Annotated in this window: 53 protein-coding genes, 1 tRNA gene, 1 rRNA gene and 1 riboswitch (1 of these 56 running past the window's edge); of the genes, 16 read left to right on the top strand and 39 right to left on the bottom strand. The window is 69.8% G+C overall.

Annotated elements, in window-relative coordinates; translation table 11 throughout:
• Positions 1-1,852: the 5' portion of a bifunctional lysylphosphatidylglycerol flippase/synthetase MprF gene (locus tag FK531_RS14120; protein WP_142100803.1), read on the bottom strand. Its footprint begins 698 nt before the window's first position; only the first 1,852 of its 2,550 coding nucleotides appear in the window; it begins with the start codon at positions 1,850-1,852; its stop codon lies off the left edge, out of view.
• Positions 1,853-1,860: 8 nt separating this feature from the next.
• Complete coding sequence (locus tag FK531_RS14115) at positions 1,861-3,168, bottom strand: alpha/beta hydrolase (RefSeq protein WP_142100375.1); 1,308 nt, start codon at positions 3,166-3,168, stop codon at positions 1,861-1,863.
• Positions 3,169-3,301: 133 nt separating this feature from the next.
• Between FK531_RS14115 and FK531_RS14110 the strand changes: the two genes are divergently transcribed.
• The 4 genes from FK531_RS14110 (at position 3,302) to gnd (ending at position 8,581) form a co-directional block, all read left to right on the top strand.
• The gene (locus FK531_RS14110) at positions 3,302-3,724 is read left to right on the top strand and encodes a BlaI/MecI/CopY family transcriptional regulator (RefSeq protein ID WP_142100373.1); all 423 of its coding nucleotides are present in this window, start codon (positions 3,302-3,304) and stop codon (positions 3,722-3,724) included.
• Between the two features lie 26 nt (positions 3,725-3,750).
• Complete coding sequence (locus tag FK531_RS14105; RefSeq protein WP_142100371.1) at positions 3,751-4,695, top strand: M56 family metallopeptidase; 945 nt, start codon at positions 3,751-3,753, stop codon at positions 4,693-4,695.
• Positions 4,696-4,955: 260 nt separating this feature from the next.
• A complete protein-coding gene (locus tag FK531_RS14100) occupies positions 4,956-6,971 on the top strand; it encodes a DEAD/DEAH box helicase (RefSeq protein WP_435531053.1) in 2,016 nt (671 codons plus the stop codon).
• 158 nt (positions 6,972-7,129) lie between these two features.
• Entirely contained in the window at positions 7,130-8,581 is a 1,452-nt protein-coding gene (gene gnd / locus FK531_RS14095) for an NADP-dependent phosphogluconate dehydrogenase (protein ID WP_142100368.1), read from the top strand.
• A gap of 214 nt (positions 8,582-8,795) precedes the next feature.
• On the opposite strand, the gene FK531_RS14090 is transcribed toward gnd, so the two are convergent.
• The gene (locus FK531_RS14090) at positions 8,796-9,281 is read right to left on the bottom strand and encodes a DUF4262 domain-containing protein (protein ID WP_142100366.1); all 486 of its coding nucleotides are present in this window, start codon (positions 9,279-9,281) and stop codon (positions 8,796-8,798) included.
• A gap of 220 nt (positions 9,282-9,501) precedes the next feature.
• On the opposite strand from FK531_RS14090, the gene FK531_RS14085 reads away from it, so the two are divergent.
• The 8 genes from FK531_RS14085 to FK531_RS14050 all read left to right on the top strand — a co-directional run bounded on the left by FK531_RS14085 (position 9,502) and on the right by FK531_RS14050 (position 18,392).
• The gene (locus FK531_RS14085) at positions 9,502-10,860 is read left to right on the top strand and encodes a DEAD/DEAH box helicase (protein ID WP_142100364.1); all 1,359 of its coding nucleotides are present in this window, start codon (positions 9,502-9,504) and stop codon (positions 10,858-10,860) included.
• A 5-nt stretch (positions 10,861-10,865) separates the two neighbouring features.
• Positions 10,866-11,744 (top strand): DMT family transporter, encoded by an 879-nt coding sequence (locus tag FK531_RS14080; protein ID WP_142100362.1) that lies wholly within the window; start codon positions 10,866-10,868, stop codon positions 11,742-11,744.
• Between the two features lie 3 nt (positions 11,745-11,747).
• Positions 11,748-13,184, top strand: coding sequence for a GMP reductase (gene guaB1 / locus FK531_RS14075; RefSeq protein WP_142100360.1), 1,437 nt, complete (start codon positions 11,748-11,750; stop codon positions 13,182-13,184).
• A gap of 381 nt (positions 13,185-13,565) precedes the next feature.
• Positions 13,566-14,963 carry a hemolysin family protein gene (locus FK531_RS14070; protein WP_142100358.1) on the top strand — a complete coding sequence of 466 codons (1,398 nt, stop codon included), beginning with the start codon at positions 13,566-13,568 and terminating at the stop codon, positions 14,961-14,963.
• A complete protein-coding gene (locus FK531_RS14065; RefSeq protein ID WP_142100356.1) occupies positions 14,956-16,044 on the top strand; it encodes a hemolysin family protein in 1,089 nt (362 codons plus the stop codon). The genes FK531_RS14070 and FK531_RS14065 overlap by 8 nt, the downstream gene beginning before the upstream one ends.
• Positions 16,045-16,046: 2 nt before the next feature.
• Complete coding sequence (locus FK531_RS14060) at positions 16,047-16,955, top strand: 3-methyladenine DNA glycosylase (RefSeq protein WP_142100354.1); 909 nt, start codon at positions 16,047-16,049, stop codon at positions 16,953-16,955.
• A gap of 90 nt (positions 16,956-17,045) precedes the next feature.
• Positions 17,046-17,675: a PaaI family thioesterase gene (locus FK531_RS14055; protein WP_142100352.1), complete on the top strand. Its 630-nt coding sequence runs from the start codon at positions 17,046-17,048 to the stop codon at positions 17,673-17,675.
• Between the two features lie 96 nt (positions 17,676-17,771).
• Positions 17,772-18,392, top strand: a complete 621-nt coding sequence (locus FK531_RS14050; RefSeq protein ID WP_142100350.1) for a PaaI family thioesterase — start codon at positions 17,772-17,774, stop codon at positions 18,390-18,392.
• Positions 18,393-18,610: 218 nt separating this feature from the next.
• On the opposite strand, the gene FK531_RS14040 is transcribed toward FK531_RS14050, so the two are convergent.
• Entirely contained in the window at positions 18,611-19,384 is a 774-nt protein-coding gene (locus tag FK531_RS14040; RefSeq protein WP_142100348.1) for a class I SAM-dependent methyltransferase, read from the bottom strand.
• Between the two features lie 116 nt (positions 19,385-19,500).
• Here FK531_RS14040 and FK531_RS14035 point away from each other — a divergent pair, with 116 nt between their 5' ends.
• From FK531_RS14035 to FK531_RS14025, 3 genes are all read left to right on the top strand, one after another.
• Positions 19,501-21,030, top strand: coding sequence for an HNH endonuclease signature motif containing protein (locus FK531_RS14035; protein ID WP_246098155.1), 1,530 nt, complete (start codon positions 19,501-19,503; stop codon positions 21,028-21,030).
• Positions 21,031-21,576: 546 nt separating this feature from the next.
• Positions 21,577-23,760, top strand: coding sequence for a malate synthase G (locus FK531_RS14030; RefSeq protein ID WP_142100346.1), 2,184 nt, complete (start codon positions 21,577-21,579; stop codon positions 23,758-23,760).
• 228 nt (positions 23,761-23,988) lie between these two features.
• On the top strand, positions 23,989-25,731 hold the full coding sequence (locus FK531_RS14025; RefSeq protein ID WP_246098154.1) for a substrate-binding domain-containing protein: 1,743 nt from the start codon (positions 23,989-23,991) through the stop codon (positions 25,729-25,731).
• Positions 25,732-25,753: 22 nt separating this feature from the next.
• Here FK531_RS14025 and FK531_RS22400 read toward each other — a convergent pair whose 3' ends face one another.
• The 21 genes from FK531_RS22400 to scpB form a co-directional block, all read right to left on the bottom strand.
• Positions 25,754-25,924 (bottom strand): hypothetical protein, encoded by a 171-nt coding sequence (locus tag FK531_RS22400; protein WP_181762957.1) that lies wholly within the window; start codon positions 25,922-25,924, stop codon positions 25,754-25,756.
• A gap of 190 nt (positions 25,925-26,114) precedes the next feature.
• Entirely contained in the window at positions 26,115-28,970 is a 2,856-nt protein-coding gene (gcvP, locus tag FK531_RS14020; protein WP_142100342.1) for an aminomethyl-transferring glycine dehydrogenase, read from the bottom strand.
• 169 nt (positions 28,971-29,139) lie between these two features.
• A riboswitch (glycine riboswitch) is annotated at positions 29,140-29,236 on the bottom strand.
• A 102-nt stretch (positions 29,237-29,338) separates the two neighbouring features.
• Positions 29,339-29,947, bottom strand: a complete 609-nt coding sequence (locus FK531_RS14015) for a MerR family transcriptional regulator (protein ID WP_142100340.1) — start codon at positions 29,945-29,947, stop codon at positions 29,339-29,341.
• 192 nt (positions 29,948-30,139) lie between these two features.
• Entirely contained in the window at positions 30,140-30,613 is a 474-nt protein-coding gene (locus tag FK531_RS14010) for a bifunctional nuclease family protein (RefSeq protein WP_142100338.1), read from the bottom strand.
• Positions 30,614-30,747: 134 nt separating this feature from the next.
• Entirely contained in the window at positions 30,748-31,485 is a 738-nt protein-coding gene (ftsR, locus tag FK531_RS14005; protein ID WP_142100336.1) for a transcriptional regulator FtsR, read from the bottom strand.
• Positions 31,485-31,970: a glycogen accumulation regulator GarA gene (gene garA / locus FK531_RS14000; RefSeq protein WP_142100334.1), complete on the bottom strand. Its 486-nt coding sequence runs from the start codon at positions 31,968-31,970 to the stop codon at positions 31,485-31,487. The genes ftsR and garA overlap by 1 nt, the downstream gene beginning before the upstream one ends.
• 168 nt (positions 31,971-32,138) lie before the next feature.
• Positions 32,139-32,543 carry a glycine cleavage system protein GcvH gene (gene gcvH, locus FK531_RS13995; protein ID WP_142100332.1) on the bottom strand — a complete coding sequence of 135 codons (405 nt, stop codon included), beginning with the start codon at positions 32,541-32,543 and terminating at the stop codon, positions 32,139-32,141.
• Positions 32,544-32,603: 60 nt separating this feature from the next.
• Positions 32,604-33,353, bottom strand: coding sequence for a DUF881 domain-containing protein (locus FK531_RS13990; protein WP_142100330.1), 750 nt, complete (start codon positions 33,351-33,353; stop codon positions 32,604-32,606).
• Positions 33,354-33,359: 6 nt separating this feature from the next.
• Entirely contained in the window at positions 33,360-33,710 is a 351-nt protein-coding gene (locus FK531_RS13985; protein WP_142100796.1) for a small basic family protein, read from the bottom strand.
• 14 nt (positions 33,711-33,724) lie between these two features.
• Positions 33,725-34,528, bottom strand: a complete 804-nt coding sequence (locus FK531_RS13980) for a DUF881 domain-containing protein (RefSeq protein ID WP_142100799.1) — start codon at positions 34,526-34,528, stop codon at positions 33,725-33,727.
• 65 nt (positions 34,529-34,593) lie between these two features.
• A complete protein-coding gene (locus tag FK531_RS13975) occupies positions 34,594-35,268 on the bottom strand; it encodes a CDP-alcohol phosphatidyltransferase family protein (protein WP_142100328.1) in 675 nt (224 codons plus the stop codon).
• 46 nt (positions 35,269-35,314) lie between these two features.
• Entirely contained in the window at positions 35,315-36,352 is a 1,038-nt protein-coding gene (locus FK531_RS13970) for an SMP-30/gluconolactonase/LRE family protein (RefSeq protein WP_142100326.1), read from the bottom strand.
• 20 nt (positions 36,353-36,372) lie between these two features.
• Complete coding sequence (locus FK531_RS13965; RefSeq protein WP_142100324.1) at positions 36,373-37,050, bottom strand: NUDIX hydrolase; 678 nt, start codon at positions 37,048-37,050, stop codon at positions 36,373-36,375.
• A 67-nt stretch (positions 37,051-37,117) separates the two neighbouring features.
• The gene (locus FK531_RS22395) at positions 37,118-37,288 is read right to left on the bottom strand and encodes a hypothetical protein (protein ID WP_181762956.1); all 171 of its coding nucleotides are present in this window, start codon (positions 37,286-37,288) and stop codon (positions 37,118-37,120) included.
• Complete coding sequence (locus FK531_RS22390) at positions 37,285-37,431, bottom strand: hypothetical protein (protein WP_181762955.1); 147 nt, start codon at positions 37,429-37,431, stop codon at positions 37,285-37,287. Before FK531_RS22390 ends, FK531_RS22395 begins: the two co-directional genes overlap by 4 nt.
• A 25-nt stretch (positions 37,432-37,456) precedes the next feature.
• The gene (gene thiD / locus FK531_RS13960) at positions 37,457-38,266 is read right to left on the bottom strand and encodes a bifunctional hydroxymethylpyrimidine kinase/phosphomethylpyrimidine kinase (protein ID WP_142100322.1); all 810 of its coding nucleotides are present in this window, start codon (positions 38,264-38,266) and stop codon (positions 37,457-37,459) included.
• A 138-nt stretch (positions 38,267-38,404) separates the two neighbouring features.
• Positions 38,405-38,478, bottom strand: a tRNA-Pro gene (locus FK531_RS13955).
• Between the two features lie 125 nt (positions 38,479-38,603).
• A complete protein-coding gene (der, locus tag FK531_RS13950) occupies positions 38,604-40,040 on the bottom strand; it encodes a ribosome biogenesis GTPase Der (RefSeq protein WP_142100320.1) in 1,437 nt (478 codons plus the stop codon).
• Positions 40,037-40,699 (bottom strand): (d)CMP kinase, encoded by a 663-nt coding sequence (gene cmk / locus FK531_RS13945; RefSeq protein WP_142100794.1) that lies wholly within the window; start codon positions 40,697-40,699, stop codon positions 40,037-40,039. The genes der and cmk overlap by 4 nt, the downstream gene beginning before the upstream one ends.
• A 32-nt stretch (positions 40,700-40,731) precedes the next feature.
• A complete protein-coding gene (locus tag FK531_RS13940; RefSeq protein WP_142100318.1) occupies positions 40,732-41,904 on the bottom strand; it encodes a pseudouridine synthase in 1,173 nt (390 codons plus the stop codon).
• An 11-nt stretch (positions 41,905-41,915) separates the two neighbouring features.
• Positions 41,916-42,662, bottom strand: a complete 747-nt coding sequence (scpB, locus tag FK531_RS13935) for an SMC-Scp complex subunit ScpB (protein ID WP_142100316.1) — start codon at positions 42,660-42,662, stop codon at positions 41,916-41,918.
• 89 nt (positions 42,663-42,751) lie between these two features.
• Between scpB and FK531_RS13930 the strand changes: the two genes are divergently transcribed.
• Positions 42,752-43,891 (top strand): RNA-guided endonuclease InsQ/TnpB family protein, encoded by a 1,140-nt coding sequence (locus FK531_RS13930; RefSeq protein WP_246098153.1) that lies wholly within the window; start codon positions 42,752-42,754, stop codon positions 43,889-43,891.
• A 50-nt stretch (positions 43,892-43,941) separates the two neighbouring features.
• On the opposite strand, the gene FK531_RS13925 is transcribed toward FK531_RS13930, so the two are convergent.
• The 14 genes from FK531_RS13925 to rrf form a co-directional block, all read right to left on the bottom strand.
• On the bottom strand, positions 43,942-44,823 hold the full coding sequence (locus FK531_RS13925) for a segregation and condensation protein A (RefSeq protein ID WP_142100312.1): 882 nt from the start codon (positions 44,821-44,823) through the stop codon (positions 43,942-43,944).
• A complete protein-coding gene (locus tag FK531_RS13920; protein WP_435531054.1) occupies positions 44,824-45,816 on the bottom strand; it encodes a ParA family protein in 993 nt (330 codons plus the stop codon). It lies immediately after the preceding gene.
• Between the two features lie 128 nt (positions 45,817-45,944).
• Positions 45,945-46,868 (bottom strand): site-specific tyrosine recombinase XerD, encoded by a 924-nt coding sequence (locus FK531_RS13915; protein ID WP_142100308.1) that lies wholly within the window; start codon positions 46,866-46,868, stop codon positions 45,945-45,947.
• Between the two features lies 1 nt (position 46,869).
• On the bottom strand, positions 46,870-47,511 hold the full coding sequence (locus tag FK531_RS13910) for an NUDIX domain-containing protein (RefSeq protein ID WP_142100306.1): 642 nt from the start codon (positions 47,509-47,511) through the stop codon (positions 46,870-46,872).
• A gap of 22 nt (positions 47,512-47,533) precedes the next feature.
• A complete protein-coding gene (gene pyrG, locus FK531_RS13905) occupies positions 47,534-49,273 on the bottom strand; it encodes a CTP synthase (RefSeq protein ID WP_142100304.1) in 1,740 nt (579 codons plus the stop codon).
• A 163-nt stretch (positions 49,274-49,436) separates the two neighbouring features.
• On the bottom strand, positions 49,437-50,390 hold the full coding sequence (locus FK531_RS13900; protein ID WP_142100302.1) for a copper transporter: 954 nt from the start codon (positions 50,388-50,390) through the stop codon (positions 49,437-49,439).
• On the bottom strand, positions 50,387-51,571 hold the full coding sequence (steA, locus tag FK531_RS13895; RefSeq protein ID WP_142100300.1) for a putative cytokinetic ring protein SteA: 1,185 nt from the start codon (positions 51,569-51,571) through the stop codon (positions 50,387-50,389). Before steA ends, FK531_RS13900 begins: the two co-directional genes overlap by 4 nt.
• 114 nt (positions 51,572-51,685) lie before the next feature.
• Positions 51,686-53,467 carry a DNA repair protein RecN gene (gene recN, locus FK531_RS13890; protein ID WP_142100298.1) on the bottom strand — a complete coding sequence of 594 codons (1,782 nt, stop codon included), beginning with the start codon at positions 53,465-53,467 and terminating at the stop codon, positions 51,686-51,688.
• On the bottom strand, positions 53,457-54,416 hold the full coding sequence (locus FK531_RS13885) for an NAD kinase (RefSeq protein ID WP_142100297.1): 960 nt from the start codon (positions 54,414-54,416) through the stop codon (positions 53,457-53,459). The genes recN and FK531_RS13885 overlap by 11 nt, the downstream gene beginning before the upstream one ends.
• Positions 54,413-55,228: a TlyA family RNA methyltransferase gene (locus FK531_RS13880; protein ID WP_142100295.1), complete on the bottom strand. Its 816-nt coding sequence runs from the start codon at positions 55,226-55,228 to the stop codon at positions 54,413-54,415. Before FK531_RS13880 ends, FK531_RS13885 begins: the two co-directional genes overlap by 4 nt.
• Position 55,229: 1 nt before the next feature.
• Positions 55,230-55,454, bottom strand: coding sequence for a hypothetical protein (locus tag FK531_RS13875; RefSeq protein ID WP_142100293.1), 225 nt, complete (start codon positions 55,452-55,454; stop codon positions 55,230-55,232).
• 66 nt (positions 55,455-55,520) lie between these two features.
• Positions 55,521-56,531, bottom strand: coding sequence for an HAD-IIA family hydrolase (locus tag FK531_RS13870; RefSeq protein WP_246098152.1), 1,011 nt, complete (start codon positions 56,529-56,531; stop codon positions 55,521-55,523).
• Positions 56,528-57,466 carry a tetratricopeptide repeat protein gene (locus FK531_RS13865; protein ID WP_142100291.1) on the bottom strand — a complete coding sequence of 313 codons (939 nt, stop codon included), beginning with the start codon at positions 57,464-57,466 and terminating at the stop codon, positions 56,528-56,530. The genes FK531_RS13870 and FK531_RS13865 overlap by 4 nt, the downstream gene beginning before the upstream one ends.
• An 84-nt stretch (positions 57,467-57,550) precedes the next feature.
• A 5S ribosomal RNA gene (gene rrf / locus FK531_RS13860) occupies positions 57,551-57,667 on the bottom strand.
• Between the last annotated feature and the right edge of the window lie 4 nt (positions 57,668-57,671).

Genomic DNA, 57,671 nt, shown 5'->3' with positions numbered 1-57,671 from the left:
TCCGGACGTCCTGGAACTTCTTGCCGGTGAACGCGAGTCCGTCCAGCCTCAGCACGGTCTCCTCGGCGACCTGGATGCCCGCCCAACCGATGCCGTCGGTGACCTCGCGCAGTTCCCCGGTGACCGAGTAGAAGCACGGGATCCATCCGTTGCCGGTGGCGAACTCGGCGAACCCGGTGACGTTCTCACGCAGACGGTCCCGCGGCCCGACCGGATCGCCGGTGGTTAGCGCGACACCCGCGATCACCCGGTACGCGACGTAACCGGTGCCGTCCGGGCTGAACCAGTAGCGGTTGCCGCGCCAGGTGGTCATCCAGGACAGCGGGCTGCCACTGCTGGCCCGCAGCAGTCCGCGAGCACGCTCGGTGTCGTCGGTCGCCACGCCGTGCGCCGGCGCGTGGAACGTCATCCATACCGCCACACACACCACGATCCAGAACAGCACCCCGGTCCACTCGAAGAGCAGTGTGGTGGCCGCATTGTCAGGCAGGAACTGCGGGTCGAGCCACTGCAGGTACACCGGCGGGATCAGACGCTGCGGATAGTCGGCGAGCAGCGAGCCGACGCCGGGTTCGCGGTCGAAGCCGGCGCGGGCCAGCCACGCCCCCGTCACGTACACCACCCCGAGACCGGCGACGACCCCCACCACCAGCAGCCACAGTCGCCGGTAGGTGCCGCGGGGCGCGGAGACCGTGAAGAACCCGCGGGTGGCGACCAGCACCACGAGGATCGCGAGCGGGGTCAGGAACGGTGTCATCGTCCGGTACAGGTTCGGCGAGTCGAGGCCGTAGAAGATCGACTCCTTCCCGACGAACCCGATGAAACGCACACCGAAGTTGGCGAGCGAGAGCGCCAGCAGGATCACTTGCGCGACCACCGCCGCGATCCAGGCGAACCGTCGCCCGCGGCGCAGACCGTCGGCGAGGACGAGCAGGAAGACCGACGGCATCAGGCTCAGCAGGGTGGGGCCGACGCCGCCGAGTCGCAGCCCGAGCAGGCCGCGCCGGCACTCCTCGCTACTGCTCGACTGCGCGCAGAACTCGCGCACCTCGTCGGGGGTCCAGCCAGCTCCCCGGAACAGGTCACGTAGTACCGCGAGTGGTCCGACCGCGTTCGGCGACAGTGCGGCGAGGACGGGACCGAGCGCACTGGCGGCGACGACGAGCGCGACGAGCACCCGCCCCTCGCGCTGCGTGCCGGTCAGCCGGGCGCCGCGTGCGGACCGGCCGACGATCCACGGCCCGAGCAGCAGGCCGACCACGGCGGCGCTCAGACGCACCATGTCCAGCAGGTGGCCGCTGAACAGGGCGAGCGTGATGAGCAGCGCGAGCAGACCCACCCGCAGGCGACGACGCCACAGCGTGTTCATGCCCGAACTCGCCACCATCGCGACACCCGCGATCCACGTCGTCGGCGACACCGCGGCGCCGACGTGCAGTCGGAACCCCCAGCCCTCGTCGACGAGTTTGACCGCGTCCGAGACGGCGAGCGCGACGAGGGTGCCGAGCACCTGTGTGCACACCGCCGCGCCGGCGAATCGCGCCGAGCCAATCCGGTGCTCGATCGGCGCGGCCACCACCACGATCAGCACCGTCGCCACCAGGTACCCGACCAGGCTCGGCGCGAACAGCCCGGAGGTCAGCGTCGTCCAGACCCGGCCGTGCTCGAGCGGCATGATGCCCGCGGCGAAATGCCGATAGACGTAGCGGGTCGGACGGCCGAGGCTGGACGTCGCGGCACCGAGCACCCAGATCAGTACCAGTGCACCGATGCTCACCGGGGCACCGGATGCCCCGGACCGGACCAGTTCGGCCATCCGCCGCGACTGCCGACCCGCGGCCGCGACCGCCATCGTCGTCGTCACGAGATCAGCCCCATTCGCTTCGCCAACCATCCGAGTTCCTGCTCGAGGCCCCCGGACCACACCGCGAAGCTGTGGCCGCCGGGCAGTTCGACCAGCCGCACGTCCATGCCCGCGCGCTGAGCCGCCTCGTAGAGCGTGTGCACCCCGGGCTTGAAGTCCTTGTCGTCGCGGCCGACCACGAACGCCCCGGCGGTGTTCGGGAACTGCTGCCGGGCCATCAGGTCCATCGGATTGACGGCCCGGAACTTCTCCTCGTCCCCGCCGAACGCGGCGTCGAGGGTGCGCTGGTGATCACCCAGTGTCGGCTCCTCCTGGCCGGAGAGGTCGAGGAAGGTCGGGTAGCGGTCGGGATGATTGGTGGCCATCTGCAGCGAGCAGGTGCCGCCGTAGGACAGTCCACCGATGGCCCACGCGCGGGGGTCGGGGTCGACCTGGAGGTTGGCCGTGACCCAGGCGGGCACGTCGGTGGCCAGGTAGGTCGCGACGTTGCCGAGTTTCGAGTCGACGCAGAGCGGGTTCGCGAGCTGGGAACCGGTGCCGTCGGCCACCACGACCACCGGCGCGAGGCCGCCGTGCTCGGCCGCGAATGCGTCCATGGTCTGGGCCAGCTTGCCACCGTTGATCCAGTCCTCCGGACCGCCGGGCTGGCCGGCGAGCAGCACCAGCACCGGCAACTGCGGACGCGGGTTCGCGAAGTAGGCGGGCGGCAGGTAGATCTGCGCATCACGGGCGGTGAACCCGGAGACCGTGCCGGGGATCGGCACGGCCGTGACGCGGCCGGTGGCCGGGAGGTCCGGCGGCGGCCGCCACACCGTGTCCACCGGCTTGCCGCTCAGCGGATGGGATTCGGCGGGGGGCACGGCCGCGAAGTCAATCTCGTTGGGGTTCGCGACACCGAGCGCGTCCCGAACAGTGGGATAGGCGTCGAAGACCAGGTTGACCTGTACCGCGGCGGCGGCGACGACCGCGAGCGCGGCGAGCAGCGAGATCACCGTCCGCCAGAACCCTCGGTCGGCGAACACCCGGACCACCAGCAACATCAGGGCAAGCACCCCGAGGCCGATCCAGACGTAGATCTCGGTCTCGACCGGATCCGGGAACGGTCGCCACCACTTCTCCACGACTAGCCAGCCGACGAGAGTGAGCACCAGTGCGGCGGTGCAGCACAGCGGAATCGCCCGGCGGCGGTACCCGCGCGAGCGAGTCGGGGCGAACAGCAGCCACACCCCGCCCAGAGCACCGAGTCCAGTCAGGACCCACGGCAGTGGTCCCGATATCAGGGACAACCGGTACAGCCAATCCACTCTTGAGCCTCTCGGTGTCTGACCTGCACGACATGCCGCTGCACATCGTAGGGCGGCCACACCACGAATACACCCGGAGCAGTACTACGGCGGGTAGTACGCATACTCGTCGGACGATCCGTAGACTGTGGCCATGGCAGGACTAGGCGAGCTCGAGCGAGCAGTAATGGACCATCTGTGGTCCAGTTCCGAACCTCAGACGGTTCGGCAGGTGCACGAGGCGCTCGCCAGCCGACGGGAACTCGCGTACACGACCGTGATGACCGTGCTGCAGCGACTCGCGAAGAAGAATCTCGTGGTCCAGCAACGCGACGACCGTGCGCACCGCTACGTCCCAGTACACGGCCGCGAGGAACTCGTCGCGAGCCTGATGTTCGACGCGCTCGAACAGGCGGACGAGTCCGGTAGCCGGGCCGCGGCGCTCGTGCACTTCGTAGGAAAGGTCGGCGCGGACGAGGCCGCGGCACTGCGGGAGGCCCTGGCCGCGCTGGAGGCAACGGACGCGGGCAAGCGTCACCTCCGCAGCGTCGACCCGGGGACCGACCGCGCCAGCTGACCGTCGATGTGCATGATGGGTACGCCATGAACCCCACCACCGCACTGGCCTTCGCGCTGATGGCTCTGCTCCTCGCAGGGCCGGTGCCCGCGGTCCTCGCCCGCGCCACCTGGCCCTATCGCGCACCCGGCGCAGCGCTGGTGTTGTGGCAGGCGATCGCGATCGCGGCCGTGCTCTCGGCGTTCAGTTCCGGGCTCGCGATCGCCACGGAGCTCCTCGTGCCCGGCACCGACGGACGACCGACGACCGCACCGCTGGCCGAGATCGACGCGCTCGGCCTGCCACTGTGGATCGCATACGTCGTGGTGTTCGCGATCACCATCCTGATCGGCGCGAAACTGATCTACTCGATCGCAGCCGTCGCGGTGCGGACCCGGCGTCGTCGGGCCCGGCACCGCATGCTCGTCGACCTGCTGGACCGCCGCGAGCCGACCCGCAGCCGCAGCTCCAACCTTCGCGTCATCGAGGCCGAGGAGCCGATTGCCTACTGCCTGCCCGGTCTGCGCCAGCGCGTCGTCCTGAGCGAAGGCACCCTGGCCAGCCTCACTCGCTACGAGGTCAAGGCGATCCTGATGCACGAACGCTCACACCTGCGAGCGCGTCACGACCTCGTGCTCGAGGCCTTCACCGCGGTGAACGAGGCCTTCCCCCTGGTGGTGCGTAGCAAGTCGGCACTCGGGTCCGTGCAACTGCTCGTCGAGATGCTCGCCGACGACGCCGCCGTCAAGGTGACCGGGCCCACCCCCCTGGCTCGGGCACTGGTCACCTGTGCCGGCTCGAGCGCACCGATGGGCGCTCTCGCCGCGGGCGGACCCCACACCCTCACCCGGATCCAGCGACTGTCCGCGACCGGCAGTGCGGTCCCGGTCGCGGCGGCGGCCTACCTGACCTCGGTGGCGATTCTCGTGGTCCCGACCGTCGCGGTCGCGGCGCCCTGGCTGGTCGAGCTCAAGCGCCTGTTCCACGGCTGAGCCGAGAGTCGGCGGGGTCACACCCGCCTGAGGTGAGGTTGTCTAACGGCTCGCGTACACTCGACAACGGCCGCATTCGCGGTCCGAATCGATTGTTACTCATTTTCAGGCACATTTCTGCTGCCGTACGGCGCCCCTTCGGCGCCGACGAACAGCCATCACGTGCCCTGGCTCGTCTCTTTGCGTGCTGCACGACAGCTCGCGCTCCGCGACGCGCCCGACGTCCGGAGAGGTAAATCCGCGTGACCAACGCTGTCCACATGTCTTCTGCTGCCCAAGACGAGGCCACACTTCCGTCCCCCGACGAGGCTGCAACCACCGCGCCCGCCGAGGCCGTCGACGAAACCCCCACGATCACCTTCGCCGAGATCGGCCTGCCCGCGCCGGTCGTCGCCGCGCTGGCCAAGAACGGCATCACCGTTCCGTCGCCGATCCAGGCGATGTCCGTGCCCGACGCCATCGCGGGCCGCAACGTGCTCGGTCGCGCACAGACCGGCTCCGGCAAGACTCTCGCGTTCGGGTTGCCGATGCTCGCGCGCCTCGCGCAGCACGAGGACCGACCCGCCCCGAAGCGCCCGCGCGCACTGGTGCTGGTGCCGACCCGTGAGCTGGCGGTCCAGGTCGTCGACTCGCTGTTCCCCTACGCGTCGTCGGTCGGGGTGAACGTGCGCGCCGCCGTCGGCGGAATGCCCTTCACCAAGCAGGTCGAGCAGCTGCGACGCGGCGTCGACATCCTCGTCGCGACCCCGGGCCGGCTCGGCGACCACCTGCGTCAGGGCACCTGTGTGCTCGACGACATCGAGATCACCGCGCTCGACGAGGCCGACCAGATGGCCGACATGGGCTTCCTGCCGGAGGTTCGCTCGATCCTCGGCGCAACCCGGCCCGACGGCCAGCGCCTGCTGTTCTCGGCGACCCTGGACCGCGAGGTGCAGTCGCTGGTGCGTCAGTTCCTGCCCGACCACGTCCAGCACTCCACCGAGGACGGCCGCGCGAGCGTCGACACGATGGAGCACTACGTGCTGCTCGTCGAGCGGGGCCAGAAGGACGTCGTGCTCGCCGAGATCGGCGCACGTGACGGCCGGACCATCATGTTCGCCCGCACCAAGCTCGGATGTGAGGGCATCACCGATCGTCTTCGCGCCGTGGGTATCCCGGCAGAGGCGCTGCACGGCGGCAAGGCACAGAACCAGCGCACCCGGGTGCTCGAGCGGTTCAAGAACGGCCGCACTCCGGTGCTCGTGGCCACCGATGTCGCCGCCCGCGGCATCCACGTCGACGGCATCGACCTGGTCGTGCACGTGGACCCGCCGGCTGACCACAAGGACTACCTCCACCGCGCCGGCCGGACCGCGCGCGCAGGCGAGAAGGGCACGGTCGTCGCGATCGTGCTGCCGAACCAGCGACGTCTGGTGCGCAAGCTGACGGGCATGGCGGGCGTCGACGCCACCGCTGTGAACGTCGCTCCGGGTTCCGAGGAACTGGCGGCCATCACCGGTGCGAAGGCGCCGAGCGGAGAGCCGGTGCGCGAGCAGCACTCCCGCGGTGAGCGCTCCTACGGCGACCGTCCGCGGCGGGACGGCAGCGGCGGCTACGACCGTCCGCGTCGCGACGGCAGCGGCGGCTACGACCGTCCGCGTCGCGACGGCGGTGGCGGGTACCGCGGACAGTCGGGACCGCGCGGGGATCGTCCGCAGCGCAGCGAGGGCGGGTACCGCGGCTCCAACGAGAACCGCTCCTACGGCGACCGCCCCCAGCGCAGCGAAGGCGGGTACCGCGGCTCCAACGAGAACCGCTCCTACGGCGACCGCCCCCAGCGCAGCGAAGGCGGCTACCGCGGCTCCAACGACCGCCCGCAGCGCACCGAGGGCGGGTACCGCGGCTCCAACGACCGCCCCCAGCGCACCGAGGGCGGCTACCGCGGCTCCAACGACCGCCCCCAGCGCACCGAAGGCGGCTACCGCGGCTCCAACGACCGCCCGCAGCGCACCGAGGGCGGGTACCGCGGCTCCAACGAAAGCCGCTCCTACGGCGACCGCCCCCAGCGCAGCGAAGGCGGCTACCGCGGCTCCAACGAGAACCGCTCGTACGGCGACCGCCCCCAGCGCAGCGAAGGCGGCTACCGCGGCTCCAACGACCGCCCGCAGCGCACTGAAGGCGGCTACCGCGGCGATCGGCCGCAGAACTCTGACCGGAGCAGTGGGTCGGGCGGTTTCCGTAGCCGGACCGAGCGACGCTCCTACGACGGGTTCGACGGACCCCAGCGTGGCCGCTGACCTACCGTGATCCGATGCCACCGCCTGCACTGCGCAGGCGGTGGCATCGTCGTTCCGGACCTCTCTGCGTGGTCACCGGGACCGGCAACCACGCCGCCGAGTCCAGCTTGCGAGACCTGAACTTTCGTTCCCCCGGCGGGCAGGGAAAGGTGTAGGTCATGACAGACAACACCTCTGCCCCCGCACGGGCCCAGATCGGAGTCACCGGACTCGCCGTCATGGGCTCGAACATCGCCCGTAACTTCGCTCGTCACGGACACACGGTTGCCCTGCACAACCGCAGCGTCGCCAAGACCGACGCCCTGATCGCCGAGCACGGCAGCGATGGCGACTTCGTCCGCACCGAGTCCGTCGAGGAGTTCGTCGGTGCGCTGCAGAAGCCGCGCCGAGTGCTCATCATGGTCAAGGCCGGCGAGGCGACCGACGCGGTGATCGAGGAGCTCGCCGCAGCGATGGAGCCGGGCGACATCATCATCGACGGCGGAAATGCGTTGTACACGGACACGATTCGGCGCGAGGCCGCCTTGCGTGAGCGCGGACTGCACTTCGTCGGCGCCGGCATCTCGGGCGGCGAGGAGGGCGCGCTCAACGGCCCGTCGATCATGCCGGGTGGACCGAAGGAGTCGTACGCGGCACTCGGCCCACTGCTCGAGTCGGTTGCCGCTGTCGTCGACGGCACACCGTGCTGCACCCACATCGGCCCCGACGGTTCGGGCCACTTCGTGAAGATGGTGCACAACGGCATCGAGTACGCCGACATGCAGCTGATCGGTGAGGCGTACCACCTCTTCCGCGACGCGCTCGGCTTCGACGCGGGGCAGATCGCCGACGTGTTCACCGAGTGGAACGCAGGCACGCTCGAGTCCTACCTGATCGAGATCACCGCCGAGGTGCTGCGGCAGAAGGACGCCAAGACCGGCAACGCCCTCGTGGACGTGATCGTCGACGCCGCCGAGCAGAAGGGGACGGGCCGCTGGACTGTCAAGTCCGCCCTCGACCTCGGCGTTCCTGTGACCGGCATCGCCGAGGCTGTCTTCGCCCGCGCGCTGTCCGGCTCCCGCGAGCAGCGCAAGGCCGCGGTCGGCCTCGCGTCCGGCGCGCTCGGCGACAAGCCCAGTGACGTCGCGCAGTTCACCGAGGACATCCGCGCGGCGCTCTACGCGTCGAAGATCATCGCGTACGCGCAGGGCTTCGACCAGATCAAGGCCGGCAGCGTCGAGTACAGCTGGGACCTGAAGCCCGCCGACCTTGCCACCATCTGGCGCGGCGGCTGCATCATCCGGGCCCAGTTCCTCAATCGCATCAAGGAGGCCTACGACCAGAACCCGGAGCTTCCGAGTCTGGTACTGGCCCCATACTTCCGCGAGGCCATCGAGACCGGCATCGACAGCTGGCGCCGCGTCGTGGCGACCGCCACGACGCTGGGCATCCCGGTTCCGGGGTTCGCCTCCTCCCTCTCGTACTACGACGGCCTGCGCGCCGAGCGACTGCCCGCTGCGCTGACCCAGGGGCAGCGCGACTACTTCGGCGCTCACACCTACGAGCGCATCGACGGTCCCGGCAAGTTCCACACCCTCTGGAGCGGCGACCGTTCCGAGATCGAGGCGTAGCACTCCCGGCAACAACTCAGCGCTCCCAGGCAACTCCGATGGTCTCCCGTCGTGAACGTATCCGTCACGACGGGAAACCATCGGTGCACCGAGGGCCCGCCCCTCCCCTCGTGGCATCCGGTAACCGCAGGTTCCGATCCACACCGCGCCCCTCAACTGCCGATAAGCTGCCTTATGACATTATTCCTGGCGAGGGGCACGGAACTCGATCCGATCAGGCCACGATCCGCCCGCCCGGCGGTGGCCCGAGCAGCGGCTGCACGATCGTCGAACTGATCGCTCCCTCCCACGGCAGCCGCCCCTGACAGTCCGCCCACACCGCCTGCACCGCGCTCACCTGCCCCTGCCCGTACAGTCCGACGGCACTGAGCAGCCACGACTCGCATTCGCGCACCTGAACGAGGAACAGATCGAGGCCGCCCGCGGAGATCCGCTCCCCCGGCTCCAGATGGTCGCCGTGCCACATCCGGTGGCCGAGTTCGTTGAGGACCACCGCCGACTGGTCGGCCACCCGCCCGGTGAGTACCACCTCCGGACAGTCGATCTCGGTCAGTCCGACGGTGTAGCAGAAGGCCGGGTGAACACCCCGGTCGTCGATGGCGGACTCCACGTACTGCAGCGCCCACCCGCACCGGTCGATGGTGTGCAACATCGCTCGCCGGGCCTGCTCCGGCGTCATTCCGTCACAGATCTCACACATGGTGGCCCTCCCAGAAGTCGAATGTATGTTCGACTTCTCATCATGCACCGGACCACCGACAGGAATCGGCCAGGGCGGGGTGACCTGGCACCGACCTGACGTCCTCGCCGTCAGCCAGGATGTGTTGCGGCTGCGAGATCGACACCGAGATCCGGGTAGTCTCGACCTGCGCGGACCCGTTCCTCACGATCCGGCGCCGATCATCGGAGGCAACCCCGTCATGTCCACTCCCGCCTCGACCGGGCCCACCTTCGCGGCCCTCGGGCTGCCACCGCTGCTCGTGCAGTCCCTGAACCGGGAGAAGATCACCGCCCCGTTCCCGATCCAGGCCGCGACCATTCCCGACATCCTCGCCGGCCGTGACGTCCTCGGCCGCGGCCCCACCGGGTCCGGCAAGACGCTGGCCTTCGGGCTGCCGATGTTGGTCCGACTCGCCGGGGCGCCGAGTGCGCCGGGTCGCCCCCGCGGCCTGGTGCTCGCGCCGACGAGAGAGCTTGCGGCGCAGATCGAACGGGCCCTGGACGAGTCGGCGCTGGCGCTCGGCCTTCGCCTCGCCGTCGTCTACGGCGGTGTGCCCACCAAGAAGCAGGCGCAGCGGCTTGCGCGCGGGGTGGATCTGCTCGTCGCGACGCCCGGACGCCTCGCCGACCTGATCGACCAGGGCGCCGTGTCGCTGCAGGACGTGCGCGTGACGACGATCGACGAGGCCGACCACATGGCCGAGATCGGCTTCCTCCCCCAGGTGACCACTCTGCTCGACCGCACTCCTGCAACCGGTCAGCGGCTGCTCTTCTCGGCCACCCTCGACGGCGAGGTGGACACGCTGGTCCGCACGTACCTGCGTGATCCGGTGACGCACGCGACCACTGCGGCGGCCGCGGTGGTCGAGGGCACCGACCACCACATGCTCTTCGTCTCCCGGACCGACAAGCAGGCCGTCGTCGCGGAGATCGCCGCGCGGGCAGGCCGGACAATCCTGTTCGTGCGCACCCAGCACGGCGTGGACCGGGTGGTCGAGCAGTTGCGTTCGGTCGGGGTCGTGGCGGGCGCGCTGCACGGCGGCAAGTCGCAGAACTACCGTACCCATGCCCTCGCGGCGTTCACCTCGGGCGAGACGCCGGTGCTCGTCGCGACCGACGTTGCCGCCCGCGGCATCCACGTCGACGACATCTCCCTCGTCGTGCACGTGGACCCTCCCGCCGAAGCGAAGGACTACCTGCACCGAGCCGGCCGTACGGCGCGGGCCGGCGAGACCGGCACCGTGGTGACACTGGTGACCGAAGACCAGCGCGCGGAGGTCGCCGCGCTGACTCGCAAGGCGGGCATCGACCTGGTCGGCGTCGACGTGCGCCCCGGGCACCCGCGACTGACCGCGCTGACCGGTGCGCGAGCGCCGAGCGGCGTGCCGGTCCCCACCCCGACCGCATCCGTCCCGACGCCGACCGCCGAGAGCAAGCCCTCCCGGCAGGGCGACCGACGCAAGCGACCCGGATCGACGACGGTGCGCGGAGTTCGCGGTGGATCGCGCGGCGGTCGCGGCGCGGGAGCGAGCGGAGGCAGGCGCCGAGGAGGAAGCTGACAGGCATGGACCTGCCGCTGCTCGCCATCGCGCTCGCGCTCGTCGGGGCACTGCTGTTCGCCGTCGGCTCGGTCTTCCAGCAGAACGCGGCCGCCGGTGTCTCCGAGGACGACGCGCTGCTGGGCGAACTGATCCGCAGTCCCCGCTGGTGGGCCGGACTGCTCGGCGACGTCGGCGGGTACGGGTTCCAGGCCGCCGCACTCGGTCTCGGCTCGGTACTGGTCGTGCAGCCACTGATCGTGAGCACCCTGCTGTTCGCGCTGCCCCTGTCCGCCAGGTTCTCCGGGACCCGGATGACCGGGCGCACCTGGGCCACCGCGATCGCCCTCGCCGTCTCACTCGCGGTGTTCCTCGTCGTCGGCGACCCGACCGAGGGTGACGACTCGGCGACGCTGCGGCACTGGGTGATTCCACTGGCTGTCCTCGCCGGACTGTGCGTCGTCGCGGTTGCGGTGAGCGCGGCCCGGATCGGGCCCGGCCCGCGCGCGCTGCTGCTCGGATTCGCCAGCGGCGCGCTGTACGGCGTCGCAGTCGCGATGACCAAGCCGGTGATCACGAACTTCGACCACGGCCTCGGCGCGGTCCTCACCGACTGGGTGACCTGGGGACTGGTCGTCGCGGGAATCGGCGGTTTCTACCTGCAGCAGCTCGCCTTTCACGCCGGATCACTCGCCGCGTCGTTGCCCGCGATCACCATCGGGGAGCCGTTGGTCGCGGCCTTCCTGGGGTTCACGGTCCTCGGTGAACGCCTGCGCGTCGCCGGGCCCGGCATCGCGGTGATCGTCGTGGCGGTGATCGTGATGATCGTGACCACCGTGGAACTCTCGCGCTCGCAGGCCCGCTCGACCCCCGGCGAGCCGGCCGCGGACCCGGTAGCGTCCTGACACGTGCGCTTCCTCGACGATCAGCAGCCGCCCTACGACCTGACCTACGACGACGTGTTCCTGGTTCCGAACCGGACCGAGGTGACCTCTCGGTTCGATGTCGACCTGACCACCGTCGACGGGTCCGGCACCACGATCCCGATCGTGGTCGCGAACATGACCGCGGTCGCCGGCCGGCGGATGGCCGAGACCGTCGCCCGGCGTGGCGGCATCGTGGTGATCCCGCAGGACGTACCGGCCACGGCGGTCTCGGAGACCGTCGGCTGGGTCAAGGCAAGGCACCTGGTCGCCGACACCCCCGTGATCCTCGGCCCCGACGATTCCGTCTCCGACGCGTTGGCGCTGCTGCCCAAGCGGGCGCACGGCGCCGTGGTCGTCGTCGTGGACGGCCGCCCGGTCGGGGTGGTGACCGAGGCGGCCTGCGCGGACGTCGACCGGTTCACCCGTCTGAGCGCGGTGGCGGTGTCCGACTTCGCGACCGCCCCGGTCTCGGCATCCCCGCGCGAGGTGTTCGAACTGCTCGAGTCCCGGCACGATCCACTCGCGGTGATCGTCGAGGACGACGGCACCCTCGCCGGGGTGCTCACCCGGACCGGCGCGATCCGCGCCGGCATCTACGAACCGGCACTCGACACGGCCGGTCGACTGCGGGTCGCAGCCGCCGTCGGCATCAACGGCGACGTCGCCGCCAAGGCGGCCGCCCTGGTCGAGGCGGGCGCGGACGTACTGGTGATGGACACCGCACACGGGCACCAGCAGAAGATGCTCGACGCCCTGTCCGCGGTCGCCGCACTCGACCTCGGCGTCCCGATCGCCGCCGGCAACGTGGTCTCCGGGGCCGGCACCCGCGACCTGATCGCTGCGGGCGCGAGCATCGTCAAGGTCGGCGTCGGACCCGGCGCCATGTGCACGACCCGGATGATGACCGGCGTCGGCCGTCCGCAGTTCTCCGCGGTCGCCGAATGCGCGGCGGCGGCAAGGGAACTCGGTGCACACGTGTGGGCGGACGGCGGCGTGCGTCACCCGCGGGACGTGGCGCTGGCACTGGCCGCGGGCGCCTCCAACGTGATGATCGGGTCCTGGTTCGCCGGCACCCACGAGTCTCCCGGCGACCTGCGCTACGACCAGTCGGGCAACGCCTACAAGGAGAGCTTCGGCATGGCCTCGAAGCGGGCGGTCGCCGCGCGCACCGCCACCGACAGCGCCTTCGACCGGGCCCGCAAGGGACTGTTCGAGGAGGGCATCTCGCACTCGCGGATGCGGTTGGACCCGGTCCGACCGGGCGTCGAGGACCTGATCGACCACATCTGTGCCGGCGTGCGCAGTACCTGCACGTACGCGGGCGCGCGGAACATCGAGGAGCTGCGGGACAAGGCCGTGCTCGGCGTGCAGTCCGCGGCCGGCTTCGCGGAGGGCCGGCCCCTGCCCGCCGGTTGGTGACGACGCCGCAACGTTCCCGGCCCGTCGGCCCAAGAGGACATAACGCCCGCTGCCGGTAGAATGATGGTCTCGACGCAACAGTGCGCCCGGTTTGCCGTACCCATCTACAGCTTCGGACAGTCCGTGTCCCGGACACCCGAGGCCGACGGGACGGCCGGGGTGGGTCAACCCGATCCGCCTCCCCCGGGCACGACAGGAAGGAACAAGGTGCCTGAGGCACCCACACTGGAGCCCGCCGGCTCCGCTCATTCCGGCGACGCCGAATCCGGCGACGGGGCTTCCACTTCGGAGGGCTCCTCTACCGAGCCGGGCGACAAACCCGGCGCTCCACACGATTCCCACCCCATCCCATCTCGAACCCCGAGTCGGGGGCGATAGACGATGCAGATCGCACTCACCGTCGTCAGCCTGATCGGCTTTCTCGCCCTGACCGCGGGCACCGCCCTGTTCGTCGCTGCGGAGTTCTCGCTCACCGCTCTCGAACGCAGCACCGTCGATGCGCACGCGCGCGGCGGCGACCGGCGCTCGCGCCAGGTCCAGCACGCGCACCGCACCCTGTCCTTCCAGCTGTCGGGCGCGCAGCTCGGCATCACCATCACCACACTGATCACCGGTTACATCGCAGAACCGGTGCTGGCGAAGTTCATCACCCCGATCCTGTCCGCGATGAACGTCAGCGAGTCGGTCGCCTCAGGCATCTCGCTCGCGGCCGCGCTGATCATCGCGACATCGCTGTCGATGGTCTTCGGTGAGCTCGTCCCGAAGAACCTGGCCATCGCACATCCGCTGGGCATCGCCCGGTTCACGGCGGGAGCGATGGCCGGATTCTCGAAGGTGTTCAAGTGGGCCATCAACGGTCTCAACGGCACCGCGAACTGGGTGGTGCGCCGGCTCGGCATCGAGCCTGCCGAGGAACTGCGATCCGCGCGTTCCCCGCAGGAGCTCGGGTCCCTGGTCCGGATCAGCGCCCGCCGCGGCGCCCTCGACCCGGCCACCGCGCTGCTGGTGGACCGCTCGTTGCGGTTCGGCGAGCGCAGCGCGGAGGAGCTGATGACGCCCCGCGTCAAGATCGAGACCCTCGAAATCCGTGACACGGTGGCCGATCTCATCGACGCCGCGTCCCGTACCGGCTTTTCCCGGTTCCCCGTCGTCGACGGTGACCTGGACGACACGGTCGGCGTCGTGCACATCAAGCAGGCGTTCGTGGTGCCGACCACCGGCCGCGCGACCACCCCGCTGATCGCGCTCGCGCAGAAGGTGCCGGTCGTCCCGTCCAGCCTGGACGGCGACGCGGTGATGGAGCAGGTGCGCGCCGACGGCATGCAGGTCGCGCTCGTCGTCGACGAGTACGGCGGTACCGCCGGCATGGTGACCATGGAGGACCTGATCGAGGAGATCGTCGGCGACGTCCGGGACGAGCACGACGACCCGGAGATCGAGGTGCAGCGCAGCGGCGACAGCTGGATCTGCTCGGGCCTGCTGCGCATCGACGAGGTCAGCCGCGCCACCGGGTACGCCGCGCCGGAGGGCGAGTACGACACCCTCGGCGGGCTCGTCCTGGCGCACCTGGGCCGGATCCCCGAGGTCGACGACGAGGTCGTGCTGCCGAACCCGGCGGGCGACGGTCGCCCGGACGCGCACGGCGGCTGGATCGCCCGCGTCACCGGTATGGACGGCAGGCGCATCGACCGCGTGTCCCTGACCCCGGTCCCGGCCGAGGAGATCAGCAAGCACGCGGCCACCGCGTCGACCGACACCGAGGAGTCCACGCATGGGTGACCTGTTCGCTGTCCTGCTCGCGGTGCTGTTGCTGGCCGGCAACGCCTTCTTCGTGGCGGCCGAGTTCGCCCTGATCTCCGCCCGCCGCGACCGCCTGGAGGCACTCGAGGCGCAAGGCAAGAAGCGGGCCCGCACCGTCATTCGCGCCGGCGAGCACCTGTCGCTGATGCTCGCGGGCGCGCAGTTGGGCATCACGATCTGTTCGATCCTTCTCGGTCGCGTCGGCGAGCCGGCGATCGCGCACCTGATCGAGAAGCCGCTCGACCTGTTCGGCGTACCCGACACGCTGCTGCACCCGATCGCCTTCACGGTCGCACTGGCGTTGGTCGTGGTGCTGCACATCCTGCTCGGCGAGATGGTTCCGAAGAACATCGCCATCGCCGGTCCGGAGCGCAGCGCGATGCTGCTGGTGCCGATCCATCTCGGCTTCATCAAGATGGCCAAGCCGCTGATCGCGTTCTACAACTGGTGCGCGAACTCCATCCTGCGTCTGATGCGGGTGGAGCCGAAGGACGAACTCGACACCACCGTCTCCGCGCTGGAGCTGGCGGAGATGATCGGCGAGTCGCGTTCTGAGGGCCTGATCGACGAGGAGGAGCACCGCCGACTCACCCAGGCGCTGCACACCACCGACCTCACGGTCGCGGATGTGTCGATCCCCCTGTCCAAGGTGCACACGGTGCCGCTGACCGATGCGGGCACCACGCTCGGCGACGTCGAGCGTGCGGTCGCCGAGACTGGTTACTCACGTTATCCGGCGCTGCTGGCGGACGGCACGATCGCCGGCTACCTGCACCTCAAGGACGTGCTCGACGAGGTGCTCGACGAGTCCGCGGGACCGGACACGATGATCCCGCGCTCGGACGTGCGACCGCTGCCGCAGCTGCGGATGCAGATGCCGCTCGAGGAAGCGCTGTCCACCTTGCGGCGGGCCAGCAGTCACCTCGGTGCCGTGGTCGACGCCGACGGCATCACCACCGGCATCGTCGCGCTCGAGGACCTCGTCGAGGAGTTCGTCGGGACCGTGCGCGACGCCACGCACCGCGTCGACGATGCGGTGCCGGGGCAGCGGACGCCGTGACGGTGACGGACTCGGCAGTCTCGGGCGGTCCACTCGTGCTCTCGCAGGCCGAGTGGACCGCCCGCCGGGACGCACACCGGGAGCGGGTGGACGCGCTGATCGGCCCGCACGTGTCGCGGCAGACCCGTGGCGAGAAGCACCCGGTGATCGACTTCCTGTTCACCTACTACAGCCTGCGCCCGACCCAGCTGCGGCGCTGGCATCCCGGGTTCGGGGTGCGCCTGACCGGTCCGGCGGCGCGTGAGTACTGGGAGTACTCCGGTTACCGCCGGTGCGAGGACGGCGCCGCCGAGCCCGACCCGCGGTTGCTCGGCCAGCGCCGTTCCATGGCTGAGTTCACCGCACGACTGCTCGCCGGCACCGCCGCGCGGCCCGCACAGCTCGGCTGCTTCGGCCTGCACGAGTGGGCGATGGTCTATCGCGGCGGCGAGCAGGCGGTCCGGCATTCCGGCACGCCGCTGCGGCTCGGTCCCGACGGCACGGACGCGGTGGTCGAGTCGATGAACCTGCGCTGCTCGCATTACGACGCGTTCCGGTTCTTCACCGCGGACGCGGTGGGCCGCAACGAGATTCCGCTGCGCCGCGAGGACCAGGCCGCCCGCGAGCAGCCGGGCTGCCTGCACGCCGGCATGGACTTGTACAAGTGGTGCTACAAGTTGGTCCCGCTGATCGACTCGGATCTGCTCCTGCGCTGCTTCGAGCTTGCGATCGACGCCCGCGAACTGGACATGCGGGCGAGCCCCTACGACCTGGCAGAACTGGGCTACTCGCCGGTGCCGATCGAGACGGCGGCCGGTCGGGCCGACTACGTGCGGACGCAGTCGGCGCTGGCCGAGCGGGCGGCACCGTTGCGAGCGGAGTTGCTCGAGCGCTGCCGGGTGCTGCTGGACGCCGCCGCCGACGGCGAATGACGCAGCCGCGCATCCCAGCCGGCGAGAACCGAACCGGATCAGGGTTCCATCGACGGCTACATTCGGGCCGAAACGACGGTTGTCTCTCGAATGAAGGCGGCACAGGTGAAGCTCACTGACGGACCCATCGACCTCGACGAGTTCGCGCGCCTCAAGGCGTTGTACGGCCCGCTCGCCGAATCGGTGCGCGAACTGGTCGACGCCACGATCCGCACCGAGGTCGACGACGAGGTGATCCGCGAAGTGCACGCCGAGATCGAGGCCGCCACAGCGAAATTGCGCGCGCGCCAACTCGACGGCTCCTTCGGGATGCGGACGACCGTCACGGGCGAGACCTTCTCCTGGGGCAACGCCAGTGTGGGACTGCGCAACGCGGTCGCGCCGCCACTGGTCATCGAGTCCGACGGCGCCGGCCGGTACTGGACGCAGGTGACGCTCGGTGCCGCCTACGAGGGCCCGCCCGGTCTGGTGCACGGCGGCGTCTGCGCGCTGGTCCTCGATCATCTGCTCGGCGTCACGGGCAGCGCGGATGCGCGGCGGCTGACGGGCACCCTGACGTTGCGGTACCGGCGGGGCACCCCGCTCGGACCGCTGCATGCCGAGGCCCGCGTGGCGAGCGTCGACGGACGCAAGGCGACGGTGCGCGGCACGCTCTCGGATGCCGAGGGCGTGACGGTGGAAGCGGAGGGGATCTTTGTCGCACCGGCGGCGTCGGTCTAACCGAACACTGGACACCGCAGTCCCCCGCACCTAGATTTCACACGGTGGTCCGGACAGCTGTCCAGGACGCCGACTGTCGGCATACCAGGGGGTTCGATGCGGTTCACGGTCGAGGACATCGACACGAGCGAGGTCGCGCGCCGAAAGGCCCTGTACGGTCCCCTCACCGAGGTGGTCCGGGAACTGATCGACGCGACGATCCGCACGGAGGTCGACGACGACACGATCCGCGAGGTGCACGCGCAGGTTCGGGCCGCGACCGACAGGCTGCGCGCCCGGCAGAGCGACGGACCGTTCGGGGTGCGGTTCACCAACGACGGCGACGGAATGGCCTGGGGCAACGCCGTGATCGGGCTGCGCAACGCGATCGCGCCTCCGCTCACCATCGCACGCGACCCGGACGGCACGCACCGGAGCCAGTTCGTGCTCGGCGCGGCATACGAGGGACCTCCCGGGCTCGTGCACGGCGGGATCTGCGCTCTGGTGCTCGATCAGATTCTCGGCATGACAGCGCTGGCGGGAGACAAGCCGAGTTTCACCGGGACTCTGACGTTGCGGTTCCGTCGCAGCACCCCGCTCGGGCCGTTGCGCGCGCAGGCCCGCGTGGACCGGGTCGAGGGGGTCAAGACCTTCGTCGTCGGGAGCCTGTCCGACGCCGACGGTGTCACCGTCGAGGCCGAGGGCGTGTTCATCCTGCCTGCGTGGGCACGGGAGTGACCGTGCCGCTCCGCCGACGCCGCCATCCGCACCGAGGTCGACGACGCGACCATCCAGCGGGCGCCCGCCGCGGCGCCCCACTCGGACCTCTTCGTGCCGAGGCATGCATCAGTCGGCACCAGGGACGCAAAACCGTTGTCGTCGGCACACTCTCGGATGCCGAGGGCGTCACCGCCGAAGCCGAGGGCGTCTTCATCGGCCCGGCCACCGCGAGCTAGTCACCGCGGTTCCGGAACCGTGGCCCGGGCGTACCAGGCCCGGGCGTCGAGCGAGAACGCCCCGGACGGGAGCGCATCCCGGCACGCGTCGCGCACGCTCGCCTGTTGTCCAGGGGGCAGTGACTGCAGGTACTGGCCGGTGGGCCCGACGCCGAAGGTGAACGGTTCCCAGAAGTCGTCGAAGTCGGTGTAGTCCGCGCGGGCTGTGAGAGCACCACCGACCACGTCGGCCAGTCCGGCTCGGCGGAAGCGTTCCGCGATGTCGCCTTCTGCGGTGCCGGCCATTGCGGACTCCCCCACCACCTCGGGGTCGACCACACGCGCAGCGGTCCAGAACAGTCGCAGCATTGCCATGCCGCCGGTGGCGATGTCCCACATGCAGGCGGCGACGGCGCCACCCGGCCGCGTGACCCGAGCCATCTCGCGCACACCCAGGTCGGGATCACTCATGAACCCGAGCACGAGACAGGACAGTGCGGCGTCGAATTCCCCACTCGCCCAGGGCAACTGTTCGGCGACGCCCTCCTGGATGTCGGCACCGGGATTACGCTCCCGGCAGGCCGCCACGAACTGCGGCGCCGGATCGATCGCGGCGACGTTCGCGGCGCCCACCCGAGCGACGAGTTCCCGGGTCAGGCCACCCGGCCCGCAGCCGACATCACAGACCCGACCGCCGGGTGACACGCCGACGGCGTCGACGAGCTCGACCGCGAGGGTCGGCGTGTAGCGCCCCATGAAGCGGTCGTACTGCTCGGCCGGTGCGGCAAACTGCATGGGTCCAAGTCCACCGGAAGCGGATGCACTCGTCAAGGGCGCGCGACCGGTGCCGGAGCCCCGTGGACTGAACGCGATCCTCGATTCCTGTCGGACCACCTCGCTACAATTCGAACATGCTTTCGACAGCGGGCGCCGGGCAGATGGAGCAACACCTTGCCGCCCTCGACGCCGCTGTCGAGGGCCTACTCACCGACGGGGTGTCGGGCTTGTCGGACGCCGACGTGGTCGAAACACTCCAGCGGATGGAGACCTCGCTTCGGAAGGCCGCGGCCGTCGGCCACCGCCTGATCGCCGAGGCAGTCCAGCGGTCGTTGCCCAGCCGACTCGACTGCAAGTCGATCAACGACCTGCTGATCAAGTCGCTGCGCATTTCCGCGGCCGACGCCACACAGCGGGCCAAGGGCGCCGATTCGGTCGGCATCTGGCGGAACCTGAACGGGGCAACGCTGCCTGAAACACTCCCCGCCACCGCTCAGGCGGTACGCGAGGGCGCGGTGGGGCCGGATCACGTGACCTCGGTCGCGAAGGTCATCCGCAAGGTCCCCGCCACAGTTGCCCGGGACAAGGCCGAGGTGGCCGAGCGGATTCTCGCGGAGTTGGCCCGGTCCTCCACACCCGAGGACGTCAAGAAGGTCGGCGCGAACCTCATCGCCCATCTCGACCCCGACGGCAATGCCCCCGACGAGCGGGAACGCGCACGCCGGCGCGGATTACGCATGGGCAAGCAGGATGAGGACCTCATGACGCCGATCTCCGGCCTGCTCGACCCGGAGACGCGGGCGCTGCTCGAGCCGCTGCTCGCGAAACTCGCACGGCCGGGCATGAACAACCCCGACGATCCCGGATCCCCCGCGGGCGACGTCGACTCCCCGACCCTCGACCGTGACGCTCTCGCCAAGGCCGCCGCCCGGGACACTCGCACGGTCGCACAACGCAACCACGACGCGCTGAGGGTGTCGCTCCGTCACCTGCTCGGATCTGGCGCACTGGGAAGTCACCGTGGCCTGCCGGTGACCGCGATCATCACGATGAGCCTCCAGCAGCTGGAAGAGTCGACTGGGATTGTCACCACCGCCTCGGGCGGCCTCGTGCCGATCAAGGACGCACTACGCATGGCCGAGCAGGCGCACCCCGTGCTCGTGCTGTTCGACCACAATGGCCGACCGCTGCATCTCGGACGCACCAAGCGTCTCGCCTCCGCCGATCAACGGCTCGCACTGTTCGCTGCGTCGCGTGGCTGCACCCGGCCCGGGTGTGACGCTCCGGCGACGATGACGGCCGTACATCACGTCGACGAGTGGAAGAACAACGGTCAGACGAACATCGACACCCTCGACCTCGCCTGCGACTGCTGCCACGCGCTGATCAAGGACGGCCCCGGCGGCTGGAAGACCCGTGTTGCACCGCCGGATTCCGAGAATCCGGGCCGCACCGAGTGGATCGCGCCCGCGCACATCGATCCCGAGCGCAGACCTCGGGTCAATCACCGCCACCACCTCGACGACATGATCGCCGAGGCACTCCGGAACGACCAGGCGCGCAAGGACGCGGAGTGGCGGGATCGGCACCGGAAAGGCGAGCGGCGCGGCGGAGGATCACGCGGAGACGACATGAGCGCGGCAAATGACGACGAGGCCCCGTGACAGCGGCCGAATTCTGTAGCGCGGAGCCTCGATCGGTACGATCGGTCGATATGACTTCGGACCAGTTCGCGGAGTCCGGGCTGAGCGAGTGCGCCCGATCTGAATCGGACTGCATGCCGGGGTTCGGCGCGCTTCTTGGCGGACTTGCACTTGCCGGAATTGGCGTGGTGCTGTGGGTGGCGTTTGCGGCCGCAGCTACGAGCGGGATCATCTCCGCGAAGGCGGGAATTCTCAGCCGAACAGTGTGGATCGTTGCTGTCTGGGCCGTTCCATTCGTCGGGGCTCTAGCATGGATTGCCTACGGGCGGCGTCAACAGTCGTTAGCGGCGTGATGGCCCACCAATGTCCGTAACTGGATGCCGATCACCTAATCGACTAGCGCCGCCGACAGGACCCGGCCGCGCCCACCATCCACGTGCCCCCGGCAATCTTGACCCAACCAGTACGCTTGGACTGTTACCCCACCAGGACAAACAGCTAGCGGATTACCGCCGAGTAACATGTTGTTGGTCTACATGAGGCATCCCCAGAAAAGTGAGGCAATTCATGACTGAGCGCGTTCAGGTCGGTGGTCTTCAGGTCGCCAAGGTTCTCCACGACTTCGTGGGCACCGAGGCTCTTCCCGGCACCGGTGTAGACGCCGACGCTTTCTGGGCCGGCGCCGTCAAGGTCATCGAGGACCTCGCCCCCAAGAACAAGGCGCTGCTCGCCAAGCGCGACGACTTGCAGGCGAAGATCGACGCCTGGCACCGCGACCACCTCGGAACCGAGTTCGACGCCACCGAGTACAAGGCATTCCTGCAGGAGATCGGCTACCTGCTGCCAGAGCCCGCGCCGTTCGCCGTGCAGACCCAGAACGTGGACGCCGAGATCGCGACCACCGCGGGCCCGCAGTTGGTGGTCCCGGTGCTCAACGCCCGGTTCGCGCTCAACGCCTCCAACGCCCGCTGGGGCTCGCTCTACGACGCCCTCTACGGCACCGACGCCATCTCCGAGGCCGACGGCGCAGAGAAGGGTAAGGGCTACAACAAGGTTCGCGGCGACAAGGTCATCGCCTGGGCCCGCGAGTTCCTCGACGCCGCGGCGCCGCTCGCGTCCGGCAGTCACGCCGACTCGAAGCGCTACTGGATCGACGGGACCGAGCTGAAGGTCGAGCTCACCGACGGCACCGTCACCACTCTCGCCCAGCCGGAGAAGTACGTCGGCTACCTCGGCGAGAAGGACGCGCCCACCTCGGTCCTGCTGCGCAACAACGGATTGCACGCCGAGATCCAGATCGACGCCACCTCACCGATCGGCCAGACCGACGCGGCGGGCGTCAAGGACGTGGTCCTCGAGTCCGCGCTCACCACGATCATGGACTTCGAGGACTCCGTCGCGGCAGTCGACGCCGACGACAAGGTCGTCGGCTACCGCAACTGGCTGGGCCTCAACCGCGGCGACCTCGCCGAGGAGATCAGCAAGGGCGGCAAGTCCTTCACCCGCACCCTCAACGGCGACCGCACCTACACCGCCGCCGACGGTTCCGAGCTGAGCCTGCACGGCCGCTCGCTGCTGTTCGTCCGCAATGTCGGCCACCTGATGACCAACCCCGCGATCCTCGACGCCGACGGCAACGAGGTTCCCGAGGGCATCCTGGACGCGCTGATCACCAGCCTCTGTGCCGTGCACGGTCTGTCCAAGAGCGAGGCGAACGGTCCGCACGACAACAGTCGCACCGGCTCGGTCTACATCGTCAAGCCCAAGCAGCACGGCCCCGAAGAGGTCGCGTTCACCACCGAACTGTTCGGCCGCGTCGAGCAGGTACTCGGCCTGCCCGCCAACACCCTCAAGGTCGGCATCATGGACGAGGAGCGCCGCACCACGGTGAACCTGTCCGCCTGCATCAAGGAAGCGATCGACCGGGTCGTGTTCATCAACACCGGCTTCCTCGACCGCACCGGCGACGAGATCCACACCTCCATGGAGGCCGGCGCGATGGTGCGCAAGGCCGAGATGAAGAAGCAGCGCTGGATCTCTGCCTACGAGGACTGGAACGTCGACAAGGGCCTCGCCGCCGGACTGCAGGGCAAGGCTCAGATCGGCAAGGGCATGTGGGCCATGACCGACCTGATGGCGGACATGCTCGAGCAGAAGATCGGCCACCCCAAGGCCGGCGCCAACACCGCATGGGTGCCCTCGCCCACCGGCGCCACCCTGCACGCCACCCACTACCACCGCGTCGACGTGTTCGCGGTGCAGGACGGCCTGAAGGGCAAGCCGCGCGCCACCGTCGACGACATCCTGACCATCCCGCTCGCCCCGAGCACCGACTGGTCGGACGCGGAGAAGAAGGAGGAACTGGACAACAACTGCCAGTCCATCCTCGGCTACGTGGTCCGCTGGATCGACGCGGGCGTCGGCTGCTCCAAGGTGCCGGACATCCACGACGTCGCGCTCATGGAGGACCGTGCCACGCTGCGCATCTCGAGCCAGCTGCTCGCCAACTGGCTGCGGCACGGCATCGTCACCGAGACCGAGATCGTCGCCGCGCTCGAGCGCATGGCCCCCGTGGTCGACCGCCAGAACGAGGGCGACGCCGACTACCGCCCGATGGCGCCGAACTTCGACTCCAACATCGCCTGGCAGGCAGCCAAGGAGCTGATCCTCGAGGGCGCCAAGCAGCCGAGCGGCTACACCGAGCCGATCCTGCACCGCCGCCGCCGGGAGTACAAGGCCGCCAACGCCTGATCCGCCAGCACATACGACGCCGCCGCCCGACAGTCCGGGCGGCGGCGTCGTCGTACGCGCACCCGGTGTCGTCACTTCCGGCGGCCGGCCGGAGCAACTCCGTAGACTGCCGAGGGAGAACTCGCACGGGCGTCCGGGGCCACGCGCGATCGACAGGACTGGTCCGGCGATGGTGGACGGAGACGAGGGCACGTGGGTGAGCATCGCGGCGGTCAGGGTGCACGAGGGGTGAGCAAGGGCCCGATCATCGCAGTGGTCACGGTGGTCGTGCTCGTGCTCGCCGTGCTCGGCTGGTTCCAACTGCGGGACCGCATCTCCGACCAGGGCACCCAGGCCGCGCAGACCTGCGTCGAGGGCAACGCCGTCCTCGACGTCACCGCGGATCCCGACATCTCGGCCCAGATCAGCGACTTCGCCGATCGCTACAACAAGACGGCGCCCGTCGTGCGCGACCACTGCATGACGGTGTCGGTCACCGCGGAACCGTCCGCCACCACCGCCGCCGCGCTCGAGGCGGGCGGCGGCGCCCAGTGGGCCGGGACCGGTCCGGCTCCGGCACTGTGGATTCCGCAGAGTTCCCGGTCCGTCGGCGTCCTCGTCGACCACCCGGGCCTGGTCGACGGGCAGCCGAAGTCGGTGGCCGAGTCCCCCGTGATCCTCGCCGCGTCGCCACTGCTGGCGCAGGCGCTGACGATCACGCCGACCGGCTGGCAGGACCTGCCCCGACTGCAGTCCGACCCGAATTCGCTTCCCCCGCTGGGTCTGCCCGGATGGGGCGGACTGCGCCTCGCGATGCCCACCGGCGCCGGTTCGGACGCGACCAGCCTGGCTGCCGAGGCGGTAGCGGCCGGCGTCTCCGGTGCGGGCACCGGCCCGGTCACCGCACAGCAGGCGGCGTCCGCCCCCGTGACGGCGGCCCTGTCCACCCTGAGCCTCGGATCCACCGCCATCGCCGGCGGAGCCCCCACGACCACGGCCGACACCCTGAAGACCCTGGCCGCGCAGCCGACTCCGGCCACCGGCCCCCTGCACGCGGTGCCCTCGACCGAGCAGCAGTTGTACGCGGCGACCTCCGCCGGCGCGGCACTCGGAGGGGTGGTGCTCACCGGCGCGACACCGGTCGCCGATCACCCGGCCGCGATCCTCGCGGCCCAGTGGGTCGACGAGACCCGCAGCCGTGCGGCCGCCCAGTTCGTCGACTTCCTGCGTCAGCCCGAGCAGGCAGACACCCTGCGCGGCGCCGGGTTCCGCGTGGACGGCACCGGGCCCGCCGGCAGCGAGGCGGTCCGGTTCGCGCCGATCACCAGCGTCCTCGCTCCCGCGCCCGCGGATGTGACGCGGGCACTGACCAGGGTCGTCCAGAACCCGGTCGCACCCCGCAATTCGACCGTACTGCTGGATATCTCGGGGTCCATGAGCGACAACGAGGGCAACTCGACGCGACTGCGCAACACTGCGTCGGCTCTGACCGCGCAGGTCGGCGTGACGCCCGACTACTCGAATCTCGGGCTGTGGGTGTACTCGAAGGGCCTCGACGGCGCCAAGGCCTACAAGGTGACGGTCCCGACCGGACCGCTCGCCGAGTCAATCGACGGCGCCACCCGCAGGCAGGCCCTCGATTCCACGTTGAACGGCCTGAAGCCCGCGACCGCGACCTCGACCTACGCCTCGGTCGAGGCGGCGTACGCGGCTGCGGTGAAGGGCTTCGTCGCAGGCCGGCCGAACTCGATACTGCTGATCACGGACGGCCCCAACGACGACACGTCGATCAGTTCACGACAACTGCTCGCGTCGATCAAGGACAGCGCCGTGGACGGCAAACCCGTACGCGTGGACGTGATTACCATCGGCGAGAACTCCGACAGCGCGACGCTGCGTCAACTTGCCGACCAGACCGGCGGCACGCTGGTCGGCGTCCCGTCCTCGGACGGACCCGAACTGAGCTCGGCGATCGGCAAACTCCTCGCCTGACGCCCTCGGGTGGGACGCTGGGTCAGAGGCACCAGGTGATGTCGGCGGAGCCCGGCAGCGGAACTACGAAGCAGATGTTCACCGACCCATTTCCGATGATGCGCTTGTCCGCGGACGCGGTCGGCGCTGCGAGTGCACCGATCGAGACGACGATCGCGGTGACGGCCAGGGCTCGTGCGATTGTGGAAGACATTGCCTGCACCTTTGGCTGGACGACGGCGGCGTGACAGCCACCCTCAGCAATCGTCCTCCGCCCACGACGGGTCACACAAGGTCCGTTCGTCCCGCTCACGGATTCCCCCACCAACGGGCGAAGGGACCCTGCGACCGGGTAGACCGGCACATGGGTCCCTTCACCTTGTCGGCTGGCGAACACTGTGGTGTCAGCTGCTGAACGCCTCGATCGGCGGGCAGGAGCAGACCAGGTTGCGGTCGCCGTGTGCCCCGTCGATGCGCCGCACCGGCGGCCAGATCTTGCGGGCCGTCTTGCCCGCCGGGAACACCGCGAGCTCACGCGAGTACGAGTGGTCCCACTCCCCGACCAGGCAGGCCGCAGTGTGCGGGGCGCCGCGCAGCGGGTTGTCGTCGGCCGGCCACTCCCCCGACCCGACCCGGTCGATCTCACGGCGGATCGCGACCATCGCGTCACAGAACCGGTCGATCTCGTCGAGGTTCTCGGACTCGGTCGGCTCGATCATCAGCGTGCCCGCCACCGGGAAGCTCATGGTCGGGGCGTGGAAGCCGTAGTCCGCCAACCGCTTCGCGACGTCGTCGACGGTGACGCCGGTGTCCTTGCTCAGCTGACGCAGGTCAATGATGCACTCGTGCGCGACCATCCCGTTCTCGCCCGTGTAGAGCACCGGGAAGTGCTCGTCGAGTCGGCGGGCGATGTAGTTCGCGGATGCGATCGCGGTGAGCGAGGCCTGACGCAGGCCGGCCGCGCCCATCATCCGGATGTAGGCCCAGGTGATCGGCAGGATCGAGGCGCTGCCGTACGGCGCCGCGGACACGGTCGGGCCGGTGCCGAGCTGCGGGGCCAGCGGGTGGCCGGGCAGGAACTGCGACAGGTGCGCGCGCACCGCGACCGGACCGACGCCGGGGCCGCCGCCGCCGTGCGGGATGCAGAACGTCTTGTGCAGGTTCAGGTGGCTGACGTCGCCGCCGAACCGGCCCGGCCGGGCCAGCCCCACGAGAGCATTGAGGTTCGCGCCGTCGACGTACACCTGGCCGCCGGCGTCATGCACGGCCGCGCAGATCTCGGCGACCTCGTGCTCGTAGACGCCGTGTGTGGACGGGTAAGTGATCATGATCGCCGCGAGCCGCTCGGCGTGGTCGGCGATCTTCGCCTTGAGGTCGTCGAGGTCGACGTCACCGTTCGGGCGGCAGCCGACCACCTCGACGCGCATCCCGGCCATCACCGCGGATGCGGCGTTCGTGCCGTGCGCACTGGACGGGATCAGACAGGTGTCGCGGTGGTCGTCACCGCGACTCAGGTGGTAGTTGCGGATCGCCAGCAGGCCCGCGTACTCGCCCTGGCTGCCCGCGTTCGGCTGCAGGCTCACCGCGTCGTAACCGGTGATCGCCGCCAGCCAGTTCTCGAGGTCCTTGATGATCGCCAGCATGCCGGGCGCGTCGTCGGTCGGCGCGAAGGGGTGCAGCCTGGTGAACTGCGGCCAGGTGATGGCCTCCATCTCCGCGGCCGCATTGAGCTTCATCGTGCACGATCCGAGCGGAATCATGCTGCGGTCCAGGGCAATGTCCTTGTCCGAGAGCATCCGCAGGTAGCGCATCATCGCGGTCTCGGTGCGGTGCTTCACGAACGCCGGATGCGCGAGGAACTCGGAGGTCCGAGCCAGCTCCGCAGGCAGGGACACGGCCGCGTCAGCCACCCCGGCGCGCACGCCGAACGCCGCGAGCACCGATTCCAGGTGCGCGGTGGTGGTGGCCTCGTCGCAGGAGATCCCGACGTGGTCGGCGTCGACAAGGCGCAGGTTCACGTTCCAGCCCTTGGCCGCCGCGACGACCTCCTCGGCGCGACCGGGCACCCGGGCGAGGACGGTGTCGAAGAACCGCTCGTGCACGACCTCCACGCCCGCGGCGCGCAGCCCGGACGCCAGCGCGCGGGCCTGACCGTTGACCTGACGCGCGATCGCGGTCAGGCCCTCGGCGCCGTGATAGCTGGCGTACATCGCCGCGACCACCGCGAGCAGCACCTGGGCAGTACAGATGTTCGAGGTCGCCTTCTCGCGGCGGATGTGCTGCTCGCGGGTCTGCAGTGCGAGCCGGTAGGCCTTGTCGCCGTCGGCGTCCACCGAGACCCCTACGAGGCGGCCGGGCAGCTGCCGGGCGAGCTTCGAGTGCACCGCGAGGTAGCCGGCGTGCGGGCCGCCGAAGCCCATCGGGACGCCGAAACGCTGGGTGGTGCCGAAGCACGCGTCGGCACCCTGCTCGCCGGGCGGGGTCAGCAGGGTCAGCGCCAGCAGGTCCGCTCCCACCGCGACCAGCGCGCCACGCTCGTGCGCGGCGGCGATCAGCGCGGAGTGGTCGACGATGCGGCCGGACGCGCCGGGCAGCTGCGCCAGCACACCGAAGAAGTCCCCGTCGGGCAGGCCCTGCGAGAGGTCCGCCTCGACGAGCTCGATGCCGAGCGGGGTCGCCCGGGTCTCGATCACGGCCCGGGTCTGCGGGAAGAGGTCGGCGTCGATGACGAACCGCGGGGACTTGCTGCGGCCGGCGCGGCGCAACAGCGTCATCGCCTCGGCGGCGGCGGTCGCCTCGTCGAGCATCGACGAGTTCGCCACCTCCATGCCGGTGAGGTCGGCGACCATGGTCTGGAAGTTGAGCAGCGCCTCGAGCCTGCCCTGGCTGATCTCGGGCTGGTACGGCGTGTACGCGGTGTACCAGGCGGGGTTCTCGATGAGGTTGCGCACCAGCACCGGCGGGGTCAGGGTGTCGTAGTACCCGAGGCCGATCATCGAGGTGGCGACGGTGTTGCGCTGCGCCAGTTCGGTCAGCTCGGCGAGCACCTCGTGCTCGGAGACCGGCGCGGGCAGCACGTCGAGTCCGTCGCTGACCCCGGCCGAGGCGGAGTCGAGAATGCTGGCGGGCACCGCCTTCGCCGCGATCTCGTCCAGCGCGTCGACCCCGATGACGTCCAGGATGCGCCGCAATTCGGCGGCGTCCGGGCCGATGTGGCGATCGACGAATGCGTGACTTCTGGCGTCTGACTGCTCGAACAAGGCAACTCCCGCAGCGGTTGGGTACGAGGTCACACCGCGCGATGCGGTGCGTTCCTCCCCCTCTGTCGCCTGCTCGTCGCCGCGAGCGCCTGAGAGATTCAGGACCCGACTGGTGTAGGTCCCTTTCCCCGTGGGCGGGTGGGTACTCCCACCGCTTTCCAGAGACGTCGTAGCCCGCACGGTCCTCGGTGCCTGAGAGATTGACGGGGAGGTATTGCTCCTTCGGCGTCCGGACTGATGCTCCGGAACTCTCCCATGCGGCGGCGACGTACCTGCGATTCTAGGCCACGAATTGCCGTGTTCGCGCCGCCGGGACCCCTGACGGGGTGTGCCGCGCGACACACGTCGAGCCGGTGAATAAGCTCGGGTCAGCCGATCTTGCGGTTCGCGCGGTTCTTGCGGCGCGACGCGAGTTCGTCCTCGGGGCTCTGCTCGCTCTCGCCGCCGTCCGCCCGTTCGGCCGGGAAGTCGGCGATGGTGCCGGTCAGCTCCCGCATCGCACCGCTGACCGCGATGCCGAACACGCCCTGGCCGCCCTGCAGCAGGTCCACGACCTCCTCCGGAGAGGTGCACTCGTAGACGGTGGTGCCGTCGGAGAACAACGTGATCTTCGCGAGGTCCCCGACGCCACGCTTGCGCAGGTGGTCGACCGCGACACGAATGTTCTGCAGCGAGATCCCCGTGTCCAGCAGACGCTTGACGATCTTGAGGACGAGGATGTCCTTGAACGAGTAGAGGCGCTGGCTGCCCGACCCCGCGGCACCGCGGATGGAGGGAACCACCAGCGATGTGCGTGCCCAGTAGTCCAGTTGCCGGTAGGTGATGCCCGCGATCTGGCACGCGATCGGCACCCGGTAGCCGACCAGGTCGTCGGGCACCGAGTCATCGGGAAACAGGCCGGGCTGAATGTCCTCGGCACTGATCACCTCGGCGTTGATGTCCTCGCGGACATTCGCGTCCTTCGGCTGATCTCCCACTGACTGCTCCCTCTCGCACGGACAATCCCTACCGTGGATTCATCTCAGGGTACGCCCGGACGAATCACATGGTGGGTGTTCACTGAGACCGAACGCTATGGCTCGACGTATCCGCGGTCAACGCAACACGCCCAGGTAGCTGGACCTTAGCTCGAGAGAATCACCATTTCGCCAGGTGACGGCTGAATCGAGCTAGCCGTCGGTGGCCTTGAAATCGTCCGGCGACACCGATTCGAGGAACTCCTTGAACTTCTCCACCTCGTCCTCACGCTCGTCCGGCATCACCAGGCCGGCCTCCGCGAGCACCGACTCCTCCGCGTAGATCGGCACGCCCGCGCGCAGCGCGATCGCCACCGAGTCGGACGGTCGGGCAGACACCGTCAGGTTCTCGTCGAAGACCAGGTCGGCGTAGAAGGTGCCCTCCTGCAGGTCCACGATCCGCACCTCGCGCAGCGTGTGCCCGAGCGCACCGATCAACGTCGTGATGAGGTCGTGCGTGAGCGGACGCGCCGGCTCGACACCTTGCTGTTCGAGGACGATCGCGGTGGCCTCGGTCTGCCCGATCCAGATCGGGAGGTAACGGTCGCCGTCGGATTCCCGGAGCAGCAGGACGGGCTGATTCTGTGGCTGCTCAACACGAATCCCGACCACACGCATCTCGCTCATCGCGTCTGCCTCCCGTCTGCCGTCCCTTGCACGTGAACCGTGAAGGCGCCCGAACCATGAAGCGGTACCGTCGATTCTATTCGAACCTCGCGCACCATTCGACTCTCGTCTCACCTCGCGGGCAAGACATTCGATCAGCGGTCGAGTGCACCGCGAACAGCCGCCTTCACCAGGCAGGTGTGCAGCGTCAGCGACAGCGCCGCGAGCTCGCGCACCATCTCCTCGGCGCGGTCGCGCGCGCCCGCATCGCGACCCTTGGCCACCGGTCCGGCGATCTGGGCGACCAGCCCGGCCTCGCGGTCGGCCGCGAGCTTGAAGGCCCGCAGGTGCCGCACCTCGAGACCGAAGCCGGACATCGCCTTCGCGGTGCGTGCGAGGGTGACCGCGTCCTCGTCGAAGAACCCGGCAGCGCCCGGCACAATCAGCCCGCTGCGGATCAGCTCGGCCAGGAACGGCTCGTCAGTCCCGGACCGGGCCAGCAGGTCCACCCGACTGATCCGCACCTCGCGGTGCGGTCGGAACTCCTCGGGCGAGACCTCGCCCGGTGCGACCGTCAAGGCCCGCGGACGGCGCGGGGCCGAGTCCGTGGACCCGACCACCGCAGCGCCACTGTCGATCGCCTCGAGCTGCTCCTTGATCACCTTCAGGGGCAGGTACTGATCCCGCTGCGCGGTGAGCACGAAACGCAGCCGCTCGCAGTCGGTGATCGAGAACCGCCGGTAGCCCGACGGCGTGCGTTCCGGACTGATCAGCCCCTCCGCCTCGAGGAAGCGGATCTTGGAGATCGTGATGTCCGGAAAGTCCGGACGGAGCCGATCCAGGACGGAGCCGATCGACATGCCGCCCTGGGTCTGCTGCCGTACGGCTGTCATCAGCTCCCCGTAGCCGCAGACGAGTCGCCGGCAGTACCGCGGGGGCCGGTCAGGAATACGAGCCGGAACTTGCCGATCTGGACCTCGTCGCCGTTGGCGAGCGTGGCCGAGTCGACCGGCTCGCGGTTGACGTACGTCCCGTTGAGGCTTCCGACGTCGACCACCTGGAACTCGTGCTCGTCCTGCCGGAACTCGGCATGCCGCCGACTGACCGTGACGTCGTCGAGGAAGATGTCGCTGTCCGGGTGTCGGCCCGCCGAGGTGGTGGGCTGGTCGAGCAGGAACCGGGAACCCGCATTGGGGCCGCGCTTGACGACGAGCAGGGCCGATCCGGCCGGAAGACCCTCGACACCCGAAACGGGCGCCTCAGCGGCTGGCGGGGTGGCCGTTGCACCGTCCAGCTCGCTGAGGAAATCCGCACGGAAGACAGACGTGGTCTCCGCCGGTGTTTCCCCGTAGACCGCGTCGTTGTCGTTGTCGCTCACCGTTTCTCCTCCTCAGTCCGATCGATTCGGGAATGGTCCCGAACAAATCTGTAGACACAATCACATACCGATGCGGACCTGCGCCCCGACACGGCGAATGCGCTCCCCTCGACCGTACCCTGCGAAAGCCTGTCCGCGTAGGCAGTCGCCGGTCGGGGCGGGCCGAAACTACTCGCCCGAGACCGCCCGGTACGCCTGCGCGTCCAGCATCTCGGCGAGCGCCGAATCGAGAGTCGCCTCGTCGGCAACCTCCAACTCCACCAGCCATCCCTGTTCGTACGGCGCGGAGTTCACCAGCTCGGGGCTTGCGTCCAAATCGGCGTTCGCCGCAATGACTTTCGCGCTCAGGGGAGCGTAGATGTCGGAGACGCTCTTCGTCGACTCGACCTCGCCGAGCGACTCGCCGGCAACCACCGCCTCGTCCACGGCGGGCAGCTGCACGAAAACCACGTCGCCGAGCTGCGACTGCGCGAAATCGGTGATTCCGACCCGGACGGTGGTCGCACCGGTCCGCTGCACCCATTCGTGCTCCGCCGTGTACAGCAATTCGGAAGGCGTGTTGAGTTCACTCACCGTGAAGTCCTTTCATGACAATCCGGTGCGCGCGGCGGTCGCGGCGGTCGAACCCGGATCTCAGTTTCCGGGCTGAGCGTATTGGCGTGGTTTCGTCTCTCGCAAGGCGGAGATCGTGACCTGCTCCGATTGCTCGACGGTCACCCGGCCGCCACTGCGCGCGACCGTGTCCACCACTCCGCCCGGGATGTTCAGTGCGGCAGCGAGCGTCGGCGGGTCGCCGATCGCGGTCACCCGGTAGGGCGCCGTGATCTCGGTTCCGTCGAGCTGCAGACGACCCGCTGGTCCCGTCACCCAGGAGTTCACACCGATCCGTATCGGCGCAGCTCCTGCGCCCTGCACCTCGATGGCTTCGGCTCCCGCCGCCCGCAGTTCCTGCAGCAGGTCGAGCACGACCTCCGAGCCCACACCGCGGCCCGGATCGGTCACCGTCAGCACCACACCCGGGCCGGTCGCCGGGACCGAACCGACCTGGATCGACAGCGCTGTCAGGCGCGAGCGTGCCTCCGTCAGAGCCGCGTCCGAGCCGCCGCCGCTGCGCTGCAACGTGGCCAACGTCTCCTCGAGCGAGGCGACCTCCTGGCGCAGCGAGGCCTCACGCTGGTTCAGGGTGTCGAGCACCACCAGCAGGTCGGCGGGGCGTGCGGAATCCAGGCTGTCCCCGGAACCGGTGTCGCGCACCTGGGTCGCGATCGCCAGTCCCAGCGCCGCCATCAAGAGCACGGCCAGCAGTCCGAACACCGTCCGGGACCGCCGCACCGACGCCGGTGTCACGGTGTGCCACTCGTGCTTGCCCTCGATCCCGTTCACGGTCGCTCACGCACCGAAGAGCCTGCGCCGCAACGCGGCCGCGTTGCCGAAGATTCGGATACCGAGGACCACCACGATGGCGGTGGACAGCTGCGTCCCGACGCCGAGCTGGTCGCCGAGCCAGACGATGAGCGCGGCGACGAGAACGTTGAACACGAACGAGACCACGAAGACCTTGGCGTCGAAGATCTCGTCCAGGTACGCGCGCAGCCCGCCGAACACCGCGTCGAGCGCGGCGACGACGGCGATCGGCAGGTACGGCTGCACCCCGTCGGGCACCTGCGGCCGAAACACCACGCCCGCAACGATCCCCGCGACGAGCGCGAGGACGCCGTAGATCGCGTACCCGTTCTTCACTGCCTTCACCGGCTTCACTGGCCCCCCACCTCGCGTGCGGATCGAATCTCCCGGGCTGACGCGCCGGGCAGTCGGATGTCGTCGTTCTCGGCGACGGTGAATCCGACGCCGTAAAGCTGTGCCACGCCGGACATCCGGAGGTATGCGTCGCTGACGACGAAGCCGGTCTGCAGCCGTGAGCTGGGACCGATCGCGGAGACGACGTACGGCGAGGGCACCGGTTGGTTGTCCACCAACATCGCCCCACCCGCCTGCCGGATCGTCACCGAGGGTCCGACCCGTACCCCGCCCACCGCCACAGCCTCGGCGCCGCCGGCCCACAGCGCGTTGACCACCGTCTGCAGGTCACGGTCGAGGATCACCGGCTTCGCCCGGGCCGCCGGTCGCGACTGGTCGGACAGGTCGGGGCGGGCGGCCGGGTCGGTCAGCGTGACGACGATCCCCGGGCCGTGCACGGGGTCCAGCCCCGCGGCCTGTTCCTGCGCGCCCAGTCGGGTCAGCACCCCGGATCCCCGGGCGTCGCCGGCCAGGGCCTGGGCCCGCAGCGCGTCCGTCCGGGCGGCCAGGTCGTCGCGGGTGGCGGCCAGTTTCGCGCCACGCGACTCCGCGTCGTGCACCTTGCCGAGGATCTCGCTGCGCACCTGGTCGACCCCGGGTGCCCGGTCGGAGGCCTGCGCGTAGGCCACCCCGAACAGCAGTCCGAGGACGAGACAGCCTGCCACACACCACGCACTCGCGTGCAGCGGGCGGTGCAGCGAGTGCCCCCGCGCCCGGTCCTCGGCGGCCGCCGCGTAGCCCGGGTCGAGTCCCTCGTTCATCAACGCCTTGAGCAGCGAAGGCACCGGGTTGCGGCGAACAGGTTCGTCGCCGACGTGAATTCCGCTCACGGCGACCCGGCCCCCGGGGCACGCTCCCCCGGCGGGTGCTTGCCCGCCGACCCGGCGAGCGGGACCGTTCGCGCGACGTTGCGGGCCGCCAGCAGGTACAGCAGGCCGGTCCACACGTACAGGCCGGTCCCCCACGCGAGCAGCGCGTAACCCCAGGCCCGCCCGTACGGGGCGAACGCCCAGTCGCCCTGCGCGGCCAGCACCAGGGGAAGCGCGAACATCAGCGCGAAGGTGGCGGCCTTGCCGAGGTAGAGCACGGTCGGCGGGGGGAGCCCTCGCCGCCGGTAGATCGGCAGGGTCAGGGCCAGCACCAGGTCGCGGCCGATCAGGATCACCGCGACCCACCACGGGATGATGCCGCGGATCGCGAACGCGATCAGTGTGGAGACGACGTACAGCCGGTCCACCAAGGGATCCAGCAGGCCGCCGAGTTTCGACGTCTGGTTCAGCAGTCGGGCGAGTTTGCCGTCCGCCCAGTCGGTGAACCCGCTGAGCATGAGGATCGCCAGGGCCCAGCCGTCCGCGTGCGGTCCGAGCAGCAGGTACACGAAGATCGGCACGCCGATCAACCGGACCACGCTGAGCAGATTCGGCACGGTCAGGACACGGTCGGTCACGATCGGTTCGGACGGGCCGTCCGCCACCTCAGGTGGCCGGTTTCCGCTGCCCATGTGACCCCCGCGTTCCCTCGTCCGTTCGACTACGGGGACAAGCGTGTCACACGGCCGGCCGCGGGGCGCGGACGCGGGCGACCGCGTCCGCACTCAGGCTGCCGAGATAGAGCCAGCCGTCCGCCTCCCGCACACCCGTGACCGGCGAATAGCTCCCCTTCCCGCCCCGCAGGCTGTGCACGATCGTGCCGCTGCCGTCGAGCCCGAGCACCCAGGCCCGCTGCTCCGGGTCCGGCTGGGCCCAGCCGGGCAGGTTCGCCGCGACCAGGCGCAACGTCGGGTGCGGGGCCATCATGTCCAGCAGCCGCATCCGCGGGCTGTACAGGGCGACCCAGAAGATTCCCGCCGGAGTCTGCGAAGCGACGTTGTCCGGGATGCCGGGCAGGTTCTCCGCCCAGGTGCTGACCCGGCCGACATTCGGTCCGGTGAGATCGACCCGCCGGATCCGGTAGCCCCCGGTCTCCGCGACCACCACGAAGGACCCGTCGGCGGACAGTCCGACCCCGTTGCCGAACTGCAGCCCGTCGGCCAGCAGGTCCGTCTCGCCGGTCACCGGGTCCAGCCGGATCAGCCGGCCCGTCCCGCGGTGTTCGAGCAGGTCGTAGCGATGCTCGGCGATGGAGAACTTGGCCGAGGAGTCGGTGAAGTAGATGATGCCGTCGCGCCCGACCGCCGAGTTGTTGCACGCGACCAGCGGCTGGCCGACAGCGCTGTCGGCCAGCGTCTCGACCCGACCGCGATCGTCGACGCGCAGTACGCCGCGTTCGGCGTCACAGACGAGGTAGCGGCCGTCGTCGAGCACCTCGACGCCGAGGGGGCGGCCGCCGGTGTCCGCGACGACGGTGGGCCTGCCCGGCTCGTCGAAGCGCCACAACCTACCGTCGTCGGTGCCGGTGACCAGGCGTCCGTCGTGGTCGACGGCGACGTCCTCGGGCCCCTTCGCGTCCGGCATCGACCAGCGTTCGGCCGCGTCGAATTCCGGTGCCGGGTCGGGGATCACGTGCGGCGCCGGCGGTGCCTTCCACGCGACTGGGTCGACGCCGGTGCGGTCGAGTCGAGCGAGTACGTCACGGACGAATCCCATAGGGGCAACCGTAAACCGGGTCAGCGCGCAGCGAAGTCCGGTTGCGAGAACCCGGCCACCCGGGTGGCCCGACCGTGGAGGACGACCTCACGGAACTGGTGGATGATCGCCCCGGTCGGGGCGTGCATGGCGCCGCCGCGGAACGGCCAGCGCAACATCGGCGGAGTGCCGGCGATGGCGCCGGTGACGGGCTCGAGCTGTGCGTCGACGTCGACCTCGGCCATCGTCACCTCGAACACGAGGGCCACCTCGTCCGGGTTCGGGGTGATCGGCTCGGTCAGCTCCCCCACCCACAGCACGACGGGGGTGATCACGAATCCGGACCGGGTGACGTAGTCGTCGAGCGCGCCGACGACGGCATCGGCCGGCGCGTGCACCCCCAACTCCTCGGCGAGCTCGCGGACCGCGGCCTGCTCGGGCGTCTCGCCGGGGTCGATACTGCCGCCGGGTAACGCGAACTGCCCGGCGTGCGCACGCATCTTGGGCGGTCGCCGGGTCAGCAGCAGCCGGGCCCCCGCGTCGTCCGTGATCACCGTCAGCGCGACCGCGGCCCGGCGACCACCGGTGTCGGGGACCACGAGCCGGTCGAACGCCGCGACCCGGGCCGCGCAGTCGTCCCGGGTCAGCGCCGGGCCCGCGTCCGTCGGCGCCGTCTCGCCGGGGTCCTCGTCGCTCGGTTTCGGTGTGCTCAGGTCCATCACCCGACCGTAACCTGCACTCAGGGCCGGACGGGCGGCCCGGCGTCGTGTCCGGCGTCGTTCCCGGTCAGCGGGAGGCGAAGTCGGGTTGCGCGAAGTCGACGACGCGGGTGTGACGGCCGTGCAACGCCACCTCCCGGAATTGGTGAATGATCGCCGCGGTCGGCGCGAACAACTGCTCACCGCGGAACGGCCACCGCAGCAACGGTTCAGCCGCACCGGGGAGTGACCGGATCACGGGCTCGGCGTCCCGTCACCGCGTTCGACGACCACGAGCGCGACGGCGGCGACGCGATGCCCGGCCCGGTCCACCGCACACGGCCGGAAGTCGGCGAGCGCGGTGGCGCAGACCTCGCGGGTGAGTGTCGGGGCGTCGTCCATCAGGCGACCCTAGCCCCGTACCGGTTCAGGCCAGGGCGTCGACGAAGGCGCCCTGCCAGACCGTGTCGAACGGTGTGTGTGCGGCGACGCGGCCCTCGATGCCTGCCGTGACGAACTCCTTCGCGAAGTCGACCGCGTCGTGCACGTCGACGCCCTTCGCCAGTTCCGCGGTGACCGCGGCCGCGAGCGTGCAACCCGCCCCCGACACCCGCTCGCGGCCGATCTTCGGTGCGGCGAGGATCGTGACGTCCTCTCCGTCGAAGAGCACGTCCACTGCGTCGTCGCCTGGCAGTTCGACCCCACCCTTGGCGAGGACGTACCGCGGACCGAGGTCGTGGATGCGGCGGGCGGCCTCGACCAACTCGTCGACCGAACCGATGGAATCCATCCCGGCCAGCGTCCGCGCCTCGAACAGGTTCGGGGTCACCACGGTTGCGAGCGGCAGGATCGACTCGCGCAGCGCGGTGTCGGTGTCCAGCGCGGCGCCGGGCTCCTGACCCTTGCAGATCAGCACCGGGTCCAGCACGACGTGCCGCCACGACTGACCGCGCAGCTTCTCGGCCACGACCTCGATGGTCGCGGGGGTGCCGAGCATGCCGATCTTGACGGTGTCGAGGTCGTGGGCGGCGGTCGCGGCCTCGATCTGGTCGGCGATCACCTCCGGAGCGATCGGCACGAACCGGTGCGACCAGTTGTTCTTCGGATCGAAGGACACGATGCAGGTGGTGGTGCCGACGCCGTACACGCCGAGTTCCTGGAACGTCTTGAGGTCGACCTGGAGGCCGGCGCCGCCGGTGGCTTCCATTCCGGCGATGACATATGCGAGGTCGACCACGGTGAGTTCTCCCGACGGGTGGATGAGGTGATGATCCTGCTCAGCCTAACAATCGGCGGGCGCGGGAAAACCACCCGGACCTGCGGCCGAACACGACGAAGGCCGTCCCGGATTTCTCCGGAACGGCCTTCGTTTCTGTCGGGCTGACAGGATTTGAACCTGCGACCACCTGACCCCCAGTCAGGTGCGCTACCAAGCTGCGCCACAGCCCGTCCACTCCCTTGCGGGCGCTCGATGAGATTACATCAGTGCGACTCCGGATCGCGAATCGCCTCGTCGTGGACCGTTTCTCGGCGGACGCGGCGGCGAGTTCCGCCGCCGCGTCGGCCGAAGAGCCTCAGCGCTTCTTGCGCTCCCGCTTCTCCCGCACACGCACCGAGACGCGCACCGGGCTGCCGTCGAAGTTGAACTCCTCACGCAGGCGACGCTCCAGGAAGCGGCGGTAGCCGGCCTCGAGGAACCCCGTGGTGAACAGCACGAACGTCGGCGGACGGGTGCCCGCCTGGGTGGCGAACATGATCCGGGGCAGTCGACCGCCACGCATCGGCGGCGGGGTCGCCGCGACGACCTCCTTGAGCCAGTTGTTCAACCGGCCCGTCGGGATCCGCTTGTCCCAGGAGTCCAGCGCCGTCTCCAGCGCCGGGACCAGCTTCTGCACGGCCCGGCCGGTGTGCGCGGAGATGTTCACCCGCTGCGCCCACGGCACCCGCACCAGGTCCCGGTCGATTTCCCGCTCGAGCATGAGCCGGCGGTCCTCGTCGACGAGGTCCCACTTGTTGAACGCCAGCACCAGCGCGCGACCGGCATCCGAGACCATCGACAGCACCCGCAGGTCCTGCTCTGTGATCGGCTGCGAGGCGTCGATCAGCAGGATCGCGACCTCGGAGGCCTCGATCGCGCCCTTCGTCCGCAGGGACGCGTAGAACTCGTGGCCACTCGCGTGGCTGACCTTCTTGCGCAGACCCGCGGTGTCGACGAAGCGCCACACCTTGCCGCCGAGCTCGACCAGCGAGTCCACCGGGTCGACGGTCGTACCGGCGACGTCGTGCACCACCGACCGTTCGGCACCGGACAGCTTGTTGATCAGGCTGGACTTTCCGACGTTCGGCTTGCCGACCAGCGACACCCGGCGCGGGCCCTGGCCACCGGTGCCCTCGCGCGGGGTCTCGGGCAGCACCGCGAGCACCTCGTCGAGCAGGTCACCGGTGCCGCGGCCGTGGATCGAACTCACCGAGTGCGGCTGACCGAGGCCGAGCGACCACAGCGCGGCCACCTCCGACTCGGTCCGCTCGTCGTCAACCTTGTTGGCCACCAACAGGACCGGCGTCTTCGACCGGCGCAGCACCCGCGCGACGGCCTCGTCGGTGGCGGTCGCGCCGACCACCGCGTCGACCACCAGGATGATGGCGTCGGCAGTCTGCATGGCCTGCTCGGCCTGCCGGGCCACCGACTGCTGCAGGCCCTTCGCGTCGGGCTCCCACCCGCCGGTGTCCTGCACCATGAACCGCCGGCCGGACCAGTTGGCCTCGTAGGAGACGCGGTCGCGGGTGACACCCGGGATGTCCTCGACGACGGCCTCACGCCGGCCGATGATCCGGTTCACGAGCGTGGACTTGCCGACGTTCGGCCTACCCACGATCGCGAGGGTGGGGACGGGGACATGGCCCTCGCCCTCCTCGCCCTCCTCGAAATCGACGAACTCCCAGTCCGATTCCTCGCTCCAGGTTCCGTCGCCGGCGAATTCCGATCCGCCGAAGTCAAGACTGTCGGTCACTGCACTGCTCCAGTTCGCTCACGCACAACCAGCAGCAACCTGCCGATCACGTCGTCTATGCCCAGTTCGCTGGTGTCCACGATCACCGAGTCGTCGGCGGGTCGTAGCGGGGACACCGCGCGGGTGGAATCGAGATGGTCACGGCGCTGCACGTCGGCCAGCACCGCCGCGTAGTCGTCGCCGCGACCCTCGGCGATGTTCTGCGCGTTGCGTCGCTGCGCCCGCGCCTCCGCCGTGGCGGTGAGGTAGATCTTCACGTCCGCGTCCGGCAGCACCACCGTGCCGATGTCGCGCCCCTCGACCACGATTCGGTCGGTGGTCGCGACGAACTGCCGCTGCTTGTCGACCAGGATCGTACGTACCTCGGGCACCGCGGACACCGCCGAGACGGCCTGCGTCACGGCGGCGCCGCGGATCTCGTCGGTGACGTCCTCGCCGGCGAGCAGCACCCGGTCGGAGACCGGATCGGTCCCGATCGACAGCTCGAGCGCCTTGGTCGCCGCAGCAATCGCTGCGGCGTCACCGATGTCGACGCCGCAGCGCAGCACGTGCAGGGTGGCGATCCGGTACATCGCGCCGGTGTCGAGGTAACGCGCGGCGAGGCCGTCGGCGAGGCGACGGGACACGCTGGACTTGCCGGTACCCGACGGTCCGTCCATGGCGACGACGAGGCGGGCACCGACCTGTTCGGTCACAGCCCGACCGCCTTGTACAGCGCGCCGACCTCACCAGGTCCGATGACCCGGAGGGTGCCCGGCCGTCCGTCGCCGAGCGCGACCGGACCGATGTCGGTACGCACCAGGCGGACCACCGGATGGCCGACCGCCTCGAGGAGGCGGCGCACGATGTGCTTGCGGCCCTCGTGCAGCACGATCTTCACCAGGGACTTGCCCTGGTTGACGTCGAGCAGTGCGTACGAGTCGACCTTGGCCGGGCCGTCCTCGAGCTCGACGCCCGCCTTGAGCGTCTTGCCGAGGTTGCGATCGACCACACCGGACACCGTCGCGAGGTAGGTCTTGGGAACCTCGAAGGACGGGTGCATCAGCCGGTGCGCGAGATCGCCGTCGTTGGTCAGCAGGATCAGGCCCTCGGTGTCGGCGTCGAGACGCCCGACGTGGAACAGTCGCTGGCCGGCGGACACCCGTTCGGAGACGATGTCGCCGATGCAGGGGCGGCCCAGGTCGTCGGACATGGTGGACTGCCAGCCGCGCGGCTTGTTCAGCGCGATGTGGACCAGGTCCTTCTTCACGACGACGCGGACGCCGTCGACTCGGACCACGGCGTTCTCGGGGTCGACCCGCAGGCCCTGTTCGACGACGATGCGGCCGTCGACCTCGACGCGACCCTGCTCGATCAGTTCCTCGGCGGCGCGACGCGAGGCCACACCGGCCTGGGCGAGCACCTTCTGCAGGCGCATGCCCTCGCCGGCGGGCAGCTTGGCGGGCGCCGGGCCGTCGGCGTACTGGTGCCGGGCCGGCTTGGCGTTGCTGACCTTGGGAGCGGCCTGCTGGGCGCGCTGCGGCTTCGACGCCTTGGGCTTGCCGTACTTGTTCTTGCCTGCGCCGGCGGGCTGGCCGCGATGCGGCTTCTTGCCTGCACCGGCCTGGCCTGCGGCCGCGCCACGCTCGGTACGATCCTGCGAGACCCGGGCCTCGCCGCCGCGCGGGGCAGCGCCTCGCTGAGTCGATCCACGCTCAGGCCGATCGTAGGAGCCGCGGGACTCGCCGCCTCGGGCGGAATCACGGGGTGCCGAACCCCTCGAACCCGACCCCCTCTGGGGCGCGTCCTTCTTGTTCGTGTTCTTGCGGGCGGGATTGCTCCTGCCACGGTCCGGTGTGCCATCACGGCGAGCGGGTCTGTTCACTTTTGGTCCTGTCACTCTTCGCTATCTACGCGGGTGTCCAACTCGGGTTCGGATCCCGCCCGTGCGGCTCCCAGTTTGGTGAACCGCGGGTCTGACTCCATGTCGTCGCTGATGTCGTCGATGACATCGACGTCGGGCAGCAACGGCGCCAGCGCCGGCAGATCTGCCAGCGAGGCCAGGCCGAGCCGTTCGAGGAACAGCTCGGTCGTCGAATACGTCGTCGCGTTGGTCTCGGAGTCCACACCGGCCTCCGCGACCAGCCCACGGGCGAGCAGAGTGCGCATCACACCGTCGACGTTCACGCCGCGAACCGCACTCACCCGCGCACGGGTCAAAGGTTGACGGTACGCAACAACGGCCAATGTTTCCAAAGCCGCGCGTGTGAGTTTCGACCGAGCGCCGTCGAGCAGCATCCGTTCGACGTACGGAGCGTTCTCGTTGCGGGTGTAGAAACGCCACCCGTCCCCGGCGTACCGCAGGTCGATTCCGCTGCGCCGCGCGGTCAGCTCGGCCGACATCCGGCGCAGCGTCCGTTCGATCCGGCCAGGGGTGTCGCCGACCGCCGAGGCGAGGGCGTCGTTACCCGCCGGCGAGTCCACGACCAGCAACAACGACTCCAGCGCAGACACGAGTTCGTCGTCGTCGAGCCGGTCGTCCGGGTCGACACCCGTGTCCAGATCGAGGTTCGTGTCCAGATCGAGGTCCGGGTCCAGATCGCCCGCCGCGTCTATCTCTGCCGTCTGTTCGAGCTCACTCATCGCAAGTTCGGCGCGGTTACTCCTTCGTTCACCGGGGAGAGGAAGCGCCGTCCTCCTTCCTGTCGGTGGAGTCGGTTACCTTCCCGGGTGTGGAGGAAGTGGTGCGCTACAACTACCGGCTCCGGCCCGGCGCGATAGCGCAACGTGCTCTGACCGCTGAATGGCATCGATGCAGGTTCCTGTGGAACGAGGCTGTCCATCACCAGAAGTCGGGTCTGCGGCCGACGCTCGGGAAGCTGTCGAAGCTCCTCACCCAAGCCCGCTCGAACAGTGCGTGGCTGCGGGACGGGTCGCAGGTCGCCCAACAACAAACCCTCCGCACCTGTGCGCAGGCGTTGGACCATTCCTTCAAGGTGAAGGGCCGAGGCCGGCCGGTGTTCAAGGCGCGGAAAAACTCGCTGCCTTCCCTCGAGTACACCCTGCGGGGATTCTCCCTGCGCGAAGGGCGGTTGATCCTCCCGAAGGGAGTGAGCGTCCCGGTGGTGTGGTCGCGGGAATTGCCGTCCGATCCGACCAGTGTTCGCGTCACCCAGGATTCGTTGGGGCATTGGTATGCCTCGTTCGTTGTCCACCGCGACACCGAACCCGCACCCGATGCAGTGGGTGGGATCGGTGTCGACTGGGGTGTGAGCACCACTGCCACCACGACGAGCAGCGAGTTCGACCTGCCGTATCTCGGGCATCGGCAGCGCTGTGCGGCGGAGTTGGCGAAGGCGCAACGGAAGATGTCGCGACGTCACAGTGGCAAGCGTGGTCCGCAGTCGCGGGGCTACGAACGTGCGAAGCGGGACGCGGCGAGGCTGCAGAAGAAGGCGGCCCGCCAGACCGAACATCAATCGCGTGTGTGGGCGAAGTCGGTGATTGACCGGCATGCGTTGATTGCGGTGGAGGATTTCACCCCGAAGTTCCTCGCCAAGTCCACGATGGCCCGCAATGCCTCCGATGCAGCGATCGGCCTTGCGAAACGGGAACTGATCGATCGTGGTTTGCGGGCCGGCCGGAAGGTGGTGTTGGTTCAGCCCGCCTACAGGACGATGACGTGTTCGAGGTGTTTCGCGAGAGCCAAGCAACGCCTCGGATTCGCGGAACGAGTCTTCCGTTGCCATGGCTGCCGCTACACCGCCGGTCGGGATCGGAACGCTGCCGGGGTGATTCTGGCTGTGGCAGAGCGCGGCCACACAAGTGTTGAAGATGTCAGACAATCTGATCCCTCCCTTCGGGGTGGGTAGTCGGGTTGCGGTCTGAGCTTGGAATCTCCAGCCTTTAGGCAGGAGAAGCGTTAACCGTAGTCCTCACTCACCAGTGTCTGCGCGTCGGCATCCACCTCGCCCGTCCAGCTGACCAGCAGCTCCCCGAGCGGTTTGGGCTGTTCGAACGCCACCGCCCGTTCCCGGTAGAGCTCCAGCAGCGCCAGGAATCGTGCCACGATCTGCACTGTGACATCGCAGCCCGCGACCAGGTCACCGAAACTCGCCCACTGACCCTGGCCACGCTCCTTGAGGAGCTCCAGCACCATCGCCGCCTGCTCGGGCACCGACACCGCCGACACGTGCAGGTGGTCCAGGCCGACCGTCGGGACCGGTCGCGGCGCGAACGCGGTCGCGGCAATGTCCGCGAAGGCCTGCGGATCGACGCCGAGCAGCACCTCCGGCAACAGTCCGGCGAACTTGTCCTCCAGCGCGACCGACCGCGGGTACCGGCGCAACGCGGCGGCCTCGAGCTCGGCGAACAACTGCGCGACCTGCTTGTAGGCCCGGTACTGCAGCAGTCGCGCGAACAGCAGGTCCCGCGCCTCGAGCAGCGCGAGGTCCTCGGCATCCTCCACGTCGCCGGAGGGCAGCAGTCGGGCAGCCTTGAGGTCGAGCAGGGTCGCGGCGACGACCAGGAACTCCGTGGTCGCGTCGAGCGGCATCTCGGCACCCAGCACCCGGGTGTACGCGATGAAATCGTCGGTGACCTGGTGCAACGCGACCTCGGTCACGTCGAGGCGACGCTGGTTGATCAGGGTGAGCAGCAGGTCGAACGGACCCTCGAAATTCCGCAGTCGCACCCGGAATCCGGGCTTGCCGGGTTCCTCGGCTGCCGCGGGCTCCTCGGGCACGGGCTCCACCGGCACAACGGTCTCGATCGGCGCGACGTCTACGGCCGGCGCAGTGTCCATCTACCGACCGGACCGCGCTATCACTTCGCGCGCCAGCGACCGATACGCCTGTGCGCCACCGGATTTCGGTGCCCACGTGGTGATCGGTTCGCCCGCGACGCTGGTCTCGGGGAAGCGCACGGTGCGGTTGACGACGGTGTCGAAGACCAGGTCACCGAACACCTCGACCACCCGAGCCATCACCTCGCGTGCGTGCAGCGTCCGCGCGTCGAACATGGTCACCACGATCCCGGACATCTGCAGCCGCGGGTTCAACCGGTCGCGGACCTTCTCCACCGTGTCGTTGAGCAGGGCAAGCCCGCGCAGGCTGAAGTACTCGCACTCCATCGGAATGATGACGCCCTCGGCGCAGGCCAGTGCGTTGACGGTGAGCAGGCCCAGCGACGGCTGGCAGTCGATCAGGATGTAGTCGTAGCGGTCGAGCACCGGGTACAGCACCCGGCCGAGCGTCTGCTCGCGCCCCACCTCGGTGACCAGCTGGATCTCGGCGGCCGACAGGTCGATGTTGCTGGGCAGCAGGTCCAGGTTCTCGACCCGGGTCCGCATCAGTACCTCGTCGATCGACACCTTCGGCTCGACCAGCAGGTTGTGCACGGTGAGGTCCAGGTCGTGATGGGCGACGCCGAGACCCGCCGACAGTGCGCCCTGCGGATCGAGGTCGACCAGGAGCACCCGGCGGCCGCACTCGGCCAGCGATGCGCCGAGGTTGATCGTCGAAGTGGTCTTGCCGACGCCACCCTTCTGGTTGCACATCGCGATGACCTTCGCCGGACCGTGCGTCTGGACAGGGGCAGGTTCGGGGATCACACGCAGCGGTCGGCCGGTGGGGCCGAGTTCCGCCTCGTCGTCGAAGACGGTGCCGGCGAGATCCGTGTTGTCGAGGTTGGTGTTGTCGCGATGGTCGGACGGCCGGTCGTCGCAGAGCGCGCTCGCGTGCCCCTGCCCGTCGGGGTACTGGCGCTCTGACTCCGCCGCTGGCGGCTGCGGTGTCACCACGGTCTGTTGCTCCCCTGTCGCTCGTCCTTGATTCATCAGACGCTACCGCCTCGCTCTCGGCAACCTGTCCGGGACACGCGCGGGGTCCGCTCTCAGCGCAACGCCGCAATCGGGGAGAGCCTCGGTCACCGGGCGCGCGGATGCGCCCCGACCCACACCTCGCGCAACGAGCCGACCGTCACCAGCGTGTAGATCTGTGTGGTCGTCACCGAGGCGTGCCCGAGCAGTTCCTGGACCACCCGCACGTCCGCGCCTCCGTCGAGCAGATGGGTGGCGAACGAGTGCCGCAGGGTGTGCGGTGACACGCCGTCGCTGATGCCGATCCGGTCCGCGGCGCCACGCAGCACCTGCCAGGCGCTCTGCCGGGACAACCGTCCGCCACGGGAGTTCAGGAAAAGCGCGGGACCGCCTCGCGCCACCAGTGCGGGCCTGCCCCGGACCAGGTACGCCTCGATCGCGGCCAACGCTGGACGACCGATCGGGACAACCCGGTCCTTGCCGCCCTTGCCACGCAGCAGCACCGCACGGTCCACCCCGTCGATGTCGTCGATGTCGAGGCCGACCGCCTCGGAGATGCGGGCACCGGTCGAGTACAGGAGTTCGAGCAGCGCCCGGTCCCGCAGCGCGCGCGGCTGATCCGCGGCGTCCGCGCCGCCGGTCGCCTCGAGCAGTGCGAGCACCTGGTCGACCGGCAGCGACTTCGGCAACCGTTGCCCCGGTGGCGGCGGCTTCACCGCCCGCGCGACATCGACATCGGTGATGCCCTCGACGGCGGCGAACTTGTGCAGCCCGCGCACCGCGATCAGCGCGCGCGCCGCGGAACTCGCCGCGAGCGGGGTCACGCCGGCCGCCCGATCGCCGCGCCGGAGCACCACCACGAACTCGCTGACGTGCCGCTCGGCCACGGCCCCGAGCCGGTCGATGCCGCGGCCGGTCAGGTAGTCCTGGTAGCGCTCGAGGTCACGTCGATACGACGACAGCGTGTTCGCCGCGACCCCCCGCTCGACGGCGAGGTGGTCGAGGTAGCTGGCCACCTCGCCGGCGAGCACGTCAGGCGTCCCGGCGGCGCAGCGCGAACGCTGTCGGCCGGTCGATCCACTCCGCGTCCGCAGGCCGTCCGACGGCACCGCCGCCGTCGCGGGCCCGGACCGCGGCCAGCGCCAGAATCCCCGACAGCGCGGTGGCGTTGACGATGCCGCCGTCGAGCGCGCGGGACACCGCCGCCGCGACGGGTACCCGGGCGATCTCGAGGTCGGCCTCCTCGTGTTCGGGGTCCGGCCGGTCCACCTCCGACAGTCCGGTCGCGAGGTACACCCGGACCACCTCGTCGGTGAACCCGGGTGAGGCGGCGACGTCGACGAGCACCGACCACTGCTCGGCGGCGAGGCCGGTCTCCTCGGCCAGCTCACGGCGCGCCGCGTCGACCGGGTCCTCGCCGGGTTCGTCGAGCAGTCCCGCGGGCAGTTCCCAGAGTCGCCTGCCCAGCGGGTGCCGGTACTGGTTGATCAGCACCAACCGGTCCTGATCGTCGACGGCGACCACCGCGACCGCCCCGTAGTGCTCGACCACCTCGCGGTCGGCGGACCCGCCGCCGGGCATGGCGACGTGGTCCACCCGCAGCGCGACGATGGCGCCCTCGTACACGGTGCGGGTGCCGAGGGTCTCGAACTCGTGCTCTCCGGGTCGGGTCATCGGGTCTCGCCGGTACCCCGCGTTATCCCGCGCTCGGCGCGTCGACGGACTCGGCGTCCGCCTTCGCGTCCTCGGGATGCACGTCCACCTCGAGACGCTCCTCCGCCTTGTACTTGAGGGCGGCGCCGACGAAGGCGGCGAACAGCGGGTGCGGACGGGTGGGCCGGCTCTTGAGCTCCGGGTGTGCCTGTGTCGCAACGAAGAACGGGTGCGTGGCGGCGGGCAGCTCGACGAACTCGACGAGGTGTCCGTCCGGGGAGGTGCCGCTGAACTTCAGTCCGCTCTTGGCGATCCGGTCCCGGTACGCGTTGTTGACCTCGTAGCGGTGCCGGTGACGCTCGGAGACGTTCTCGGAGCCGTAGGCGCGGGCGACGACCGAACCCTTCTCCAGGACCGCCGGGTAGGCGCCGAGGCGCATGGTGCCGCCGAGGTCGGCTTCGCCCGCGACGATCTGCTCCTGATCGGCCATCGTGGAGATCACCGGATGCTTGGTGTCCGGCTCGAACTCGGCCGAGTTGGCGTCGGCCAGGCCGACCGAGCGCGCCGCCTCGATGACGACGGCCTGCAGGCCGAGGCACAGTCCGAGCAGCGGGACGCCGCGGGTGCGGGCGTAGGTGATGGCGCCGAGCTTGCCCTCGATCCCGCGGATGCCGAAGCCGCCCGGGATGAGCACCGCGTCGGCCTCGCCGAGCGCGTGCTGGGCGCCGGCCTCGGTCTCGCAGGCGTCGGACGGCACCCAGTCGATCTCGACCTTGGCGCGATGCGCGAAGCCGCCCGCACGCAGCGCCTCGGTCACCGACAGGTAGGCGTCGGGCAGGTCCACGTACTTGCCGACCAACGCGACCCGCACCGACTCGCGCGGCTCGTGCACGCGCTCGAGCAGCGCGCCCCACACCGTCCAGTCCACGTCCCGGAACGGCAGGCCCAGCTTGCGCACCACGTAGGCGTCGAGACCCTCGCTGTGCAGCACCTTCGGGATGTCGTAGATGGACGGTGCGTCGGGGGTGGAGATGCAGGCGTCGACGTCCACGTCGCACATCAGCGCGATCTTGGACTTGAGCGCCTGCGGCACGTCGCGGTCGCAGCGCAGGATCAGCGCGTCGGGCTGGATACCGATGTTGCGCAGCGCCGCCACCGAGTGCTGGGTGGGCTTGGTCTTGAGCTCGCCGGACGGACCGAGGTACGGCACCAACGACACGTGCAGGAAGAAGACGTTGTCCCGGCCGACGTCGTGACGGACCTGGCGGGCGGCCTCGAGGAACGGCTGCGACTCGATGTCGCCGACGGTGCCACCGATCTCGGTGATGACCACGTCCGGCGTCTGCCCGTCCGCGTCCGGTCCCGCCATCGCGAGGATGCGGCTCTTGATCTCGTCGGTGATGTGCGGGATCACCTGGACGGTGTCGCCGAGGTACTCGCCGCGACGCTCCTTGGCGATGACGGTCGAGTACACCTGACCGGTGGTCACGTTCGCGAAGGCGTTGAGGTCGCGGTCGAGGAAGCGCTCGTAGTGGCCGACGTCGAGGTCGGTCTCCGCGCCGTCCTCGGTGACGAACACCTCACCGTGCTGGAACGGGTTCATGGTGCCGGGATCGACGTTCAGGTACGGGTCCAGCTTCTGCATGGTCACTCGCAACCCGCGAGAGGTCAGCAGCTGCCCGAGGCTCGACGCCGTCAGACCCTTGCCGAGCGAGGAGGCCACGCCCCCGCTGACGAAGATGTGCTTGGTGGCGGTACGCGAATTACTGCGTGACAGTGGCAAGAAGGGCTCCCGTGACGACGATGCAGGACAAAATCTGCGTGCAGGGCTTGACTAATGGTAGAGCTGGGGCCTGCCGACCCACGGGACTTCACGGTAACACCTGCGCACCCGATCACTCACACGGCGCGCCGCTTTCGCACCGCCGGCCGCCGCCGACGGCCCCTCACCCGAGTGGTGCACCGACGGTGACGGCCGCGGCGCCCGGTCCGGTCCCGTACCGGCCCGCGGTGCCGCCGAGCTGTTCCTGGAGGCCGAGAACGGTGGTGATCCGGCCGGATTCTCGGTTCACGTCGTCGACGGTGGTGACCCCGGTGGACAGCGCGGTGTCGGACCGGACGACCGCGATCGGACCGTTGCCGACGGCCGAACCGGGCCGGCCCGCGAGCACCGTGCCCGCTCCCCTGGCATCGAGCGCGGCGGCGAATCGGGCGACGATAGAGCCCCGATTTCCTCCGTCCGAGCCGTCCGCGCGGGCACCCGAACCGGTCAGCACGACGGCCAGTTGCGCGGGCTTGACGGCGCCGTTGTCGTAGGCGACGAACCCGCCGGCACGCAACGCTTCCAGTGCCACGCCCAGCTCCTCGGGCGTGCTCTGCGGCTGGGCGTTCTGCGGGTTCAGCAGCAGCACCGACCCGAGCAGATCGCCCGCCAGGCTGCCCTGATCCACTGCCCCGGTGCGGAGCTGGATGCCGGCGGGGATCACATTGGTCACCGCGGTGCGAAGTTGGTCACTGTTCGCCGCGTCGACGAAGGAATCGGTCAGCGCGACCCGGCCGGTGACGGCGCCGCCGGCTGCTCCGATCAGTCGCGTGACGGCGTCCAGATCGGCCGGATCGGCGTCCGGAGTGGTCACGATGACGACCGTCCGCTGGCCCAGCGCATCGCGCACCACCCGACCCGACACCGCCGCGTCGAAGTTGTCGGCGGTGTTGAGCTGCTCGTTCAGTGCGTTCTTCTGGGAGTTCAGGTCGCCCACCTGATTCTGCAGGTCGGACTTGTCGTCGCGGAGCCCGGAGAGCAATGAGCCGGAGAGGGTGCCCGATCCCAGGACGACGCCGATGGCGAGGGCCAGGAAGATCGCGGCGATGGAGATTGCATGTTGACGCAGAGAAATCACTTGAACAGTCCCTGAACCCAGAGGGCGAAGCTGTTCCACGTCTGTACGGCCCAGTCGAGTGCCTCGCCGCCGATGTTGGAGACGACGAGCGCGACGATGACCGCGGTCAGGGCCGCGAGAACGAGCAGCGCGATGGCCGCGCCGGAGACCCGGCTGCGGTAGAGCGTCGCGACGGCCTTGGCGTCGACCAGTTTCGGACCGACCTTGAGGCGGGTCATGAACGCGGCCGGATTGCTGTCGCGACGGCCCCGGTCGAAGAATTCGTCCAGGGACACGGTGCTGCCGACCGTGACGATCAGCGACGCGCCGTGGTGGTCGGCGAGCAGCAGTGCAAGGTCCGCGGGCGCGCCGGAGGCGGGAAAGGTCATCGCCCCGATGCCGAGGTCCTGGATGCGCTCGAGCCCCTTCGCGTGGCCGTCCGGGTCGGCAGGCAGCACGACCTCGGCACCCGACTTCAGCGTCGCATTGCTGACGTCCTCGGGGTCCCCGACGATCAGATCCGGGCGGTAGCCCGCATTCGCGAGTGCGTCCGCACCGGCCCCGACGCCGATCAGGATCGGCGAGTACTCCTTGATGAACGGTTTGAGGTTCTTCAGGTCCGCGACGTGGTCCGCGCCGTCTGCGACGACCACCACGTGCCGGTCCTTGACGTCGACGTCGATGTCGGGCACGCCGACCCCGTCGATCAGCAGTGGACTCTCGGTCCGGATGAACTCGATGGTGTTGCCGGAGAACGCCTCCAGATGGTCGACCAGTCCGGTCTTCGCCTCGATCATCAGGTCTGAGATCTCGGCCTCGGACTGTTCGACGCCCTTCGCCAGCCGCCGCTCGCCGGCGTAGACGCCGCCGTCGTCGAGGCGGATCTTGGCGCCGTCCTTGACCTTCTTGAACACCTCGTCGCCGACCGCGTCGACGAGCGTGATGCCGTTGGCCACGATCACCTCGGGACCGAGGTTCGGGTAGCGGCCGGAGATCGACTGGGACGCGTTGACCACAGCCGTGACGCCCGCCTCGACGAGCGCGTCGGCGGTGACCCGGTCCAGGTCCAGTTCGTCGAGGACCACGATGTCGCCCGGGCCGACGCGGCGCAACAGCTTCGCCGTGTTGCGGTCAACCCTGGCGATACCGGTGATTCCCGGTAGCGATTCGGTGTTTCGTGACAACAGAGCGGGCATCTTCATGGCTTCGATGATGACGCCGACCAGCGCCGTTGCCGCGGAGGCGCGCCGAGTCGTTTGCGGCCTCGATCACCACACCCGCCACAGCCGCACCACCGCGCGGGGCCCGAAACCGGTTCAGCTGGAACGTTCCGCGCTCGCGGTGGCGAGCAGTTCCTCGGCGTGTGCCCGACCGGTCTCGGTGTCGCCGAGTCCGGCGAGCATGCGTGCCAGCTCCGCGACCCGCTGATCGTCGGTCAGGGTCCGTACGCCGCTGTCCGCACCCTTCCGGCCGTCGACCTTGTCGACCACGAGGTGGGTGTCGGCGAACGCCGCGACCTGAGGCAGGTGCGTCACCACGATCACCTGGTGGGTCCGGGCCAGCCGGGCCAGCCTGCGGCCGATCTCGACCGCGGCGCGGCCGCCTACGCCCGCGTCCACCTCGTCGAAGACCATGGTCGCGCTGGACTGCGCGCCGGCCAGCACCACCTCGAGCGCGAGCATCACCCGGGACAGTTCACCGCCCGAGGCGCTCTTGCTGATCGGCAGCGCCGCGGATCCGCTGTGCGCGGCGAGCCGGAACTCGACCTCGTCGACACCGGCCGAACCGGCGTGGACCTGCCTGCCGTCGACGGTGAGCGGGGCCGAGTCCTGCGGACCCGCGACGATCGGCTGCGAGCTCACCTCGAGCCGGGCCTTGCCCATCGCCAGGCCCGCCAGCTCCGCGGTCACCGCCTTGCCGAGCTTCATGGCCGCCTTCGCGCGCGCCTTGCTCAGCGCCAGCGCGGCCTCGGCCAACGCGGCCGCCGCCTCGTCCACGCGGGTGGCCAGCGCCGCGAGCGCGTCCGCGGACACGTCGATCCGGACGAGCCGGTCGCGGGCCTGCGCGGCCCACTCGAGCACCCCGTCGACGTCCGCCGCGTACTTGCGGGTCAGAGTCTTGAGCTCCGCTTGCCTGCCGAGCAGCGCGTCGAGGGCGCCGGGGTCCGAGGGCAGGTCCGCGAGATATCCGGTCAAATCCGAGGACACGTCGGTGAGCACCGTGATCGCCTCGGCCAGCCGCGGGGCCAGCGCAGTGAGCGACTCGTCGTCGGAGGACTCGATCCGCGCGCGGGCCTCGCCGAGCAGGTCCAGCGCGCCGGCCGCGTCGGGGGCCGCGTCGGTGTCCATGTCTGCGGCCGTGGCGCCGAGCAGCGCCACCTGCGCGCCCACCGCCGCCGAGCGCAGCGAGTCGAGGTCGCTGAGCCTGCGCACGTCCGCGACGATCGCGGCGTCCTCGCCCGCCTGCGGGGCGACCGCGTCGATCTCGTTCAACGCGAACTCGAGCCGGTCCACCTCCTGCGCGAGTTCACGACTGCTGCGGGTCCGTTCGTCCAGTTCCTCGCGCGCCTCGAGCCAGTGCGAGCGCAGCGTCCGGTACTTGTCGAGCAGGGAACCCAGTGCGGCACCGCCGAATTCGTCGAGGGCCGCCCGCTGCTGGTCCGGCCGCTGCAACCGCAACTGGTCGTTCTGGCCGTGCACGGTCAACAGCGGCCCGGTCAGTTCGGACAGCGCGCCGGCGGGAACACTGCGCCCGCCGAGGTGCGCCCGCGACCGTCCGTCCGCGCTCACCGTGCGGACGGCGATGATGGTGCCGTCCTCGTCCCGTTCGGCACCGGTCGACTCGAGCAACCGGTCCACCTCCGCGGTCGCCTTGGGCGCTGAGTTCGCGGTGGAGAACCGGCCCTCGACGACGGCCCGGTCCGCGCCGAGCCGTACCCGCCCCGCGTCGGCTCGCGCGCCGCTGAGCAGGTGCAGGCTGGTGACGACCATCGTCTTGCCCGCCCCGGTCTCGCCGGTGAGCACGGTCAATCCCTCGTGGAACTGCGCACTGGCCTGGGAGATGACACCCAGACCGTCGATCCGGATTTCAGCGAGCACTCTCGTTCTCCCCTTCCCCGCCGGTTCGTCGTCCGCGCCAACCCTTCACCGGCAGTTCGAACTTGCGCACCATCCGGTCCGCGAAGGGGGCCGAGTCGAGCCTGATCCATTGCACCGGATGCGTTCCGCGGACCACCTCGACCCGCCCGCCCGCGGGCAGTTCGAGGGTGCGACTGCCGTCGCAGAACACCAGCCCGTCGTGACCGCCGGCGAAGGTCTCGACCGCGATCAGCGATTCCGGGCTGGTCACCAACGGACGGGCGAAGAGTGCGTGCGCATTGCTCGGGATCACGAGCAGCGCCTCGAGTTCCGGCCACACCACCGGACCGCCCGCCGAGAACGCGTAGGCGGTCGACCCGGTCGGGGTGGAGACGAGCACGCCGTCGCATCCGAACGACGACACCGGACGGCCGTCGACCTCGAGCACCACCTCGAGCACACCGAGCCGGGACACGTTCTCGATGCTCGCCTCGTTCAACGCCCAACCACGCGCGACGACCTCGTCGTCGACTCGGATCGCGATGTCGAGTGTCATCCGGTGTTCGACGCGGTACTCGCGCCGTACCACCTGGGCGAGCGCCTCGTCGAGATGTTCGGCCTCGGTCTCCGCGAGGAAGCCGATACGGCCGAGGTTGATTCCGAGCACCGGGACCGACGCGGCCTTGGCCAGTTCCGCGCCGCGCAGGAACGTTCCGTCCCCACCGAGGACCAGGACCATCTCGCACCCGGCGGCCGCCTCGGGCCCGGGTTCGACGATGGTCAGGTCGACGTCGATCGACCGAAGCTGGGCGGTCGGGTCCGTCCGGTCCGCCTCGTTCGTCAACACGCGAAGACCGATCCCGGCCTTCTGGAAGATGGCGGCCACCCGGCGGGCGGTCTCGGTCACCTCCGGCCTTCCCGTGTGCGCGACCACCAGGATCTCGCGCTGGGTAGTGACGGGCGAGCTCACTGCGGCCCCTCCTGCACGGCCCGCTCGATGACCTCGCGCAGCGCCTCGACCCCTGGTTCGGGCTGCTTACGCAGCCACAGGAAGTACTCGACGTTGCCCGACGGCCCCGGTAGCGGGCTCGCCACGACGCCCAGGGTGCGGAGCCCGGCCGCGTCCGCGGCGAGCGCGACCTCGTGCACCGCCTCGGCCCGCAGCGCCGAATCGCGTACGACGCCACCTGATCCGACCCTGTCCTTGCCGACCTCGAACTGCGGCTTGACCATCGGCACCAGGTCGGCGCCGTCCGCCGCACACGCGACGAACGCCGGCAGCACCAGTTTGAGCGAGATGAAGGACAGGTCCGCGACCACGAGCTCCACCTGGCCACCGATCTGATCGGGCTGCAGCGAGCGCACATTGGTGCGGTCGACCACGGTAACGCGGTCGTCGGACTGCAGGCGCCACACCAACTGTCCGTACCCGACGTCGACCGCCACGACCTCGACGGCTCCGCGGCTGAGCAGGACGTCGGTGAAGCCACCGGTGGACGCGCCTGCATCGAGGCATCGCTTGCCCTCGGCCGTCAGTCCCGCCGGTTCGAAGGCCTCGAGCGCCCCGAGCAGTTTGTGGGCGCCGCGCGAGGCCCAGGAGACCTCGTCGACCTCCTCGGTAACCAGCAGCGGGGTACCCGCCTCGACGGCCGTCGCAGGTTTGACCGCGACGGATCCCGAGATCAGCACCCGACCCGCGGCGATCAGTTGCGCTGCGTGTTCCCTGGAGCGGGCCATCCCCCGCCGAACGAGTTCGGCGTCGACCCGTGCACGACGAGCCACCTCAGATCTTGTCCACTGTGGCGAGCGCCTGCACCAGCACGTCGTGGGCCCGCTCGAGAATGTGCGCCTGACGGGGAATCCGGTCGTGGCCGTGCGGGTCCTCCCCCGCGCCGACCGCGCCGAGGCCCGCGAGAAGTTCGTCGACCTCGGCGTGGATCTTGTCGGGGTCGACCGTCTGCGGCGGGCCCGGCAGGTGTGCTCCGGGCAGCGGAATCGGCGTATTCATCGGCCCCAACGCTAGCGGATCGATCCGACAGACGCGCACAGGCGACGCCGCCGGGTCGGGCTCCGCTCAGGCCAGCTGGTCAGCTACGGCTGCCGACACCGGGTCCTCGCCGCGCACGGCGGCGAACTCCGGATCTCGCCATGCCTCGACGAGCACCGACCGCAACACGGCCAGCGCGTCTACCCCTTCGTCGACGCGCACCACGATGTCGCCGGATTCGCGACGCACCCGAACCCGCTGATCCGGCGCGAACACCAGCGTGCCCGCGTCCGCGTCGAGCGCGGCCAGTGACGCCGCGAGGTACGTCGGCCGGTGTTCCACCGGCGCCCGGAGCAGGTCAGCCGGCGTACTCACCCCGGTCAGGACCAGCAACGACGCCATGCCGACCGCGTTCGCACCCGCGATGTCGGTGTCGATCCGATCCCCGACCATCAGCGGTGCGTGTGCGCCGCTGCGGCGGACCGAGTCCTCCATCAGCGGTGCGGCAGGCTTGCCCGCGACGACGGGCTCGCGCTCGGTCGCCACCCGCAACGCCGCGACCATCGCCCCGTTGCCGAGGCAGAGTCCACGTTCGGTCGGCAGGGTGGTGTCCACGTTGGAGGCCACCCAGTACGCGCCGGCGCGGATCGCGAGAGTCGCCTCCGCGAGAATCGGCCATCCGGTGTCCGGTGAGTGTCCCTGTACGACGGCCACCGGTGAATCCTCGAAGCGGCGTACCGGATGCAGCCCCACCGCCCGCACCTCGTCGGCGAGCGCCTCGGTGCCGACCACGAGGACCGCCGCGCCGGCAGGAAGCTGCTCGGCGAGCAGCCGCGCGGCCGACTGCGAACTCGTCACGACCTCGGATTCCGTTGCCGGGAAACCGAGCTCGTTCAGATGCGCCGCGACCGACGCGGGGCTGCGGCTGGCGTTGTTCGTCACGTAGAACAGGCGAGGTCCGCCGTCGACGACCAACGCATCACGCGCACCCGGGATGGCATGCGGACCGGCATAGACCGTGCCGTCGAGGTCGAGCAGCAGAACGTCGTGCCGTTGCCGCAGGGTCCTTCCGGCGTCGCCCGGCAGACCTTCGCTCACTGGTCGCCCGAGAGCTCGGCCACCCGATCCTCTGCATCGGTGTCACCGTCGTGATCGGCAGCGGCGGAGTTGAGGAACCACTTCAGGCCCTCCTCCACGCGACCGGCCGCAACCAGGGCGTCGGCGTACGCGTAGAACAACCGCGCAGCGGTCGGGCCAGACTTCGACGCGTCGAGCTCGGGCGTCTGCAGACTGACGACGGCCTGGTCGAACTGGCCGAGGTCCATCCGTGCGCCGGCGACGACGATGCGCAGCTCGGTCGCCTCGTCACCCTTCAGGGCGCGCGCTTCCTCGCTGCGACCGAGCTCGATGGCGCGCTCGGGTCGACCGAGTCCGCGCTCGCAATCCGCCATCACGGCGAGCAGTCCGGGACCGCCTGCCATACGACGGGCAGCCCGCAGCTCGGAGAGCGCCTCGGCCCATTCGCCGGCGTGGTAGGCAGTGATGCCGGCGGTTTCCCGCACGACGGCGACGCGACCTGCGCGCTGACGCGCGGCACGAGCGTGGGCGAGAGCGAGGCGCGGGTCGTCGTCGATCAACTTGCTCGCCATCACCAGGTGCCTGGCGACGGCATTCGCATTGGCCTTGTCGAGGCTCAGCAGGTCGCGGCGCACGGCCGGGTCGAGCTCGCCGGCCTGGACCTCTTCAGGCAGGTCCGGTTCTTCGGGCCGGGGTGCGCGACGCTCGGCGTAGCTTCCGCCGTCGCGCGGGGGCGGACCGAAACCGCCCTCTCCGCCGCGACGCCTAGGGGGTCCGTCGGAGCGGCGCTCCCCGCCTCCCTGACGATCGGAACTGCGGGGACGATCCGAACCGCGGCTTCCGGATCCTCCACGGGGGCCGCCACCCTGACCACCACGGGATTCACCACCGGTACGACGACGATCGGCACCGCCGCCACTCCCGTAGGAACGGCGATCTCCGTTGTTGTCCGACACAGCATCTCCTTTCAGACAACAGGCGCATACACATACAAACACGAAAGGGGACCCAATGTATTGGGTCCCCTTTCGGTAACGGATGTTCGGCGGTGTCCTACTCTCCCACACCCTGTCGAGTGCAGTACCATCGGCGCTGGAGGGCTTAGCTTCCGGGTTCGGAATGGGACCGGGCGTTTCCCCTCCGCTATGGCCGCCGTAACTC

Source organism: Rhodococcus spelaei, from assembly GCF_006704125.1.
Taxonomy (GTDB): Bacteria; Actinomycetota; Actinomycetes; order Mycobacteriales; family Mycobacteriaceae; genus Rhodococcus_G; species Rhodococcus_G spelaei.
This window is presented reverse-complemented; position numbering and strand designations above follow the sequence as displayed.

Bases quoted from the DNA above. Each gene is read 5' to 3' on its own strand.
- FK531_RS14110 (WP_142100373.1), top strand. From the start codon at position 3,302: ATGGCAGGACTAGGCGAGCTCGAGCGAGCAGTAATGGACCATCTGTGG.
- FK531_RS14105 (WP_142100371.1), top strand. From the start codon at position 3,751: ATGAACCCCACCACCGCACTGGCCTTCGCGCTGATGGCTCTGCTCCTC.
- FK531_RS14100 (WP_435531053.1), top strand. From the start codon at position 4,956: ATGTCTTCTGCTGCCCAAGACGAGGCCACACTTCCGTCCCCCGACGAG.
- gnd (WP_142100368.1), top strand. From the start codon at position 7,130: ATGACAGACAACACCTCTGCCCCCGCACGGGCCCAGATCGGAGTCACC.
- FK531_RS14090 (WP_142100366.1), bottom strand. From the start codon at position 9,281: ATGTGTGAGATCTGTGACGGAATGACGCCGGAGCAGGCCCGGCGAGCG.
- FK531_RS14085 (WP_142100364.1), top strand. From the start codon at position 9,502: ATGTCCACTCCCGCCTCGACCGGGCCCACCTTCGCGGCCCTCGGGCTG.
- FK531_RS14080 (WP_142100362.1), top strand. From the start codon at position 10,866: ATGGACCTGCCGCTGCTCGCCATCGCGCTCGCGCTCGTCGGGGCACTG.
- FK531_RS14070 (WP_142100358.1), top strand. From the start codon at position 13,566: ATGCAGATCGCACTCACCGTCGTCAGCCTGATCGGCTTTCTCGCCCTG.
- FK531_RS14065 (WP_142100356.1), top strand. From the start codon at position 14,956: ATGGGTGACCTGTTCGCTGTCCTGCTCGCGGTGCTGTTGCTGGCCGGC.
- FK531_RS14055 (WP_142100352.1), top strand. From the start codon at position 17,046: ATGAAGGCGGCACAGGTGAAGCTCACTGACGGACCCATCGACCTCGAC.
- FK531_RS14050 (WP_142100350.1), top strand. From the start codon at position 17,772: ATGCGGTTCACGGTCGAGGACATCGACACGAGCGAGGTCGCGCGCCGA.
- FK531_RS14040 (WP_142100348.1), bottom strand. From the start codon at position 19,384: ATGCAGTTTGCCGCACCGGCCGAGCAGTACGACCGCTTCATGGGGCGC.
- FK531_RS14035 (WP_246098155.1), top strand. From the start codon at position 19,501: ATGCTTTCGACAGCGGGCGCCGGGCAGATGGAGCAACACCTTGCCGCC.
- FK531_RS14030 (WP_142100346.1), top strand. From the start codon at position 21,577: ATGACTGAGCGCGTTCAGGTCGGTGGTCTTCAGGTCGCCAAGGTTCTC.
- FK531_RS22400 (WP_181762957.1), bottom strand. From the start codon at position 25,924: ATGTCTTCCACAATCGCACGAGCCCTGGCCGTCACCGCGATCGTCGTC.
- FK531_RS14010 (WP_142100338.1), bottom strand. From the start codon at position 30,613: ATGAGCGAGATGCGTGTGGTCGGGATTCGTGTTGAGCAGCCACAGAAT.
- ftsR (WP_142100336.1), bottom strand. From the start codon at position 31,485: ATGACAGCCGTACGGCAGCAGACCCAGGGCGGCATGTCGATCGGCTCC.
- FK531_RS13980 (WP_142100799.1), bottom strand. From the start codon at position 34,528: ATGAACGAGGGACTCGACCCGGGCTACGCGGCGGCCGCCGAGGACCGG.
- FK531_RS13975 (WP_142100328.1), bottom strand. From the start codon at position 35,268: ATGGGCAGCGGAAACCGGCCACCTGAGGTGGCGGACGGCCCGTCCGAA.
- FK531_RS13970 (WP_142100326.1), bottom strand. From the start codon at position 36,352: ATGGGATTCGTCCGTGACGTACTCGCTCGACTCGACCGCACCGGCGTC.
- FK531_RS13965 (WP_142100324.1), bottom strand. From the start codon at position 37,050: ATGGACCTGAGCACACCGAAACCGAGCGACGAGGACCCCGGCGAGACG.
- FK531_RS22390 (WP_181762955.1), bottom strand. From the start codon at position 37,431: ATGGACGACGCCCCGACACTCACCCGCGAGGTCTGCGCCACCGCGCTC.
- cmk (WP_142100794.1), bottom strand. From the start codon at position 40,699: ATGGACGGACCGTCGGGTACCGGCAAGTCCAGCGTGTCCCGTCGCCTC.
- scpB (WP_142100316.1), bottom strand. From the start codon at position 42,662: ATGAGTGAGCTCGAACAGACGGCAGAGATAGACGCGGCGGGCGATCTG.
- FK531_RS13925 (WP_142100312.1), bottom strand. From the start codon at position 44,823: ATGGACACTGCGCCGGCCGTAGACGTCGCGCCGATCGAGACCGTTGTG.
- FK531_RS13910 (WP_142100306.1), bottom strand. From the start codon at position 47,511: ATGACCCGACCCGGAGAGCACGAGTTCGAGACCCTCGGCACCCGCACC.
- steA (WP_142100300.1), bottom strand. From the start codon at position 51,571: ATGAAGATGCCCGCTCTGTTGTCACGAAACACCGAATCGCTACCGGGA.
- FK531_RS13875 (WP_142100293.1), bottom strand. From the start codon at position 55,454: ATGAATACGCCGATTCCGCTGCCCGGAGCACACCTGCCGGGCCCGCCG.